Origin of the sequence: Streptomyces sp. SDr-06 (assembly GCF_003324565.1) — a bacterium.
Classification (GTDB): Bacteria; Actinomycetota; Actinomycetes; order Streptomycetales; family Streptomycetaceae; genus Streptomyces.
The window spans coordinates 1-56,705 of record NZ_QOLA01000032.1 but is presented as its reverse complement, the minus strand read 5'-3'; the positions used below and the strand labels follow the sequence as shown (position 1 = coordinate 56,705).

Here is a 56,705-nt window from a genome sequence, read left to right as displayed (position 1 = left end):
CGGTGTAGTGGGCGTCCGGCCGCTCGAAGAGGTCGACGTCCACACCGGCCAGTTCCAGGGACTTGGTGACGCTGTCCAGGGCGTGCTGGATGAGTTCCTCGGGGGTGGTGCCGAGGCGTTCGGCGGTGGTGACGACGTAGGTCTGGTTGTCGTCGGTGCTGGTGGCGAAGGCGACGTCGTGGCCGAGGATCTTCTGGGACCGTGCGCAGATGTCACTGTTGAGCACGGGGCCGGCCAGGTGCCCCAGGTGCAGGTCCCCGTTGGGGGTGGGTGGCGAGAAGGTGACGTTGATGCGCCGCCGGGCGGACGCGGCAGCGCCGGGGAGGTCGTTCATCAGGGGTCTCTTCCCTACGCGGTGGGCTGGAGCCAGTAGATGCTGACGAACTTCAGCGGTTCGGCGTCGCTGGTGTTGGTGACGATGTGGTCGGTGCCGTTCGGGATGTAGATGACGTCGCCGGGCGTGATGGTGCGCTGCTCGGTGCCGACGCGCACCTGGCCCTCACCGCTGATGAAGATGAACGTCTCGTCGGTGGCGTGGCCGTGCGGAGTGCTGGACTCGGTGGGCCGGATCGAGCAGAGCGTGCTGTTCCACGGCGGTACGACGACGCCGTCCCACGGGTAGAGCTCGCGGATGTCGCAGCCGTTCTTGCGGATCTGCGCGTCGGCGGCGGTCTTCACATGCATGAGGAGGCCCTTTCGTCAGGAGGTGGCGCAGCGCCTGTTGTCGGACTAGCTCAGGGCGAACAGGCGCTGGATGGTGTCGGGGTGGAAGGATTCGGCGGGGACGCCGAAGGCGCCCTGGAAGGTGGCGAGGCGGGAGCCCGCCAGGACCGGGTCCTGGGGCCAGGCTTTGGCGTACGCCTTGCGGCGGGCGGCGCCCTCGGGGCTGAAGGTCATGTTCATGGTCGTGCGCACGGCGCCGGATATGCGCAGGCGGCGCATCCGCTCCTCCCGCTCCTCGGCGTACTCCTTGAGGGCGTGCGGGGACCAGGTGCCGTGCGAGCGCAGGGCATCGCGCACCAGGCGGGCGTCGCGCAGCGCGATGGACAGGCCCTGGCCCACGACCGGGTCGGTCCATCCGGCCGCGTCGCCGATGAGGACGGCGCCGGGCACCACGGGGCCGTCCGTCCAGGCGTCGTTCATCGGGTAGAAGGCGCAGGACTCCGACGGGGTGGCCGCGGCGAACATCTCGCTTCCCGGTATGCACTGGAACTGGAAGGCCTTGAGGAAGTCGGCCTGCCGGGTGGGGCCCGAGAAGCGGCCCTTCTGCGCCACGTCGTGCAGGAGGTAGAGGCGGGCCTTGGCGCCGACGCGCGGGAAGACGAAGTAGAGGAGGTCCTTCTCGGTGCCGATCGAGGTGACGTCGACGGGCCAGTCATGCAGGTCCTCCACCAGCATGCCGCCGCCGAGCGAGTTGGGCGGGGTCTGGGTGAGGTTGATGCCGAGCTGGCGCCGCACCGTCGACGTGCGCCCGTCGGCGCCGACGACGATCCGGCAGGGCACGTCGTACTCGATGTCGTTGTACTCGTAGCGCACGCTGGGGGTGGCGCCCCCGGTGACGGTGACGTCGCCGATGCCGCGCACGACCGTGGCTCCGGCGTCGGCGGCGGCGGTGGCGAGGGCCTCGCAGGCTTCGGGGTGGCCCACGTCGAGCACGCCGCGTATGCCGGGGAGCATCTCGTCGAGCGGGATGGCGTTGGCCTGGGCGACGTCCGGGTCGACGATCTCGTCGTAGCCGATGAAGCGGTCCACATAGCTGCCGCCGGCCTTGAGGACGGCCTCCTCCAGGCCGAGTTCGAGCAGTTCGACCACTCCCCAGCAGTTGATGACCTCGCCGCGCACCTTGTCCCGGTAGACGGTCTGCCGCTCCAGCAGCAGCACCTGGTAGCCGTCGCCCGCCAGTGCCGCCGCCAGGGCGGATCCGGCGATGCCGCCGCCGATCACCACCGCGTCCATTCGCTCAGCTTTCGCCATCGAACCCTCCACAGGAGTCTTTTCAAGGCGTGACGATGTAGGCCGCCCGGAAAGGGGGCAGCCGGAAATCCGTGCAGGTCAACCACACATGTCTGGCGCAGGGCGAGAGCACGGCAAGGCGCTGCGGGGTGGTTTCCAACGGGCGCCCGGGCAGTGTCCCGGACGTACTCAAGGAGAACGCGCGAGCTCCCACGGGCCCCGGAAGCCGGTGTTCAGCAGGGGAGATCCGCCGACGGCAGGCGGCTCCCCGGGTTCCTCAGGCGGAGACCGCGGCCGGCCTCCGCGGGAAGGACCCGGGAACACGACGACGTTCCGTCGCGGCGCGCGCCGGAGCCCTGACAGTCCATTCCGTCTCCACCACGGTCGCCCCTCGTAGGTGTGTCGGTTACGGGTTCCACGATCCTTGCCGGGGCCGGGGGCAGCAATGTCGACTCGCGAAAATCGTCAACAGGACTCGCACTGGGGTACGAGCCCCGTTTGTCCGCACGGATTCAGCCTCCCGCCTCCGACGGGCCGCCGATGCCGTACTGCACTACGGTCCAGATCTGCCGGAGCTGTTCGACGGCACTCAGCTCCTGGTCGGGGCCCGCCTCTTGCTGGTCCGCGCGAGCCCGGCACTCCGTCCCGAGCATGAGGTAGAGCGAGAGGGAGGCAAGCGAGGCCGGGCGTACCGCCGAGTGCAACTGGCCTTCTCGGTACGCCTGCTCGAACAGGTCCTGCACCGTACCGAGCCAGGCCTCCGACCACTCCAGGTCGTGGTCGGGGCGCTCCCGGCTGAGCCGGGCGGCCGAGCGCACCGCGGGTTCCGCCTCAAGGAGGCGCGCCAGCTTCAGGGTCAGATCGATCGCCCGGTGAAGGGCGGGACCCTGGTCCTGCGGCAGCGCGTCCAGGGCCTGGCGGGTGATGAGCCGGCCCTGCGTCTGCACGGCGTCGGCGAGTTCGCCCTTCGCCGCGAAGTGGAACGTCAGGGCACCCATGGTGATGCCGGCCGCTCTGCAGACCCGGTTCAAGGACGTGCCGTCATAGCCGCAGCGGTCGAACTCCGAAGCGGCGGCGTCCACCAGGGCCTGCCGGGTGCGCACTGCGCGTTCCTGTCTCACCATGCGTGTCTCCGCGTTGCGCTCGTTTGGTGATCGGCAAGGCACGCCTCTGCCGCACGGGCGGACGGTTGCCGACCGTCTCTGCCGCGATGCCGGTGCATGCGCTCCTCGGGCCGCGGCCACAGTCACGCGTGCACTGCCGGTACCGGCCCGCACCGGCGCTCCCCCTCCGGCGAGCCGCAGCACGGGTGGGCCGGGCTTGTCGGCCCGGCCGCCCAGTAGACGTGCCGGACAGTGTGGCTGCGCAGGTCAGCGGCATCAAGTCGCGTGCTTGTGGGTTGGCTGGTTCACGCGGAGTCGATCGTGCGACGCCATACGGACTCCTCCGCCGACAGGTTGGCTGATTCACTGCGATAAAAAAATAGCAAGCGCTATTATTCTTCCAACGTCCGCGAGCACTCCGCGAGCCGCAGCCAGGAGCCCTCTCATGACCAACGTCGCGTTCGGCCAAGCCCACTCGTCCGTACTGGAGACGGGGCGACGCGTCACGGCGTATGCCGATCAGCTCTTCACGCACTTACCGCGAGCAGACCAGCGCCGATGGGCCGCCGCTTATCTGCTGGGACTGCTGGCCGTCTCGGGCCGCAAGTCCGTGCGCAGCCTGGCGGCCGCCGTCACCGACTCCCCGACCGCGTCCCAGTCGCTGCACCGCTTCATCAACTCCAGCCCGTGGCCCTGGCAACCAGTCCGGGGCGAGCTGACCCGGTGGGTCGAGGCCCGCCTGCGCCCCAAGGCATGGACGGTCGGCACCGCCGTCGTCCCCAAGCGGGGCAACCAGTCCTGCGGTGTGCACCGCCGCTTCGTCCCGGCATTGGGCCGGACCATCAACTGCCAGGTCGGGATCGGCCTGTTCCTCGCCGCCGGACACCGGCAGATCCCCGTCGACTGGCGGCTGCATCTGCCCGGCGAGTGGGCGGACGAGCGGCTGCGCCGCCGGGCCCACGTTCCCGAACCGGTGCGCCCGCTGCCGGTGTGGGCCCATGTCCTCGACCTAGCCGACACCTTGGCCGCGCACAGTTCGACCCGCCTGCCTCTGGTGGCGAACCTCGGCGACTACAAGGAGTCCGACCGGCTTCTCCAAGGGCTGCGGCGGCGCGGGCACGATTTCGTCATGTCCGTGCCCGGCACGCTGCCGGTGCTGCCGGCGGCCCCGCTGCCCGGCCGGGACAGCGCCGCCTCACCCGCGGTGGTGAGCGCGCAGCGCTTCCTGGACGCGAGCGGCGAGGTGCCACGCGCCGTGGTGATGAGCACGCACAGCGGCTCGACCCGGCTGAAGCGGATCGCGACCGGCCTGGTGCGGCTGCCCGGTGCGGCCCAACCACCCCGTTTCTACCGGCTGTTCGCTGAGTATCCGCGCGCGGGCCAGGGCGCTCCTGTCATCCGGCTCACCAACCTCGTGCACCGTCCGATGGACGACCTCATGGAACTCGCCGAGGTACAGGCCGGGACCCCGCGAGTGCTGCGTCACCTGGAGGGCAATTTCGGGTTGCAGGACTTCGAGGGCAGGTCCTACCCCGGCTGGCACCGTCATGTGACGCTGATGTCGGCAGCGTGCGCCTACAGCAGACTCGGCCAGGCCGAGGCCGAGGGCCGTATGGAGACGAGCTCACCCGACGGGCTCCCCCTGGGTGCTCTCGGCACGGCGGACCTGCTCGTCTGAATCCCGCCAAGACCCCGTGGTGCGAACGTCTTCCCTCCAGGCGTCAGCACCGGGGCCGCCCGTATCAGACGGCGCTCCAGCCGCCGTCCACCGGTACCGCGCCGCCCGTGACGAAGGAGGCGTGGTCGCTGCAGAGCCAGACCGCCGCGCGAGCGACCTCGACCGGATCGGCCAACCGCGTCTGGACCGCCCGCCGCGTCATCGCCTCCTTCAGCTCCGGGTTCCTCGCGATGTGGGGCTCCACCAGGTCGGTGCGGGTGGAGCCCACCATCAGGGCGTTGACGCGGATGTCCGCGGCGCCGTACTCGGCCGCGGCCGCCCGCGTGAAACCGAGGACCGCGTGTTTGGCCGCGACATAGGGGGCCACGGCGCCGGTGGCGCACTGGGCGGCGACGCTGGCGGTGTTGACGATCGCGCCGCCGCGGCTCTGGCGCAGCATCACGGGAAGCTGGGCACGCAGGCAGTTCCAGACGCCCCGGACGTTCACGTCCATCACCAAGTCGTATACGGACTCGTCCAGTTGATGCAGCGGCGGGCCCAGCGAACCCCACCCCGCGTTGTTGAACGCGAGATCCAGTCCGCCGAACTCCGCCACGGCGATTTCGACCGCCCGCGCCACGTCCTGGGGGTCACGCACGTCTCCCGGTACGGCCACGGCCGTACCGTGCGCCGCTCGTATCTCGGCGGCCAGCTCGTCCAGCAGGGCCGCGCGTCGCGCCATCAGCACCACGGCCGCACCCTCGGCGGCGAACAGCCGGGCGGCCTCGGCCCCGATCCCGGCCGAGGCACCGGTGATCATCGCAGCCTTGCCCCGCAACATCCCTGAAATATCTGGCATGGCCCGATTGAATGTCATCCCCGGGCGCGGGCGCAGCCGGTTGCGCAGAAGCGAAAGCGACGGCGTTCCGCCCCGCGCTCCACCGGGACGGGACGACAACTGCCGCCGCGCTCATCACACTTGACGCGCTGTCAGATACTGGCCGCGACCTTGGACGCGTACTCTTCCGTCGCGACGAGCGGCACCAGAAAGCGCCACATCTGCCGGATGCGCTCCGGCAGGTCCCGGCGGCCGCTGTCGAGTTGCGCGTTCATCTGCGCACCGGTGGCGGCGTTCACCACCAGCCGGGCCAGCGCCTCCACGTCGACGTCCTGCTTCAGCTCGCCTCCCCTGGAGGCTTCGTACAGGTACGGAAGCAGCACCTCCACCCACTGCTGGTGAGAGTTGCCCTTCTCCCGGTCGACGAAATACTCCTGGTCCATCACCAGACGGGCACCCGCCAGCAGCATGGGGTCGCCCAGAAGTTGGGTCGCCCACGCGATGGTGGTGGCCACGGCGCCCCGGAGGCCGTGCGCCGCGGTCGGCAGCGCGAGCCGGGCAGGCTGGGCCTCGACGATCTCGCGGGCCAGCTGTTCCTTCGACTCGAAGTGGAAATACAGCGCGCCCAGGGTCAGGTTGGCCCGTCGCGCGATCTTGTTCACGCTCGCAGCCGCGAACCCCATCTCGGCGAAGACCTCGGCGCCGGCCCGGACGATGGCAGCGCGCGTCCGCGCACTGCGCTCCTGCTTCGGTTCACGTTGCACCATGCACCAGCCCTCGCCAAACCCTCGACAAAAAAAATAGTTATCCCTATGTTACTGCGCAGGGACTGCTCGAACCCATGCGTATGCAACAGCCGTTCAACTCTTGCTCGCACCGTTCTTGGGGGAACCCGCATGACTGTCAGGTCTGGCTCGATCATGTCCATCAAGAACACGCAACCCGTTCCGATGGCCCTGACCCGCAAGACGATCGCCAGCCAAGTCCTCCTCGCCGGCTGGAGACCCCAGCGTGACGGCGTCTCGCACACCGTCATCGCGAACTGGCCTCACCGCCACGGCTACTACACGTCCCACCACGACCTCTATCACCCGTTGCTTTTGGCGGAAACGATCCGCCAGGCCCTTGCCCTGCTGTCCCACACCGCCTACGGGATCCCGCTCGACCACCGCCTGGGGTGGGAGTCGTTCGACACGTCTCTGGTCCCGGCCGCCCTGCACACTCACGCCCATCCGTCCGCCGTGCACCTGATGATCACTCATACCGAGGTGTCCCGCCGTCGACTCGGCTCCGCGCGGCTCGCGGCCCAGGTCATGGCCACCCGCGACGGGGAACCGCTCGGCATCGCCCGCGTCCGCTACACCGCCCACCCGCCGTCCATCTACAACCGGCTGCGGGGCGACCACGCCGATGCCCTGGCCGCCACCGCACGAGCCCTCCCCCTCGGCCCCGCGCTCGACGCGTCCGTACGAGGCGAACAGACGTCGCTGGACAACGCCGTCCTGACCCCGCTGGGCGAACCCCACCGCTGGCAGTTACGGGTCAATGTCGCCAACCGCACCTTCTTCGACCACCCTCACGACCACATACCGGGCCTCGTCTTCCTGGAAGCCGCGGCCCAGGCCGCCCATGTACTGTCCGGCGCGCGTCGCACCCTTGCGACCAACTTCGACGCGAGATTCGCCCACTATGTCGAACTGGACTCCCCCTGCTGGCTGGAGGCCACGCCGCCGCAACGCCGGACTCCCGGGGTCGTCAGCACCCGGCTCACCGGGCGACAGAACGACAGCGAGGTCTTCTCGATCGGCGTCGTCGCGTCCGAACACACCTGACGCAGCGGGCCACGGTGCTGGAGCGGGCCTCGTCGGCGCCGGCTTCCAGTGCCTCGCTGAAGCGGGTTGCGTGGAGGCCCACGCCCTCCGAGAAAGCCACCGGCCGCCCACCCGGGCGGTCGGTGCTTCGGCCGCACGGATGGCATCCCGGGCACGGGCGTGCGCGTCCTGGAGGCCATCGAGGGGCGGTCCTCTCCGGTGAGGACGTACCACGCGAGAGCCACGCGCCCGGTGAACCCGGCGATGGAGGCGACCTGCGCTGTGCAGCCCGCGGGTGACGCGCAGCCCGTACGTCGGTTTGCAGACCGCCCCCGGACACCCCTCGCCCGCCGGCAATACTTGGTCTACGCCCCGGCGCGCGCAGGCTGCGCGTGCGTACGCGGGAGGTCTCCCGGACACCGCCGACGAAGCTTCATGCGCCATCCGCCGGTTGCAGCAGGCCGGAAGGCCGGACGGCGGTAGTGTGGCCCGACATTGCGGTTCGAGGCGGGCGGTGGCGGGTGGAATGGCGTGAGTACGCCGAGCGGATGGCTCGGCTGGCGCGGGATCTGCTGGCGCAGGACTCGGTCCAGGCGACGCTGGACGAGATCGCGGCATCGGCGGTCAACCTGATCGAGGGCTGTGACGCCGCCGGGATCCTCGCGGTGCGCAAGGGCCGCGCCGTCACCCTGGCCGCCTGCGGTGACATGGTCCAGGAGTCCGACCGCCTCCAAGGGGAGCTGGGCGAGGGACCGTGCTTCGACCTTGCCCGTCGTAAAAACGGCGAGCGCGTGTACCGGATCGAGGACCTGACCCGGCCCCAGCCCACCTGGGAGCGCTTCGCGGACCAGGCCCGCAAGCTCGGCATCGGCAGCATGACCGGCGTGCTGCTCTACACCGACCACGAGGACTTCGGCGCACTCAATCTGTACGCCCGCTCCCCCGGCGCCTTCAGCAAGGACATAGAGACCGCCGGTTGGCTGCTGGCCTCCCACGCCGCCGTCGCCCTGGCCGACGCCCGCACCATCGACCAGCTCGAACACGCCCTCGAGACCCGCCATGCCATCGGCGAAGCCATGGGCATCCTCATGGAGCGCCACCACCTGAACGAACAGGATGCCTTCGACGTGCTGCGCCGCATCTCCCAGCACCACAACATCAAACTGCGCGACGTCGCCCAGCGGGTCACGACCGAACGCCCCGACCGCGCCTGATCACCCGGCCACCGACGCGCCTCGCGCGCTTCCACCCGACACAGCCGGGTGCCACCTGTGAGGCGGGGCGAGCGGCCGACGAGGGATACCTGCTCGCCGAGTGGAGTGCCTCACCGTCCTGCCATGGCGGCACAGCAGGCGGCCGCGGTCGCTAGGGTGTCCCGATGATTCTTCACCCGGGGAGGGTGCGCCTCGCGGCGTATGCGGGGGCCGCCGTACTGATGCTTTCGACGTCGGCCTGCGGCACGCGCACGGCCGGCTCACCGCCCGGAGTGGGCGGTCCGGGAGCCGAGAAGCTGGGTTTCGAGCGCTACGCCGACCGTGTGCAGTGGCCCGGATCCAAGGACGAGGACTACGTCGCGCCGGGCGAGGGACTGCAACTCCTGGCCCGGCAGGGGAATTGCGTACGGGGCATCGGCACGTACGCCAACGGCTACGGGTACGTGCCGGTCAACTGGTCCGGCAACGCGGACTGCACCCGGCTCACCCTGCATCCCGACCCCGCTGATTCGCCCAAGGACGAGTCCGGCGTGCCGAATTCGATGCGGCACGGAGCTCCCGGCGGCGGAGTACCGGCCCAGGCGGTGGTCGACTGGGGTGACGGGTCGCAGTTCTTCATATCCAGCGTGGTCCGAATCCGCGAACGTGACGGACTGGTACGGCAGTTGGCCGATCTCAAGCTGCCCTGGGCCCTCAAGGAGTCGGACACCTCGGACCGCGGGACGGTCAGCTCGGCGGTTCGCAGCGGGAGCCGGCTTCTCATCGGAGGCAGCGAGACCGTCTCGGGCGCCACCGGGCCCTTCCTGTACGCCTCCGACGACCGCGGTGCGACCGTGCACCGGGTGACACTGCCGACGGAGACAGTCAGCGGGAGCCGGACACCGGTCGGCCCGATGGCGGCCGATGGCCGGGAAGTGATCGCTCTCGGCAGCTACTCCTCGAACGCCTTCACCAACGAGGCCACCGGCACGCTCGTGGTCTGGCGCTCCAGCGACAGCGGAGCGCAGTGGACCAGGGCGATCGTGAAGGGACTGCCGACGGGCACGCGAATGCGGGGCGCGTTCCGGGTGGCCGGACGCTGGTTCGCCGTGGGGGACATCTCGGGGGCTCCCACGAAGCCCGATGTGCCCGTGCTCCTCACCAGTACCGACGGTGCCACCTGGACGAAGGCCGACACCACAGCCATGGGTGCCGGCGGCGTCGTCGCGGCGACCGTCGACGCCCAGGGACACCCGATCATGGTGGGCAGCCTGCGGGTGCCGGGGAAGTCCCCGCAGACTCAGGCGCAGTACTGCGGCGCGGTCTGGATCGGCGACGGAACCCCGACAGGATGGCAGCGCGGCGAACTCGGCTGTCACCCCCAGCCGCCCGCCGCCGTGACGACCCTGGCGAACGGAACGGTGGTCATCGCCGGTAACAGCGACTTGTGGCTGCGGCACTGACTCCTTTGAGCGAGCCGGAGGCCCGGGTCAACGGCCGACCCGTAACTGTTCTTTCTCAGCACGAGATGGGCCGGCCGGGATCGCACCCCAGGCCCCCTCGGGGGGGACACTGCCCTCGGTTCACCCTGCGGCCGGTACGTCGTGCTGCGCACCCCTTCGGTGCGGGCGGGTCATGCTCGTCCGGTGGCCCGGACGAAACCGTGAGACTTCAACGGGCACGCGGCACGCATCTCCCCAGCCTCCCCCTACGCGAGGCGCCGCGCGTCCGCGCGAGCCGCGATGCCGACAGACCCGCTCAGCGGGTCACGGTCTCCTCGATCCGTTCACCAGCGGCATTCCAGCGCTTTCGTCCCATCTTCCGGCCGTCCTTGTCGAACACGACCAGCTCCGACAGCTGGCCGTTGTCGTACCAGCGCCGCCAACCACCCACTGCAGCACCCATATTGGTGACGCCCTCCACACGTTGTGCGCCATTCGGCCACCACTGCTGCTGCAGGCCGTGCTCGACACCTTCGAAGTAGTTGGAGAGCAGCGCCACCCGGCCGTCGTCTGTGCGTTCCTCGAGTTCGCCGGTGAACAGTGCGCCTTCTTCACGGCAGACGCGTCCGTACTCGTCCATACAGGTCCGGTTGCCCTCGATGCGCTGCACCGGCGCCGGCTCGGCGTTCTGCACCGGCTTCTCCCCCAGGGTGGCCTCGTGAGCCTCGGCGTCTGGTCCGCTCGCGGGCGAGCGCTGCTCGCGGACGGCGAGCCGGCGCTCGAACTCCGCATGCCAGCGCGCCGAGTTGCTCCCGTCCAGCTGCCCGGCGAAGGCCGCGCAGGCGGCATCGACCAGATCAAGAGGTACATCCGGGTAGGACACATAGACCGCCCACAGAGCTTCCTCCGTTTCGCAGTCGAGCCCGACACAGGTCGCGACGCCCTTTCCGGTCAGCGCCTCGGCCAACACGCCGACAAAGGTCCGCTTCAGCTGGTCGTCGGTCGGCTGACCAGGACGCTTGGACATGGATCCACCCTCCTCGCGGCGAACGAAACATCCACCCCTGGTGACGCACGACCCGGCCGGTCAGTTCCTGGCCTGAGACGCCAGGGGAGCCCGCTTCGGCGAATGCCCGCTGGCCGACGACCTGGGCGTGCACGCGGACCTCGCCGCGCACCACCCCGAGTCCCTCGATCTGCTGCCCACACGGCACACCGCATTCTTCGGCGGCGGCGACGGGCATGCCGGACAGGTCTTCACCCCCGCACGCGGAAGGACGGATCGCGCTCCGGCTGCGCCTGGATGCTCTGGCCCGCTGGAACCCACTCGTCGAACCCATCTGCCGCAGCTGCGCGACGCCATCCGCAGACACCAGATCACCCCGCCGCTCCTAGCCGCCGTTCGTCCCGCGAAGACTCCGGCGCACCCCTGGCCAACTGCCGTGTGCCTTTGTTAGGTTCGCCGGAACTGACCTTCGGCCACTCCCCCTTCGGGCCGTAGCGGTCATCTCTCTGATCCGCTTACACCGTTTGGGAGAGTCATGCGCACATTCGGAGTGTGGCACGCCGCGATCACGGGCGTCGTCGCCCTCGCCGTCGCCGCCGTGCCCGCCGTCGCGTCCGGCGTTCAAAGGCAGTCCTCGTCGACGACTGCCGGGAGCGACGCGTTCTACACCTACGACGGCAGCAAGCCGCTGTCCTCGTACAGTCCCGGGGACGTGCTCAAGGTCCGGACGCTGCCGTACCACGTGCTGGGTATCGCGACCCCCCTCCAGGCGACGCAGCTGCTCTACCGCACCACCGACGCGCAGGGCCACCCGTCCGCAGGCGTGACCTCCGTGCTGCGCAGCCCTGGTGGCGACGGCCGCAAGGTCGTGTCGTACCAGTCGTTCTACGACTCGCTCGACCCCGACGACGGTCCGTCCCGGGCGGTCGCGGGCAACGTCAGGCTGCCCGGCGGCTTGATCGCGAACGGCGAGTCCACGCTCGTGGCGCCGCTCCTGCTGTCCGGCTACGACGTCGTCCTCCCTGACACCGAGGGGCAGGCCGCCCACCTCGCGGCCGCCCGCGAGTACGGGTACAACACGCTGGACTCCCTGCGTGCCGCTTCCAGCGCGGAGTCGCGGACCGGCATCAGCCCCGATGCGCGCGTCGGCCTCATGGGCTACTCCGGCGGTGCCGTCGCGACCAACTGGGCCGCTTCCCTCGCGCCCACGTACGCCCCTGACATCAACAAGCGCCTGGTGGGATACGCCGAGGGCGGGGTGCTCGTGAAGCCCTCGCACATCCTCAGGTACATCGAAGGCAGTCAGGTGTGGTCCGGGCTCATCCCGGAGTTGCTCATCGGGCAGGCGCGTTCGTACGACTTCGACCTCACGAAGTACCTGAACGACTACGGCAGGCAGCTGGTCGACGAGCACCAGCACTCCTCGATCGCCGACGTGCTGGGCCACTACCCCGGTCTGACGTGGAAGAAGATGGCGAAGCCGGAGTACGCGAACCCGAACTCCGTACCCGAGCTCGTCGAGGCGGTCAACAAGTCCAACCTTGGCCTGGCACCGACCCCGACCGTCCCCGGCTACATCGGTCAGGGCAACGCCGGCTTCCTGGAGGGAACCACGAGCAACATCGCGGGCATCGGCTCGGGCGACGGCATCACGGTCGCCGGGGACACACGGGCGCTGGCGCGGAAGTACTGCGCCGAGGGCGACGCCGCGGTCTGGTACCAGCAGTACGACATCCTCAGCCACTTGACCGCGCCCACGGCCACGGTGCCCACCGCGCTCGCCTGGCTGCGCGCCCGGTTCGCCGGCCAGGAGGCCCCGTCCTCCTGCGGCAGCATCGCCGAAGGCAACTCACTTGCGGCTGACGAGACGGTCCCCGCCGGATGAGGACCTGACAGGGGCCGCGGCGAACTTCGCCAAGACCGCTCGGATGCCCACGTCCGACCTTGTGAGAGCAAGGATCACCAGTGAACGCTGAGCAGTTGAACCAAGACGCGTGGGGCGCCTACGGCCGCCATCGCCTGCGTCGCGGCACCGTAGTGCCCGAGGCCGTACGGATCGACTGGGCCCTGTCGAAAGCCGGGCCGGGCACCGAGCTGCTCGGCCCCTTGGCAGGCCAGCGTGTCCTTGATCTTGATAGCGGCACGGGACGATAGCCGCGCACCAGGGCCGTGTCGTCTGGATCACCGAGTGCAGCTTGGCCAGGCTGTCGAAAAGGGCCGGGCGGGCCGGCGACGACCGATGAGTTTCTCCATGATCCACAGTCATAGATCATGGTTGGCGCACCGCAGCCCCGAGAGTGGTCGACGTGTGCACCGGCCGCACCCGCTGAGATCCAGACACGAGACACCGAGGACCCTGAGATGCGTACCCTGATCAGCACCGCCTTCATATCGCTCGACGGCGTCGTGGAGGGCCCGGGGGGCGAGCCCGGTTACCGGAACTCTGGGTGGACCTTCAAGGACGTCGAGTTCCTCCCGGAGGCCTTCGAGATCAAGGGTCGGGAGCAGAAGGAAGCTGCCGCGATCCTGCTGGGCCGGACCAGTTACGAGGCGTTCAGCCCGGTGTGGCCCGACATGGAGGAGTTCGCCGACTACAAGGTGATGCCGAAGTACGTCGTCTCCACCACCCTCACCGAGGACGACCTGGTGACGAACTGGGGCGAGACGACGATCCTGCGCACCCTCGACGAGGTCGCCGCACTGAAGGAGACCGAGGGGGGCCCGATCATCGTCCACGGCAGCGCCACCCTGAACCACGCCCTTTCGGACGCCGGCCTGATCGACCGTTACCACCTGGTTGTCTTCCCGCTGCTGCTGGGCGCGGGCAAGCGGCTCTTCAGCGCCACCGACAAGGACACACAGAGGCTGAAGCTGGTTGAGCACGAGGCCTACGCCAACGGCTTGCAGAAGAACGTCTTCGACGTCGTCCGCTGACAAGGTTCCCGCGCTTGCCCCGCCGTCGCAGCCTCGTCTTGGCCGGAGCGTGGTGGCTCACATGGCGCGGGTTGGCCTGGCCCCGACCGGCACGGTCCGACGCCGCTGGACGATGCGCTGGAAGGAACCCCCGCCTTCCAGATCGCCGTCGAAGCAGGCCTGCCACGCGAGCCGGGAGGCGGCCCGACTCCCTTACTGCACATATATTGCAACTACAGAATAAGTGCAGTAGGAGGTTGCCGTGGGTGGTCCGGTGGTGCTGGGGATCGAGTCGTCGTGCGACGAGACGGGCGCGGGTATCGTTCAGGACGGAAAGCTGCTGGCCCACGTGGTGGCGTCGAGCATGGACGAGCACGCGCGCTTCGGCGGCGTCGTGCCCGAGGTCGCTGCCCGGGCTCACCTCCAGGCGTTCACGCCGGTCGTGCGACAGGCCCTGGCCGAGGCCGGTATGCGGCTCGGTCGGATTGATGCCGTGGCCGTCACCACCGGGCCCGGTCTGTCGGGTGCCCTCCAGGTCGGCCTCGCCGGTGCGAAGGCCCTCGCGTACACGGCCGGGGTCCCGTTGTACGGCGTCCACCACCTGGCCGGACACGTCGCAGCCGACACGCTGGAGCACGGACCGCTGCCCGTGCCGTGCGTCGTCCTGATCGTCTCGGGCGGCCACACCTCTCTGCTCCTGGTCCGCGATCTGGTGCGCGAGCCGATCGCGCACCTGGGCGACACGCTCGACGACGCGGCCGGCGAGTGCTTCGACAAGGTCGCCCGGATCCTCGGTCTGCCCTACCCGGGCGGACCCGCCATCGACCGCGCGGCGCAGACAGGGAACCCGGACGCGGTCAGGTTCCCGCGCCCGCTGACCAAGGCGGGCGACGACCCGTACGCGTTCTCCTTCTCCGGGCTCAAGACGGCCGCCGCCCGCTGGGTCGAGCAGCACCGGCTGCGCGGTCAGGAGCCGTCGGCCGCGGACGGCGCGGCCGCGCTCCAGGAGGCCGTGGCGGACGTGCTGACACGCAAGGCGGTGCGGGCCTGCCGCGACCACGGTGTTCGGACGCTGATCGTGGTCGGCGGCGTGGCGGCCAACTCGCGGGTGCGGGCGCTGGCCGAGCAGCGCTGCCGAGCGGCGGGGATCGAGCTGCGGGTGCCACCGATGACGCTGTGCACCGACAACGGCGCGATGATCGCCGCGGTCGGCGAGCTCTTGGTCCGCTCGGGCGCCGAACCCGCCCCACTGAACGTGTCGGTCGACCCGTCGGCGCCACTGGAGTACGCGTGCCTGGCACCCCTGCCGACTCCCGCGGCCCGGGCCGCCTGAAACCACTGCGGTGCAACGCGCCGCTGTCAGCCCCGGCACCACTCGCATTCCGCCCGCGCGTGATCGGAAATCGCTCCCGGAGCACGGCCGCGGGTACCGCGCCGGAGCGGCTCGTCGGCATGCCGTGAACGCATCCGGCCATTCCTGAAATCCGGCTTGATGGTTCCTGTGAGCCGTGGGCAGGGTTGTCGTCCGTAAGGGAAGAGACGCGGCCTGCGGGGGAAGAAAGTCGGGGGCACTCCAGAGGAACCACGCATAAGTCCCGTTACCCTGCGTACTTGTCGCGGATCTCGTTCCACCTTCCGTCGAGGGGGAGAACGTGAGACTGCAGGTACGAACGACCTGGGCACAACCATCCGGGCGGCATCGGCTCAAACTGGGCCTGCTGGCCGCACTGAGCGCAATGGCGCTGTTCGGTTCCCCCGGCGCGGCGCTGGCGACGACCGGCGCGCCACCCGCGAACCCGGCGGCGGCCCCGGGCGTGCCACCCGTCACCCCGGCTGCCAAGACGCCGCCGCAGCTGTTCAGAGGACAAGAGATCACCGCGGACACCTGTTCGCCGGCGTCCCTCAAAGCCAAGGGCAAGAAGGCCAAGCCGCTGCCGGCGTCCGCACCGGGTGGGCTGGCCGGAAAGACTGTCGTCACCTGTACGAGGATCAACGCCCCCGGCACCACGGCCAGTCTGGCCGCACGCGACGCGGCGATCCGCACGGCGCGTTCCGTCCCGGAGAGCACGGACGCTCAGCGGTTGGCGGCCCTGAAGAGCGTGCGGCCGTCCGCCGTCACGCCCAAGGAGGTCACGCCCAAGGACGTGACACCCAAGGACTACGTCCAGCTGCCGTCGTGGTGCTACGACCACGCCTTCAACGGTTGGTGGTACACGCGGTCGGACGAATGCCAGATCCGCGATGTCACCGTCGGGTACTTCGAGATCGTCAATGGTGAACCCATCGACGTCGGTACCGCGAAACACCTGGAGACTTCGTTTGCCTACATGAGCGGCGACATCGACGACCTCGCCAACCAGATCCGTATCACCAAGTACTTCGCCGAGCGAGCCGGGACACTGGACTTCTGGGGACTCCAGCAGATTCACGGCTGGGCCACTTGTTCAGGCGACTGCAAACCGATCTCCGACTCCGGGCTCAAGCCCGGAAACTACAAGCGGGACCAGAACAACGACGGGGAGTCGTACTGGGAGCCGACGCACGACGAGTTCGGAGCGATCACGCATCTGGCTCCCACCTGGAACTACTTCGTCACCGCCGCCGGTTTCGAACCGTCCGAGACGGTCACCGTGCCGCCACCGCCGCAGGCACGCTGCGACAACGCCTTCTCCACCGACGGCAACGACATGGGTGACTACACCCCCGGCCTGTCACCGAACGCACTGCTCGGTGCCGGATGCGCGGTGCCGGTGTACACACCGACGTGGATCATCTACAAAAATGGCCTGTACCCGACGGTCGGCTGGCACGTGGAAGCGGCGCAGAACTCCGGGCTGCCCGGCAAGTACCCCTCCGGCGACCCTCTGCACCGCTTGACCGACTCGGCCAAGAAGCGGGCCAACGGCGACCGGGCCTGCCCGGCGGCGCCGACGTGGGTACGGCCCGCGAACAAGCAGTGTGACGAATACCCGATGCGGTCCACGTACGAAGGGGCTGCGTCGGCCACCCCGCAGGGAACGGCACGCTCGTTCGCACCGCCGACCCAGAAGACACCGACCGGGGACGAGTGGTGCGAGATGGACGCCGCCTGGGGAGTGCCGACCGGGGTCACCGGCCCGCAGGGCTGGTCATCGTGCATGCTCCCGGCCACGGACAACAGCCACCAAGGGGCGTTCCTGGGCGGCTTCTACAAGACCAACCGGGTCCTGGACAACGACCCCTTCCGGGTTTGGGTCCAGTAGTACGGTTCGGTGACAGGCCCGCCGCCCCGGACGAGTCAACTGACCGGCCGGGGCGGCGATCTCCTTCTCACCGCATCACGAACGGCGTGTTCGATGACTCGTCCCGCCCTGCCCACGACGAGCACCACCGGCCTGCTCATCGTGGAGTACAACCGCTTCACCCTCGCCACGGCCGGAGCGCCGCCCGGCTGTCTGGACCTGCCCCGCAACGGGCTCGTCGGCACCCCGGCCGAGAGACGGCCCTTCGAGGAGGGCACGGTCGCCGTGATCGCCACGGGCGTCTACGCCGACGCCGTTCACATCACCGCCCAGACGTGGCCCGCCGAGCCGCCCTCGGACCCGGGCGGCTGGCAGGACATGGCGGTGATCACCATCGACTGGCCAGGTGGACCGGCGTCGCTGCTCGGGGAAGACGCCTGTCCGGCCGCCGAGTTGCCGCTCGGAGCCGAGCTCCCGGCCGGGCGTTACGCCCTGCTGGTCGCCGCCACCAACCGGGACGCCGGCGAAGCACGCGACGAACACCTGCCCGTCGAGACGTACCTCGTCCAACTGTGGCCGGCCCCGCACGACCAGCCGGATGAGCTGGTCATGAAGACAAGCAGCGCGACCACCGCGATGTGGCGTAGAGACTGAGCCCGGTTGATCGTGGAGTCGTCGGCGACCGGGCACGCAACACCTGTGACCAGGACCCGCCGCCCGACGGCGTGACGGGTGGGCGGTAGCCGGTTCGTCACCCTTGGCCCGGTTGCGGACCGCCGAGACGGCGACCAGCTGCGGACGGGTCAGGCGGCGCGCTTCACGTGGCGGACCAGCCACATCAGCAGGGCGTCCAGGTCGGCGGCGGCCGCAAGGACCCGGTCGACCGCTTCGGGGGTGTGCAGCCACTGCTCGCAGCCGAGCGGTCGGGCGGCGATCAGCGAACGGTGGCGCAGCAGGTCCGTACGGGGGTGGTCCACCGGATATCCGCGCGGGGGGCGTTTCATCACGTCCCCGGAGATCTCGTAGCCCTTCTTGCGTACGCCCTCGACGATGGCGGCCAGTTCACGGCCGCCTTCGCCTGCCACGGCTTTGCGGAACATGTCCACCTGACCGGGATCGGGGTACCACCAGGCGCCCTGGATGTGCAGGCCGTCCAGGGAGAACCGGAGGGCGATCTCGATCTTGCGGCCGAGTCTGATCACAGCACTCTGGTGCTGCCACCACCACGCGTTGGTGCGGTAGTGCCAGACGGAGAAGTCCTCATAACGGGGGTCGGTGTCCGCGACGTCATTGAGCAGGGCGATCATCGGCTGCCGGACCAGGCGTTCGCGGTCCGCGCGGTAGCGCTCGCGGGTCTCGTGAGTCGGCTCGCCCTGGAGCTGCCAGAGTACGTCCATGGCCTGCTCCGGCCAGCCGGTGAACTGTCCGCGCATACGGGCAGGTTAGCTCACCCATGACCCCGCACGCCGAGAGCGAGGTGTAACCCCAGAAACGGCGGGAGTTGGTGCGGTGGGGCGCGCCGGGAAGGTCAATGTGCCGTGCGGGGCAGCCGCATCCGGCACGTTCCTCGGCGGCGCTCAGATGCCGGACGCCGGACGCCGGGAATGAGAGTCACCCGGCTCGCAGGACGTCTGCGAGCCAGGCGGCAGGGGTCATATCACCCAGGAGCCGAACCTCCCACGGCCCGACCTGGTGTGATGACAACTTCCACCCCCAGGGATGAACAGCCCGCTGATCGGCTCGACTTTGCCCCCGCGACCTCGCTACGAAGGTCTCTCCACATGTGCGATCTTCCAGGGGTGCCGGTGCGCGGAGCTGCCAAGTTGGGTGCGGGGATCGTCGGGGTGTGGGCCGCTGTGGCGGTCAGGCCGGTGGGGCGGGCGGCGGCCGCTGGTGAGGAGCCCTGCGGGATCAATACGGATACTGCCGTCATCCGCGAGCAGCCGTCGAAGGCGGCGGCGAAGGCCAGGATCGGCTACCGCGCCCCGCAGTGCCGCTTCCACGGCTACACCCGCGAGGCGGCGTGGGCGCACGTCACGATGCAAGGCTGCGGGATGGGCGGCTCGGTGAGCCGCGACCTGATCTCCCCCGCCAAGGAACAACTCGCCCGTACCGGCCGCTGATGCGCGGCGCACACCAGCCTCGCCTGCTGCTCGCGGTCGGTGTCGTCCTGCTCGCCACGGGCTGCGTCACGATGGCCCACCACACCGCGCCGCACGGAGGGGGACTGGTGCCCGAAAGCGGCCAGCTCACCACCGTGGCCACCGGGCCCTTCTGGCCCGACCCCGCTCAGCCGCCGGCCCGGGAAACACTGGCGCCTGCCTACGGCCCGGCCAGCACTCCCGCAGCTCGCAGTGTGGCCAGCGGTGCAGGGCCATCGCAACCACCGCGCCACGACCGTCCCAAGCCCGTACCGGCGCCTGTCCACCACGACGACCGGCCCCGAACCACCACCCGCCACTCGCCACCGCCGACCCGCCGCCATCAAAGCCGCCCCGCGTACGACCCCGGGTTCATCTGCTCCTGGGCCCAGGGCACCGGTATCGACCCGTCCGTCGTGAGCGCCTGCCACCGACAGCTCGGCCGCTGAATAGCCGGTGCGCGCCGGATCGGGGCTCCGGTGACTTCCCCGGCCTCCCGGCGGTTGGCCTGCACATCACCGACTTTCAGGAGGCTCCGGCCCGAGGGCGGCACCGCCGGGGCCGCCACGCTCGCGCCCTACCTCGGCGTATCGACGTCATCCACCCGCCCGCCACTTGAACGCCTCGACGGTCCACCGTGATCGGAATGCGGCTCGGGGGGGGGGCGAGCGCACGCGCGACGGCTGATATTACTGAGGCATGCAGGAAGAGACGGCACGCTCCGCGATCGACACATTCATCTCCGCGTTCAACGCCTCGGACGACAGCTATGTGACTGACCTGCTCTCCCAAGCCCTGACTTCAGATGTGGTCTTCTGGGGGCCGTTGGGACGCAGCGAAGGAATCGCAGCGGTCGAGCGGTTCGTGCTGGACATCCGGCGCCACCCGGCGGGGACCGGCACGATGGTGCGCTGCTCAGCGGTGGACATGCCTGACGAGTGGGCCCGGTACCAGTGGGTCTTCACCACGCCGGGCGGAGGCCCCCGCCTGGCGGGAACGGACGTCGTCCATCTGCGGCGGAGCCTCATCGACCAGATCATCGTCTTTGCGGGCGAGATCGAGCCGTCCGCCTCTGAATGACCCTCTGTCGCTGTCCGTCTCGTGAACTCGTCCCTTTCGGCACTCCGGGGTTGCGGTTCGCGGTCGGTCAGGGGGCAGTGGTTCGCCGGGGTTGGGCAGTTCGGCTGGAGCGTGCCGTACGTCGGAAAGATCGGCCTCGTAGGAATACGGAACCCCCGCCGCCGATCAGCAGGCCAAGCAGCGCCTGAGGGGGCCGCCGCAGCCGGACAGTACATCGGTGACCGCATCATGGCCTGCCACCTGGAGTGACCGTACGCCCGGAGCAGCCAGCCGAGCGGCGAACATCGGAGACAGTCCCGCACGGCAACAGACAGCACGCACAGCCCAGTTGACGCGCAAGCACCGCCAACGCTGACAGCTCATGCGGTCGCGCCCCAGCGCAATGGGGGCTGCACGGGTGCTCTCGGCGCTGGCCAGGATCGCCGCGGTCACGTCATCGGCGGTGGGACGGACATTCCCGCCCACGCGACCCCGCCACCGGTCACGGCCTTGCTGTGGCGAGCCCCCGCCCCCGCGATGCCGCACAAGAATGCCAACTAGCCCACCTGGAAGGGTGGTTGGCGTGCATCTGCCCCGGGCCTGCAATAGGGGCGCGGCAGGGAAACCCGTCGAGGGCCCCGGGGTGGGACTGCTGGGCTCCCGCTCACGCGGAGGGGCAGTGAGGGCTCCGCGCCTCACCCCGCAGGGGGCCTCCCCAACCCCAGACCGGCCGAGCGGGCGCGGGGCCACCTTGCAGGTCGCCACCACCCCCAGCGGGTCCACGCAGCCTGCGCACTGGCGGGCTTGGCGGACCGGCGGCCCGCCCAATACTAATTAACGTTCAACCATTTTCAGCCGCCACCCGCACGGCGACCCGACATCAGCCACGCTCGCGGCTGAGCCGCAGGATCGAAGCAGGGCAGAGCCCCACCGCTACAGACCGAAACCCTCCCGCCCAGATCCCCGATCGGACCACCCGGAGGGCCCCCTGGCGCCGCCACGCCCCTAGTACACCCGCCCCGACCAGCACCAATGCCGCACCCATCAGTCCGGGCCCACCCACATGGAGGCCGACGCTCCGGCGCGCAGACAATGGCTCACTTTGATTTAACGTTCAACCTGTGTAGAGGGCATGCTGATTGAGCAACGGGGACCACCTGGTCTCCGGCTCAAAACCCCGACCGATCAACGGAGATGACCCCACATGAGCCAGGCCCTGCCGCTCCGCCTTCACCACCACGCATGGATCACCGACGACCAAGAGGCCAACCGCCGCTTCTACGAGGACGTCATCGGCTTGCCCCTGGTGGCCACATGGACCGAACGCGAGGTGCTCTCCGGGACCGAACGCGCCTATAGCCACGCCCTCTACGGCATGGCCGACGGCAGCGCGCTCGCGTTCTTCCAGTTCGCCGACCCCAAGGACCAGGAGGAGTTCAAGACGGACCTCAATCTCACTCCCCTGCGCCACATCGCCTTCAAGGTCGAGCCGGAGACCCAGGAAGCCATCCTCAAGCGCGTCCACGCGGCCGACTACGCCGACTCCAACGCCCACGTACTCGACCACGGCTTCTGTGTCTCGCTGTACGTCACCGACCCCAACGGGCTCATCCTGGAATTCGCCGTCGACCACCCCGACGTGGAGAAGATCGACGCCGAGCGACGCGCCACAGCACACGCCGACCTCGCCCGCTGGCTCGCCGGCGACCACACCAGCAACAACCACTGGCGCTGACCCCTGCCGCCGGACAGCCCCGCCCCCGTTGCCGCCGCAGCAACGGCGCATGGCCCGCGGCTCCTCGGCTCCGCGGCCCCGAACAATCGACCGCCCCGGCTCGCCACCCACCCACCGGGCAGGTCCTGGCGGCGGGCTTCAGTCCACGTGTCGTACTGCCTGGCCAGTACGGCGCCGACGAAGCGGATGAGCGCAGTGCGGCCGCGGACGATGCCGACCATGTCGGTCCGGCGGCGGATCTCCTCGTTCAGCCGTTCCTACGCGTTGTTCGATCAGATCTGGCGCCAGCTCTCGCGCGGGAGCGCGGTGAACGCCCGCACATCGCCCTGGACGGCATCCAAGTGGCATGTGGCCTTGGGAACTTGGCCTCCAGCGCGTCCAGGGCCTGCCGCGTCGGGGCCTGGACGGCATCGGCGTCGGGCTGTTCGAAGACGGTCCGCAGCAGCGTGGCCGCCCAGGGCTGGGCGAACTTTGGGCACCTGGCCCAGCAACGCACGGGCGGCCCGCGTACCCGCTGGTGATCACCGGTGGCTGTGCTGTCCAGGCCTCCGAGCTGGTCGTACGCCTCAGCCAGGTTGTCGACGAGGCCGGCACGACAGACAGCGACCCCCAACAGAAACGTCTACGGCCTGTCCGAGGGGCCTACCGATTGGCCGCGGGTGTCCTGCTGTTGCGCGGTGCCCCATTCCCACATGCTGCGCACCACCGGCTCCAGTGCTCGTCCGCGCGCCGTGAGTGTGTAACGGACTCGTGGTGGCCAACCGGGCGTCCGGTGGCGCTCGATCACTCCCGCGCTGGTCAGTTGGGCCAGCGGGTCAACAAGCGCGCTGTCGGGACAGTCTGCCAGCGGGCCGCGGCCAACCGAGCGTGTGTGTCCAACCGTTTGGTGAGTCACAGCGCTCCTTTCTAACGTCTCGCGTGAACAGCCCGCCCACTTCTCTTGGGGGTCCTCATGCGTATCCATCACCTGAACTGCGGTTCTCTCCGGGCGATTCCCCTGCTCGGCGAGGAACGCCTCGCGGGCTCCGCGCCCGGCCAACTGGCCACCGTGTGCCACTGCCTGCTGATCGAGACGGACTCGGACGGGCTGATCCTGGTCGACACCGGCCTTGGTATCGCGGACCGGCACGACCCCGGCCGGACCCTGGGCGCCGATTGGGTGGCCTACGCCCAGCCCGCACGGTATCCCGAGGAGAGCGCGCTGCGGCAGGTCGTCCGCCTCGGTTACGCACCAGAAGACGTGCGGCACATCGTGCTCACGCACCTGCACCGCGACCACACCGGAGGACTGCCGGACTTTCCCCACGCACGGGTGCACGTTCACCCGGCCGAGTACGCGGCCGTCACCGACCCCTCGAACCCGTGGCACCGGCACAGCCTCGACCGCTTCATGCCGGCGCACCGGGCGCACGGCCCGCTGCTGACGGCCGCCGTCCCGGACGACGGCGCAGGATGGTTCGGCTTTTCCGGAGAGGCACGTCCGCAGGGACTGGTCTGTGAGTTGGTGCTGGTGCCGCTGCCGGGCCACTCGGCGGGCCACTCGGGCGTCGCCGTACGCGATGCCGGCGGAGGATGGCTCCTGCACGCGGGAGACGCGTACATGTACCACGGCGAGATCGAGCAGACCCCGCCGCAGCGCCACCCCGCCTTCGTCCCGATCCAAGACGGAGCCCAGACCGACGCTGAAGCCCACGTGGCCACCCGCGACCGGCTACGTGCCCTGCACCGCGACCACGCAGGCCAGGTCAGCGTCTTCAGCGCGCACGACCCCTGGGAACTCGCCCGTTTCACCACGCCCACCGGCGCGTGATCCCACCCCGATGGAGCGTCAACGGAGTCACGGACGGATCGCGACGTCGCGGGACACCGTGCCGTACAAGACATGCGCCGCCCGCTTTTCGTACCGCGGAACGACGGCCAGGAAGCCCTTGAGTAGCAGGAAAATTCCATTCGGCCGCATTCCCCCGGGCAGACCGATGCCGGTCAAATACCAGTGGCTCCGAACACCTCTCCTGAGTCGTCATTCAACATCGTGCGACCGTGTGTGCGTACGAGGTGACGGATGCTCAGCGATGGCTGGGCCTGCCGGTCAGTCGACGCCTTCGATGATGCGGAAGTCGCGCTCGAAGCCGTCGGGGAGGGCCACCAGCGCTTTCTGGTAGGCCTCGCTCTCGTATGCGGCGACGGCCTGTTCAAAGCTGTCGAACTCGACCAGAACGGCGCGTTGCGAGATCCCAGCCTCGTGGGCGACGACTCGACCGCCACGGGACAGGGTCCGCCCGCCCGCGGCCCGGACAGCCGGTCCGGCCAGCTCGTTGTAGGCAGTCAGCCGCTCCGGTTCGGAAATGGCGGGGTAGACACTGGCCCAGTAGCCCTTGGCCATGGAAAGCCTCCTGTGTTCTGCCGGACACGTCCGACGTCGAATTGACACTCAAAGCGACCGATTCCAGCGACGGGTAATGCCGTCAGTCGAATCGTCATATGCGCAGGTTAGAGCCGGATGCGCGGTCCAGGGAAAGACCGGTACGGGATAGACTCAGAACCGATCGTTATCAATCGGCGGGGAGGGAACGTGGCGCCAGATACGGTGAGCCTGCGGTACTTCCTGGTGCTGGCGCAGGAGTTGAACTTCACCCGCGCGGCCGCGCGGATCGGCATCGCACAGCCCGCACTCAGCGCCCGGATGCGCCGTTTGGAGAAGGAACTCGGCACGGCGCTGCTGGTCCGCAGCACCCGTAGCGTCGCCTTGACCACGGCCGGGGCGGCTCTGGCGGAGGCAGCGCCGCCCGCGCTGGCAGCACTGGACCGGGCATGGGACACCGCCCGCAGCGCCGCGGCCGGTGAACTGGGCACGCTGCGCATCGGATACAGCCTCAGCACCGGGGCCGGGACGACACCGGCCCTGGTGGACAGTCTGATGCGCGACAACAGCGGACTCGAGGTCGGGGCGGTCCCGATGGCGACACCGGAGATCTCCCACGCGGTCGCCGACGGCCGCATCGATGCCGGGATCACCCGTGGTGAACAGCCGGGCCGCGGCGTGCGCCGCTACCTGCTGCGGCGTCAGCGGGTCGGGGTCCAGCTGGCGCAGCACCACCCATTGGCCAAAAAGCCGGAGATCGAGATCGCCGACGCGGCCGCGTATCCGCTGCGGCTCCCGGACCGCGCGGCCAACCCAGTCATCCACGATCAACTGTCCGCCCTGTTCCGAGACACCCGGCCACACCCCCAATTCCGCACGTCCGCGGTCTCTTTCGACATGTCTCAGCGCGACCTGTACGACGGGATCACCCTCGCCCCGGCCGGAGAAGCCGCGGTCACGACTCAACCGGCCGGACTCACCTGGCGACCGCTGCGAGGCGCGCCCGGCCTGACGATCCACCTGGTCCTCCCGCGCGAACAGTCGCCGCTACACCACCGCGTCCGTGCGGTCGCCAAAACCCTGGCGCAGGAGCTGCACTGGCTGACGGATTGACGCGCGAGAGGCCAGGCGAGACGGACGTCGGCAGTTACTTACCGCACTGACTGCTGAGACGGCACAGCAGATCGGGACTCCCGCGGCAGAGTCGGCTTCCACGGGGGGCGTGCAGGACAGACTGCCGGGCGCGTTCATCGCGGTGATCTCCTTCGCAGCCTCGACACCTCGGAGATCAGCCAGCGACCGTTCATCCCTACGGGACCTACCTCGGTGCCCGAACGAATCACCGGATCAGATCGAACCCGTACTCCCCTTTCCTGGACGCACCCCTGAAGCGCCGACGGCCTCCGACTGGGCGTGCTCGAAGGTCAGTTGCACAGGCGCCTGGGGCCGTTCGCCGGGCTGTCCTATTCGGGCCGGTGCAGGCTTGAGAGCACGAGGTGGCCAGGGCCAGTGGTCAGCATTTCGGCCACTTTGGCGCAAAGGCCTACTCGGCAACTTCGGTCGTGCGTACGATCGTTGACCGCTGCCGCGCCCACTGAGGGCAACACGGCCCTCGGGAGTCGCACGGCGCAAGGGGGAAACATCTTGCGAATACAGATCATCAGAGGTCTCACCATCTCGGCCCTGGCGGCCGGGCTGCTGGTGCCGGCCACAGCGTCTTCGCAGGCGGCCGCGCATCAAGCAGCCGTCCCAGCCCTGATCCAGGCCGACATCGCGCCGGTGGCCGTGGAACCGGCTCCGTCGGCCACCACTCCGGGGGCGGCGGCAGCACCGCAGGCGAACGCCACATGCAAGATCAACATGATCTCGATCAACCGCTTCAGCGAATGCGAATGGGTCACCTTGCGCCTCAAGGTCATCCGGATCGTCAACGGTGTCCCCCAGCAGGTCGGTACCGCCACCTTCACCGCCCGTCACACGATGACGCTGCATGCGAAGTCGGCGGACTGGGAGGAGAAGTTCCAGCTCTCCAAGGCCACCACCACCGGCGATGGCAAGGGCATCACCGTGTCCGTCACGGCGACGGCCGGCAACGGCACCAGCGCCAAGACGCACTATGGCCCGCACCTCCTCGACACGGGCTCCGGGGGCAGCGTCACCTACACGACCGCGCCCATGCGCAAGGGCCGCATCAACGGCAAGACCCAGACCAGGTACGCGTTCCAGTACACCAAACCGGGCCACGTGCCCGGATCGACCAACTACCCCTCGGCGACGTGGCGGTGTGACAACTACTACGGCACCTCCGGCTGCGCCATGACAGACCAGCCGACTGCGGTGTCGATGGTGGGAATCCCCTGGATCGATGACGGGATCCGCACGCTCCGCGCCCGCGGAGGCCACTACGGCGACCCGAACGGTGGCAAGCCCCTGCACTGGATGATCAACACCAAGCAGAAGAACGACAACCGCAGGGCGGTCTGCGGGGGCCGCACAGCGCCGCCGGACATGAAGCGGGTGGGGCGCACGTACTGTGACGAGTACCCGTTCGCCTCGACGTACGAGGGCGGCACGAAGCTGCCGGCCTCGCAGCGTGAGACGACGTGGGTGAGCCCGAACGAGAACAACACCCAGGGCGCCCGCATCACGAACTGGCGCCGCCCCATGCACGTGATGGACCACGACGCGTTCTACGTCATCGTCTGACCTCTGACAGGCTGAATCGGAACGGCACCATGGGGCACCCTCGAATGCCGGGGGTGCCCTCCGGCGTGAGGAATCCACCGTGATCATCGCTGAGAGCACCCTGACGCCGGAGACCGGCGAGCACGGCTACCTCCTCGCACTCGGTGAGGAATACCAATGGCCGCCCCAGTGGCCGTACGGCTGGAGGTGCGGGCCCGTCGGAGACGACACGGCACACATCCTTACCGACACCGATACCGGCACCATCACCATCACCGTCCAGACCCACGATGAGACGCCCCCGCCCGAAATCGGCCCGGGCTGGGGTCCCGCCGAGGAAATCAGCCTGCACGCCACCGAGCTCACTCCCCTCATCCTCATCCTCGGCAGCGGCGACTTCGACGAGGCCGAACCCGACGACGGCCCGCTCGCACTGCCCACCGACCGGGTACCGGCGTGGATCCGGATGCGCCTGTACTGCCGCACCGCAAACCCCGAACCCCGTGTCGGGGACCGTGACGAGCACCACCTCATCCAGCTGTGGACCGCCCCCCAGAAGCCGCCCGTGCACCCGGAGCCGACCGAATCCGATCTCACGTTGCGCCGCTCCTACCAGGACGACTTCGACCAGAGCGCCGCCACCTGGCAGCAATGACCTGCGCCGTGTCGCGCCGCAGCGAGCAGCCGCGCACCAGAGCGCCCTGCCTGCTTCGCCTCGGGCTGCTTGGGCCCAGCTCCCCGAACTTTGAGCCCTGCGCCCGGCATCGGCCGGGGGCGAATGCCCACGCGGCTGCCGTGTCGGTTGTCGGGGCTTTTCGGAAAACCAGGCCTGTGCTGAGGTGTGTCGATCAACGACCCCGGCCCACGCGCGGGATGTTGTTGGTGATCTTCTTGTGGTCAACTGGCGGCGGGGCGGGCTGTGTTCTGGCACAGCAGCGGTAGCGGCAGTGGCGCCGCCCCTGGGCGGCGGGGCGCAGGTTTCCTCTTCGGCGCGGGCTCGGTTCTGGATCGCACATGAGTGGAGTCCGTGCGCATTCGCCCGTGCCGCGAGACGATTCCGGCCACCACTGGGTGGTTGGCCATCAGGGCCAGCAGTCGCTCAGCCCCCTCGCCCTCGGCCATCCGGCCGCGGAACGCGCTGCCCGTCCGGACGTCCTCGCCAAGACCATTTGTCAGCCGTCGCGTACTTACATCGCCGCCGTGCGTTGCGAGTTGCTCGCCCACTCCATCCGCACCGTCAACGGCGGGATCACCCGCCCAGAATCCGCCCCGATCAACACCGCTGGAAGGGGCAGGTCATGCAGCTGCAACCGCAACCAGATCCACACCGGTGGTTCGGGCACCGCCTGCGGCCAGAACTTCGACTGGGGTTCCATACACGCCGACTGATCCAGTGAAGAGGAGCAGGCGGACCGCTCGCCTTCTTGGCCGCCCGGCATCCAGCCGATCCTTCAGGTCCGACCAGGGCAGTCAAGGGTGAGCACAGCTCACCGCGGTAGCAACGCCCGTCCCTGACGTAACCTGCGGTGTCGCTCAGTCCCGCCGCAGGACCACCGTCGCGTTGTTCCCTCCGAAGCCGAAGCTGTTGACGGCGGCGAACCGTGCCCGGGGAAGGGGGAGCGGGGTGGTCGGCAGGATCAGGCGGGTGGTTCGTTCGGGGGTACGCAGGCCGGGAGTGGGCGGGGCGGTCGCGGTGCGCAGGGTCATGGCCGCCGCGGCCACGCCGGGGGCGCCGGAAATGTGGAGCAGGTGGCCGATCGCGCCCTTGTGGGAGCTGACCGGGACGCCGCTCCAGGAGCGCTCCCCCGCCACGGCATCCAAGGCGCGGAGTTCGGCGGCGTCGCCCTGGGCGGTGCCGGTGGCGTGGGCGTGGACGTAGTCGAGGCGATCGGTGCCGGCGGAGTCCAGCGCCTCGCGGAGGCAGTCCGCGACGGAGGTCTCGTCTGAGGCGACGGACTTGCCCGCGGCGACCCGGCTGCCGGTGCCGGCGACCACAAGGTCGGGGTCCAGGCCGCGGGCGCGGGCGCTGGCGGCGGTCTCCAGGACGAGCGCGCCGCCGCCCTCGCCGAGCGAGATGCCGCCGCGTTCGGTGTCGAAGGGCCGACAGGCGGCGCGGTCGACGGCCCGGACCACGTCCATGCTGGCGTACTCGTAGTGGTTCAGGGCGGTCGCTCCGGTGACCACGACGGCGGGCACGCTTCCCGTGCGCAGCGCCTCGTGGGCGAAGGCGATCGCGAACAGCGTCGAGGCGCAGGCGTGCGTCAGGTGCACAGTGTCCGCGCCCGCGAGCACCTCGCCGGCGGCAGGGCCGAGGAACTCCCGCTCCTCCGCGTCGAGAGGGGAGCCGCCGAAGAGCGTCGGGGCCTGGCCCACCAGGATCGCCAGGGTGCCGTCCGGAAGCTTCGGCAATCGCGCTTCGCACAGCGCATCCCGGGTGGCCGTCGCGGCGTAAGCGTGCTTGCGGGGTGTGCCGTCGGGTGTGAACTCCGTCGTCTCGCCCACCGGTTCGCCCCGGTAGGCGGGGACGGCGAAGCGGCGGGCGGGTGCCAGCGCGGTCCGGTTTTCGGTGAGCCCGCGCCAGTAGGCGTCCACGCCCCGCCCGAAGGGGGTCAGCAGGCCCATTCCGCTGATGACGACCTCAGACACGGGCCGCACGTCCTTCCTGGAACAGGCTAGTGAGCAGACCGGAAGCGGGCGGCGCCGCGACGGCCGGCCAGGCCGACGCGGGGGCGGCCGCCGGTTCCGCGCCACCCCACACGGCGGCGACAGCCAGCAGTCCTGGGGCGTACGGATCCTCGCCGGGAACGAGGGCCAACTCGCAGACCACGGTGGCCGGTCGGGCCGCCGGGTCGGCGAGACGCAGTGCCGCGGAGACGGTCGCCCCTGCCAGCAGGTAGCAGCGGCCGGTCCGGCCGGAGGCCGTCAGCCAGGGGCGCACCAGCTCGGAGGTCTCCGCCGCCACCGAGTCCGACGGGCGCAGCCGGCGCACGGGGTCGGTGCAGCGGGCAGCGAGGCGCCGGGCGGCCAGCACGCTGTAGTCGTTGCACAGGACGTACAGCGGGGCGGTGGCGCGCGGCGACGGCGCCAGGGCGGCGAACGCGGAGTCGAGTGCGGCGCTCACGGCATCCACGGGCTTGGTGTGCAGTGACGGTTCGGCGAGCAGGGGCAGCGGGCCGGACCTGGCCGCCTCGCAGGCCGCGGCGGCCGCAGCCGTGGCCGCCAGCGCCAGAGCGGGGTGGTCGTAGGGCCCTGGCTCCGTGCCGGTCCTGCGTTCTGTCATGTTCCTCACCCCGTCCAGTTCATGATCCTGGGGGGTATCTTGAGGCGCCTAGTCATGCCAAGTCAATAATGGTTGAATCGCATGACTTTTGTTGCAGGCTCTGTCAGGAGCTGGTCCTGCCGCTCCGGCTGCTTGCCGCCCGGTACACGCCGTAGAGGATCTCTATGCCACCGATGAACATCAGAACGACACCCACCTTCGTGAGTGTGAAGACGGGGATGTGGACGTCCTCGGTGAACAGGCGGAGCGCGAGCCCGACGCCGAACGTGGCGGCACCTTCTGCGAAGTGCTTGGCGGGGGATGCCATGGGGTGGAACCTCCTGGAGTCTCAGGCGTATTTGAGCAAACCTTTTCAGGAATTACTGGCCAGGCTAGGGCGCTTCGCGGCATCTGATGTCCTCCCACGGGATGAGTTGGGGCGCCATCCTTCGGCGTACTCGGAGGTCCGGAGCCTCCTCCCCAGCAGGAGCCGATCGTTTGCTCTCGCATACCACTTGGCGGAATCTCGACCCTCGCTCCGGACCGGCGAAGAAGGCGGGAAACGATGACGCGCACCGCGCTGGTCGTCGGCGGCAACCGAGGGATAGGGCTGGCCGTCGCTCGACGGCTCAGCGCGGACGGATACCGTGTCGCTGTCACGTACCGTCAGGCACCGCCGCCCGGTGAGGTGTTGGGTGTGCCCTGCGATGTCACGAACCTTGACAGCGTGCGTGAAGCATTCGACCGGGTCGAGGAGGAGCTGGGTCCTGTGGAGGTGCTGGTGGTGAACGCGGGAATCACCCGGGACGGGCTGCTCGTCTCCATGTCCGAGCGGGACTTCGCCGCGCCCGTCCTGACCAACCTGACTGGCGCCTACCGCGTCACGAAGCGGGCCGTGCGCGGCATGCTGCGCGCCCGCCGGGGGCGCATCGTGCTGCTGTCGTCGCAGGTCGCACTGTCGGGCGAGGCCGGGCAGGCCAACTACGCGGCGGCCAAGGCGGGTCTCATCGGCTTCGCCCGCTCGCTCGCCCGGGAACTGGGCGGCCGCGGCATCACGGTGAACGTGGTCGCGCCCGGTCTGACCGACACCGACATGGCGGCCGCGCTCCCCGAGGCCCGCCGCCAGGCGATCCTGGCGGGTGTGCCGATGGGCCGCATGGTCCGGCCGGAGGAGGTTGCCGCCGCGGTCGCCTTCCTCGCCGGCTCCGACGCGGGTGCCATCACCGGTGCCGTCGTCCCCGTGGACGGAGGTGCCGGCATGGGCTACTGATGCTCGGCCGCCCCGCCACCGGTGGCAACGCGGGACGCGCGGCAGCCGCACCCGGACACCAAGCGGCAAGCACAGACGGAACAGACGAACAACGGGGGAAAGACCATGAACAACGCCGGAGTTCCGGCCCTTGGCGGGCTCAAACGCCCGTCATTCCCCGCGGTGGACGGAAGCCGGTCGCCGAACGCGGCCTGCTCGTCGGGCAAGGCCCGGTTACTGGCCACGAGCCGGTCGCGGGACGTGCCGCCCGCACCGGTACCGGACGCGTCCCTCATACCCGGGGCGCCCGGCGCACCCGATGCCTCGGACGTGTCCAAGTCGCCGGCCGTACCCGAGGCGTCGGCCGCATCCGGGACACCGGCGGTCCTCGATATGTCGGCCGCTCCCGAAACCCCCCGCGTCCCCGAGGCATCGGCGGCCTCCGTGGCCGTCCCGGCCCCGTCCGACCCGTCCCGCGTCCGCCGGATCTGCGTCATCGGCTGCGGGCCGCGCGGTGCCTCGATCGTCGAGCGGGTGCTCGCCAACGCCCCGGATGTCCTGCGCGGCGGGCGGCTCGATCTGCACGTGGTCGAGCCGTTCCCGCCGGGGGCCGGCCGCGTCTGGCGGACCGACCAGCCGCGGCTGCTGTGGATGAACTCCGCAGCCGATGACGTCACCCTGTTCCCGGACGCCTCGGTCGCCTGCGCGGGCCCGGCCCGTCCGGGGCCCACCACCGGTGCGTGGCTCGGAGGGCCGCTCCACGACGGCGCCTACGCCTCCCGTGCCGACCAGGGCCGCTATCTGCGCTGGTTCTTCGACCGGGTCACCGCCCAACTGCCGCCCGGAGTGAGGCTCTTGGTGCACCGGGCCCGAGCCGTCGACGTGCTCCGCACCGAGACCGAGAGGCCGGGGGGCACGGGGCGAGGGGGGCAGCGGGTGGTCCTGGACGACGGATCGGCGCCCTTGGAGGCCGATCACGTCGTGTTCGCCACCGGTCACCGCGGGACACTGCCCGAGCCCGGTCCCGATGGTGTCACCCGTATCGGGCCCGGCCCGGCCGACCCGGAGCGGCTGGCCGCGATCCCGCCCGGCGCACGGGTGGTCACCCGGGGTCTTGGGCTGGTCTTCGTGGACTGCGCGATGCTACTGACCGAGGGGCGCGGCGGGCAGTTCGTCCGCGAGGGCGGACGGCTGCGGTACCTGGCGTCGGGGCGCGAACCACACCTGGTCGCCGGCTCCCGGCGCGGCGTGCCCCTGCCACCCCGCCCCGCGCTGACCTCGGCGGTACCGGCAGGACCGCCCCGGATCGCCACGCTCGACGCCTGCCGCAAGGCGCTCGCCCGGCCCGGTGCGGGCTTCCGCCGCGACGTGTGGCCGTTGGTGGTGGCCGAGTTGACATGGCGTCACTACCGGCAGCTCCGCACCGCCCGGCCTGGGCGCGCGGTGATGGACTGGCCGGAGTTCGACCGCAGTTTCCGCTCATTCCCGGCGGGGGACGAGCGACAGGCGAAGCTGGTCCATACCGCCGTGCCCGACCCCTCCGACCGGCTGGACCTCGACCGCCTCGAAGCGCCCCTCGCGGGTCTGCGGTTCGAGGGACCCGAGGACCTACAGGGCCACGTACGCGCCCAGATGGCGGCGGATCTGCGCCGGCGCAGGGACCCGCTGGCCTCCGGGGACTCCGCCGTGGTGGACGGCCTCATGGTGACGGGGGCGGTGGTGGAGGAGCTCTGGCGGGGCGGCGGGTTGTCGCCGCACGACGTGGTGGAGGCCCTGGACCGCTTCGCCTTCGGCGCGTTCCTCAGCTCCGGGCCGCCGATGGCGCGCGCGGAGCGGCTGCTGGCGCTGGCCGAGGCGGGCGTCGTCACCTTCGTCGGACCCGGCACCACGGTGAAGCCCGCGATCACGGACGCGGGACGCCGGGTCGTCCGCGCGTACAGCCCGGCGGTGCCCGCGGCGTACGAGGGCTCGGTGCTGCTCGACGCCCGACTCGACCGGGCCGGGCCCGAGCGCGCCGAAGACCCGATGATCCGGGCCCTTTGGGCCCGTGGCGAACTGGCCGAGGAGCGGACCGGGGAGACTGGCACGGGCGGGATCTGCCTGTCCGGGCCCGCGCTGCATCCCGTCGGGACGGACGGGCGGATCCATCGCGACCGGAGTGTGGCGGGGCCCGCGCAGTTCCCGAGACCGGGGACCGATGCCGTGTTCTTCCGCCAGAACGACATCGTCGCCCGCCATGCCCTCGGCGCCCGCTGACCCCATGAACTCGCGCCGAGGATCTTCCAATTCATGAGAAACCTTCCGTTACCGGCAGAATCCGCAGAAGCTAGCCTGGGATCGTCCATGGAAAACCGACCAGATGCCTTGGACACGAAGGGGAATTACCCGCGCCTGGCACAGGGCGAAGGGGGGCCCGGATGCGATCGTGCGCGTGCGACCGGCGTGCCGACCGCGTCCTCGCAAAGAACAACCGAGGAAAGCGGCCGTTGACCCGGGCCGCAGAGGGGGAAGTCTTGCAGACCGCAGTTGAGGGGCCGGCGCCCTGGGAGCCCGGCACAGTCCGCTCCGCCGAGGACGGCGAGTTGCACGTGTTCTCCTTCGATACCGAGGAGGACGGGCGGCGCTCCGGACCAGACGGCGAACCGTTCCGTGACCGGAACGAGAGACGGCTGCGCGGCCTGCTGGCCGACCTGCTGGGTCGCCGGGAACACGAGGTCCCGCTGAGCCGGGACGGGTACGGGCGACTGCGCGTCGACGGCCTGCCGATCGGCGTGACCATCTGTGACGACGGCGGACGGCTCGGGGTTGCCCTGGCCTCTGGCACGCAGGTGGCGCTCAGCGCGCACCCGGTGCCACGGACGTTCGCGGCACCGGCGTACCTGCCGTTCACCGTGCACGAACGGCGCACGGCGGATCTTGCGCCGGAACACCAACGTCCCCGGTTCCTGGCCCGGTTGTGGGCTCGCAAGGAAGCGGCCCTCCGGCTGGCGGGCCCCGGCAGGCTGTCCCTGGCGGACCAGGTGGACGCGCTGCCGGGCGGCTGGGGTGGCGAGGTGCTCGTACCCGAGCCGCTGCCCGGCGGCGGACAGCGGCTCCGGGGTGCCTACGTCGTCGACCTGCCGGAGACGCAGGGTGGCTGGGTGGCCGCGGCCGCGACGTCCGCACCGCTGCGCGCCGTGCGCGTGTGGCGGTTGGGAGCACCGCGGGGGTGCGTCATGGGGTGACGATCGCCGGATGATCGGCCGAAGTGGCGGGGGCATCTGCGGGGACGCTGAGTTCCCGCCACACGGCCGAAGCGGACCGGTAAGCGCCGGCCGCCTCGTACAGCGCGGCGGCGGTGCGGTATTCGGCCTCGGCGTCGGCCGTGTGCCCGGCCGTGCGCTGGGCGCGAGCCGCGGCCACGGCGCCGCCCGCCCGGTCGAGCGGCGGCAGCTTCGCCCGCCCCCGGACGACTTCTCCGGCGTGCTCCAGGGCTCGGTCGACCGTGCCGGCGCGCAGGGCGGCGAGCGTACGGAGCGTCGCGACCCGGACCGCGTCCGCTGACGTGCCCAGGAGGGCGACCGTCTGGGCGAGCCGCTCGGCCAGGTCCCCGGCGGTCTTCTCGTCACCAGCGGACAGATGGAGCAGCGCGGCAGCCCACAGCATCCGCAGCCGTGTCGCCATGTCCGCCGCGGGATCGGCGCGGGACAGGGCGCGGTCCATCACGGCGAGGGCCTGCTCCGGCTCGCCCGCCGCATAGTGGTGTTCGGCCGCCACCCACAGGGCGGTGGCCTGCAACTGGCCCGCGGGCAGGGCGTCGGCGGAGCTCAGCAGCTCCTCGCGGAGCCCGGCACCGCGCTCCCACTCGCCGCTAGCCAGCCACCCGGAGAGCAGGCTCACCTGGGCCTGGACGCGCTCCGGTACGGCCGTCCCGTCGTCCGGTACGGAACGCAGGGCCTCCTCCGACAGGAGGACGCTCTCGGAGAGCCGGCCCGCGTGCCGCAGCACGTCAGCGGTCTCCACGGCGACCCGGGCGCGCAGCAGCGGGGAGGAGTCGGTGAGCGGGTCGGAGAGGAGCTGTCGCAGCGCCTCCTCGCGGGCGTCGGCCTCGCCCAGGCGACCCAGCGTGACGGCCAGCTCCCATCGGGCCTCCCACTGGATCTCTTCCATCCGGGCGGCCGCGGCCGCCCGGATGACATCGAGGAGCTCATCCCGGGCGAAGGCGAGGTCACCGGTGCTCTGGCGGGACCGGGCGGAGATCAGCCGGCCCACCAGCTCCACGCGGTGCAGACGCTGGAGTTCCTGGGGGGCAGGGGAGGACAGCTCGTCGACCGAGACGCCCAGGCGGTCCGCGAGGGCCCGCACCACCTTGGGGCTGGGGGTGCGGTTGCCGCTCTCGACGAGGGAGACGTAGCTGGGGGACGTTCCGTTGCCCGCGATGTCCGACTGGGAGAGCCCGCGTGCGACGCGGATCTCGCGCACTCGTCTCCCGAACTCCGGTTGCTCGACCATCAAGACCGCTCGCTGAAGTGAAGTGTGCCGGGCCGCCCAACACTTGCCATGACTGCGCAGTCTACCCGCCGACCACGGAGTGTGATGCCCGCATTCGTTGCATGCACGGTCCCTTCCGCCTCCCTGTAACTAGGTTCCGGCGGCATCATCCCCCATGAAGGTCATACTAGAGTCATGTATGAGTCAATAGCCGTCATAGGGAAGGGAGGCGGGCGGCGTAGGGGTTGGGGGATGCGGGCGCTGTTCGCCGCCGTGGGTGTGGGGGCGCTCGGGGAGGCCATGATGCTGGTCGCCGTGCCCTGGTTCGTCCTACAGACGACCGGGAGCGTGGCGCGCACTGGACTGATCGTCGCGGTGGTCGCCGTGGGCACGGTGGCCGCCGGGCTCGTCGCGGGTCCCCTGGTCGACCGCTGGGGGTTCAAGGCGATGGCCGTGGCATCCTACGGGGTGGGGGGCGCGGCGGCCGCGTGCATTCCGCTGCTGCACCACCTCGGAGCCCTCGGATTCCCGGCCCTCACGGCTTTGGTGCTCGCCGCGAGCATGCTCGACGTGCCAGGGGCCGCGGCCGTCACGGGCCTGGTGTCCGGACTCGCAGACGAGGCCGGAACTCCCCTGGAGCGGGCCAACGCGCTACTGGGCGGGGTGCACCAGACCGCGCACCTGGTCGGCGCGCCGCTGGGCGGTGCCGCGGCCGCCTTCCTGGGCGCGGGCAGCGTTCTGCTGCTCGACGCTGCGGCCTGCGGCCTGGCCGCCCTGGTCATCGCCTGCTACGTGGCCCGCCCCGAACCCGCCGGTGCGGGCGGGCCGGCCGAGCGGTACCTCGCCGGACTGCGGGCCGGACTGCGGACGCTGTACCGCCATCGGCTGCTGCGTACCGTGACCGTCTCGTCGGCCGCCTTCAACGCGCTCGACAGCGGGCTCTCCGGCGTGATCCTCGTGACGTACGCATACCAACATCTGGACAGCGCGGCCGCGCTCGGCGTGCTGCTGATGGCGTTCGGCCTCGGGACGGTGGCCGGCACCCTCGGCTTCGCCTCGGTCGGCCACCGGTTTGGCGGCCGGGCCGTCTACCTGCGCTCCAGCCTTCTCGCCGGACTGCTGCTCCTGCCGCTCGCCGCGCTGCCGCCACTCCCGGTCGGCGCCATGCTGCTCGCGGTGCTCGGTGCCGCGGCAGCGCCGGTGGGGCCGGTCCGCACAGCCGCGCTGCAACGGCACGTGCCGCGCGGCCAGTACGGCCGCGTCACGGCCGCGGTCGACACGCTGGCGCAGGTCGCCGTGCCGCTGGGGGCCTCGGCCACCGTGGCGTCGGTGGGTCTGCTGGGCCTGTCGTGGACGCTCCTCGCCGTCGCCGGCGCCTACCTGCTCGTGGTCGCCTGCTGCTGGGCCGCGCCGGGGCTGCGGGAGATGTAGCCGGGCCCGGGCGCGGAGGGAACCGGCACCTCCGCGCGGGTGCGGGGCCGATCACCCACAGCCTTGACTATGCTTGACAATCGATGACTATATGTTGACGCTACCTCTGTATACACATACATACTGAGGGAGAGAAATGACATCTGTTCTCGACCGGTCAGCGACGTCGGCCGAGGTGGAGGGCATCCCCTTCGCCGACCGTCTGCACGCGCTGCGAAGGGTCCGGCGGCACCTGATCGAGAACCCCGGGCCGGTCCACGAACTGCTCTGCGAGATCTCCACCCACCGCGCGGCGGGCTACGAGATCGAGGCGGCGGTCAGGACTCTGGACGGGGCGCTCGCCGAGGCGGAGAAGTACCGCCCCGCGAGGGTGCCGAGACTCGCCGCCTTCATGCCGTCCAACGTCCTGCTCTACTCCTATGTCCTCTACCTGCTGGTGCCCGCGCTCTACGCGGAGCAGCTGGTGTTCCGGCCGTCCAGCCAGGTCAAGGAGCAGATGATCAAGCTCCACGCACTCCTTGCCGATCAGCACGGTCTGCCCGTCGAGATCTCCACCACCAGCCAGCGCGACTTCCTGCAGGACCGCGTGGAGCCCGCGGACGTCGTCGTATTCACCGGCGCCTACGCCAACGCCGAGCAGATTCGCGCCCGGCTCCGCCCCGAGCAGCTCTTCCTCTTCCTCGGCTCGGGGGTCAACCCCTTCGTCGTGGCTCCGGGCGCCGACCTCGCCCGGGCCGTGCGCGACGCTGTGGAGATCCGCACGCTCAACTCCGGCCAGGACTGCCTCGGCCCCGACCTGTTCTGCGTTCACGAAGACCTCCTGGACGAGTTCGTCGACACTCTGGTGACCGAGGTCGAAGCGCTGCGCTACGGCCCGTACACCGACCCCGACGCCGACTACGGGCCGATCTTCTACGAGGGCGCCCTGGAGGAGGCCGCGCTCTACCTGGCGCGCAACCGGAGCCGGATCGTGCACGGCGGAGCCGTCGACTTCCGCAGCCGGCGCGTCGAGCCCGCCGTCGCCGTGGGCGGGGAGGTCACCCCGCGCTTCCAGCTCCCGGAGTTCTTCGCGCCGGTGTTCAACGTCGTCGGCTACCGCGACGAGGACGCCTTGGCCGCGACCCTCACCACCGGCGTGTTCACCGAACGGGCCCTCGGCGCCAGCGTGTACGGGACGGCCCCGCGCCTGACCGAGGCGCTGCGTCGGCGCGCCACCGTTACCGAGGACGCCACCCTGCTGTCCATCGACGACGGCAACGCTCCCTTCGGGGGCTTCGGCCGCCAGGCCAACTACATCAGCGTGGGCGGAGAGTTGAGGGCCGAGCCGGTCCTGATCTCCAAGGCCGTCGCCGAACACCTCCCGAAGGCGGACCGATGAGCACCATTTCCTTCCCCACCGCCTGGGCGGCCGTCGCTGACTGGCTCGGCCACCTCGGGCTCGCCACCGTGTACGGCCTGCCCGGCGACGACATGGACCTGCTGGGCGCACTGGAGGGCACGACCGTCGACATGGTCCTGTGCCGCGACCAGCGCAACGCCGTCCACATGGCCTGCGGCCACGCGCTGGCCTCCGGCCGGCTCGCCGTCTGCACCGTCGGCAAGGGGCCCGCCGTCACCAATGCGCTCACCGGCCTGCTGGAAGCCACGTCGGCCGCCGTTCCGCTGCTGCTTGTCGCCGGGGGCACGGGCCTCGACCGGGTCGGCACCGGCGCGTTCCAGGAACTCGACCAGCTCGCCGCGGTGCGCCCGTTCACCAAGTGGGCAGTCCGCGTGGACCGCCCCGAGCGGCTGCCCGCCGTCCTGGAGAAGGCCGCCGCCGTGGCCGTCAACGGCACCCCGGGCCCGGTCTACGTCGAGATACCCGACAGCACCGCCCAGCAGCCTGTCACCGACATCGCCCCCTGGCGCCCGGCGGCGCCGCACCGGCTCGCCCCCGACCCGGACGTACTGGCCCGGGCGGCCGAGTTGATCACCGCCGCCCGTCGGCCGCTGCTGCTGGTCGGCGGCGGGGCACGGCACCGCAACGCAGATCGGGCGCTGGAAAGGTTCGCCGGTCTGCTGGGCGCCGGCATGTTCACCACGGCGTCGGGCCGCGGCACGGTCGCCGAGGACCATCCCCTCTTCTGCGGCGTCTCCGGTCTCTACACGGTGCCCCCGGCGACCGCCCTGTGGGAGGAGACGGACCTCGTCGTCGCGCTCGGCAGCCGCCTGGAGGAGACCGCGACGTTCGGCTGGCCCGATCGCGCGGGCCTGCCCGTCGTCCAGGTCGTCGCGGCGGAGGACTCCGTCGTCACGGCTGGGCCCGGCATCTACGTCCTCGGGGACGTCGGGCGGACCGTGAGCGGGCTCGCCGAACTCCTCGCCGGGCACGTCCCCGACCCGTCGTGGGCAGAGCGGGCGGCCGCCGTCCGCTCCGGTCTGCGGGACCGGGCGGCCGGCCGGGCGAGCGCCGCCGCGGCGGCCGCGGCCAACCACGGGGTCGCGGTCTCCCAGGTGCTGGCCGCGCTCGACCGGGCCGTGCCCGCCGACCGCGTCCTCGTCCAGGAGAACGGGTTGCAGGACATGTGGTCGTACTTCCACCCCCACTGGACGTGCGGCACCGACGGAGGCTCGGTGGTGCCCAGCGAGCAGACGCCGCTGGGCTTCGGCGCGGCCGCGGCCGTCGGTGTCAAACTCGCCTCCGGCGACCGCCCGGTGGTGGCGGTGTGCGGCGACGGGGCGTTCAACCTCTTCCGCACCGAACTGCCCACCCTGGCCGACTCCGGTGCGGCCGTCCTCTACGTCGTCCTCGACAACGGCGGCTACGGCTGGCTCCAGACCAACCTGGACCGGGTCAGCGGCCCGGGCTCCCGCTTTGCGTTCACCAATGAACGGCCAACCGGTACAAGGGAGTTGGCCCGCGCCCATGGCCTCGGCCACTGGTCCGTGGCAGGCCCCGACGACCTCGACGACGCCGTCGCGCAGGCCTGGGAGTACTGCGCCAAGGGCGTCTCCGCCGTGATCGAGGTGCGCGTCGCGCTGTCCGACCGGCCCCCCGGGATGGACGGGGCGGCGGGCGACTTCCCGCATCGCGAGGACGCGTGACGCGCACGTACCCGATTCGACGACCAGAGAGCACAGTGCCATGTCCGTAGTGATGTTCTTTCCCGGCCTCGTCCCCAGCGGCTACGACGCCATCCGGGACTTCGTGACCGGCGACCCGCACGCCAGACGGCGGTTCGCGGCCGCCGACGAGGTCCTCGGCTACCACCTCCAGGACGCCTACCGCGAGGCGTCGATCTACGACTGGGAGGTGTACGAGGCCGGCTACATGGCCCTCACCCTCGCCCTCGCCGACTGGGCCGAGGAGAAGTACGGCGCGGCGCCCTCGCTGTGCGGCGGCCAGAGCTTCGGCTCGTTCATGGCCGCCGTCCGCTCAGGCGCCCTCGCCTACCAGGAGGCGCTGGAACTCGTCCGGCGCAGCGTCGTGGTCGAGACCGACTACTTCGACTCGCTGGAGCGGCCGCTGGGCTGCCACTTCTTCTACCGGCTCGCCCACGAACAGGTGGACGCCCTGCTGGCGGAGGTCCGCGCCCGCGGCGAGTGGGCCGAACTGTCCGTCATCCTGGACGAGCGGGTGCACGCCGTGTCCGCCGAACTCACCACGCTCGCCCGGTTCGAGGAGCGCGTCCGCGAGGAGGGCGGCTTCCCCTTCTACACGATGAACCGGGCCGAGCACTGCTCAGCCGTCGGCGGGCTCCGCCGGCGGCTGCACGACGAGGTCTACGGCGGCATCGAGTGGCGGGACGCCACGATCCCCTTCCTGTCTGACGTGGACGGGCGGCTGCTCGCCGACGCCGAGGAGATCAAGCAGGACCTGCTGGACGGCTGGACCACACCCGTCCACTGGGAGACGGTGCTGCGAGGCATGCACGCGGGCGGCGTGCGGGAGGTATGGATTCCAGGCCCGCGCAACATGTTCGCGCGGATCACCGGTAACGCCTTCCCCACGAAGGTCATCACGCCGAAGGGCGCCACCCGTTGAGCGAGGCCACGCCGTCCCGCGCCCCCTCCTTCCGGCGGGTGTTGCGCGCGGCGGCCCTGGCGGGTGCGCCCGCGGAGGTGCTCGACTTCCTGCTGCCCCTGTGGGCGGCCGCCGCCCTCGGGGCCGGCCCCGCCGTGACCGGCGCACTAATCGCCGTCGAGGCGGTCGTCTCGCTGGTGGTGCGCCCGCTGGCGGGTGCGCTCGCCGACCGTTTCGACCGGCGGCTGACGGCCGCGGTGGGCGCCGCCGGATACGCGCTGTCCTGCGCGGGATACGCCCTCGCCGACGGCCTCGCGAGCCCGTTGCCCGCCGCCTTCGCGGCGGCGGCCGTCGGCGGCGCCGGGGGCGCGCTGTTCTGGGTCGCCGTCCGCACCTGGACCGGCGAGCAGGGCGGGGACCGGCTGAGCGCGTACGGCGCGCTGCTGGCCGCCGAGGGCCGCGGGGCGCTCGTCGGGTACGTCGCCGCGTTCGTGCTGCTGGGCAACTCCGGTTACGCGGCGGTGTTCTGGGCCGGCGCGGCGGCCAGCGCCCTCGCCGCCGTGCTGCTGGCCACGGCGCCCGGGTCCCCGGGGTCCGCGCCGGGGGCCCGTCCGGCCCACGGCGGACCACCGGGCCGTCGCACCCTGCCCTTCATGACCGTCGCGGCCATCACGGCGGCGGGGGAGGCTGGCCTGTGGCTGATCCTGCTGCTGCGACTGCAAAGTGACGGCTTGTCACCGACGCAGGTGATGGCGGTGTTCTGCCCGGGCTTCCTCGTGTTCATTTTGGTGCCCGAGCACGCCCACCGCGTAACCGGTCCGCTCGGCCGGGAGCGGACCATGGTGGTTGCCTTCGCGGCCGGGACCCTGTTCGCCGCCGGCCTCGCGATCGTGCCCACGCCCACCGGAATCGCCGTGCTGTGGGCCCTCGCGGCGGCCTGCTTCGCCGCGCAGACGCCCGTGGAGCAGGCGACGGTCTCGGCCGCCGCGGGAGACCACCCCGGACTCGGCATGGGTCTGTACGAAGGTGCGCGCCTGGTCGGCGTCACGGTCGGCGCGGCCGCTCTGGGCGGTCTCTACCAGGCGGTCGGCTGGGTCGCGGCGTGCGCGGTGGCGGCCAGTGCGTCGCTGGTCGGAGCGGTCCTCGTGCCGTACGCGATCCGGGCCCTCGCCCTGCCGAAGGACGATCCGGCCGGCGGCTCGGCGGACGGCCCCGAGGGCGGCCCCGTGGACGCTTCGGCGAACGGCCCGGCAAAGGGCGCGGTACCGGCGGCGAAGGACGGCGGGGAGCTGGAAGACGGGGACGTCGCGGCCCCGTCTTCAGGCGAGCGCGCCCGCCGGGAGCGGCAGGGCTGGTACGTCCACTCGGCGCTGTTCGCGGTGGGCGAGGCCGCGCTGTGGGCCCTCGGCGCCCCGGGGTGGATCGGCCGGACCTGGATCACGGTGTACGTCGTGGACACGCTTTGGTCCTGGTCTTACGCGATCCGTTCCCGCAAGGAGTGACGGCGCCCGGTCTCCGCGGCTCCGGGTCCCGGCGTCTCGCGTAACGCCGGGACGCGGGCGCTCAGCAGCCCCGGCGGCTCAGAGCTGCTTCTCGATCCGGGTGACCACATCGGACACCAGGCGCAGTTCCTTCAATTCCTCCTCCGGCAGGCTGACGCCGAAGCGCTCCTCGGTGGAGACGATGACCTCCACCATGGCGAGCGAGTCGACGTCGAGGTCCTCGATGAAGGACTTGTCCTCGGTGACGTCGGCGGGCTCCACGTCGGCCACCTCGTTGAGGATCTCGGCGAGGCCGGTGATGATCTCTTCGCGGGTCATGGTTTCTCCAGTTGTCAGGTGAATGCGGTGCGGTGCGGACGGAGTGCCGTCCGGTGTCTCAGTGGCCCTCGGCGGGAGCGGCGCGCTCGGTGAGGCCCACGACGTGATCGGCGAACTTCTCGTCGATGCCGATGAGCCGAAGCTGGCGGCGCAGGCTGTCGATGCCCAGGCTGCGCATCGTCGCGCCGGTCCCTGAGTCCTTGACGTCACCGCCCTCCTCGATGGCCAGCGCGAGCGGCGTGGCCTGCTCGATGACGTCGCGGATGGCGTCGGCGTGCCCCTCGCGCACGCCCTGGCGCAGGGCGTGCAGACCGAAGCTGACGTGCCGTGACTCGTCCCGGCACATCGCGGTGAAGCCGGCCTTGACGCCGGGCAACAGCGGGACCTCGTGCAGCGACTGCACGATGGCGCGCTGTCCGACGAGAGCCAGGACGCCCTCCGAGATGAGGTGGAACAGGGCGACGGTGCGCAGCCAGGTCTCGTAGTCGGCGGGCCGCTCCTGGACCTCGCGGATGATCTCCGTCTCCAGCCGGCTCAGCGCGCGGTGCGGGGGCGTACACAGGTTCCACGCCTGGACCAGCATCCGCTTGGGGTCCGGGTCCAGACCGAGGACTTCCTCGCCGAGGCGCAGCATGAGCTGGGTGTGGCGGGTCTCGTCGGCGATCTGGGTGCCGAGATAGAGGTGGTCGATCTCCTCCGGGGCGCCGGTGAGGATCGGCGCGAGCAGGTCGAGGCCGGTGTACTCGCCGATGATGAAGGTGGCGATGGACTCCTCGAGCGCCTTCCGCGCGGACCGGGGGAGGCGCTTTTCGTAGTCGACGCGGTCCCGTTCCAGGTCGATCGCCTGCGCGGACCACTGCTGCTTCTCCCAGCGTTCGTACAGCGCCTGGGGCTTCATCCGTTGCGCCGTGACCACATCCGCGTGGCGCAGGACGTCGTCGACCGGCAGCTCCGGCATCTGTGCGAGGGATGCGTCGTCGAGCAACAGGGTGCTCCAACGGGTCATGTCATTCCTCCATGACTCGTGAGTGAAGAGTTTGACTATCCATGATTGAGCAGTGAACCCCATTTCAAACTGGGTGGTCAATGGCGATAGGCGAGCATCCACGTCTACGTGAGTAACGGAAGACGGCTCCATCATGACACTCAGAAGATCCTGAGTCATGATTCTTGACAATGGAATCGGCTTTGAGTCAAGGTTCCGTTGCCGGGCAGGACCGGCCACTGCGGGGAGCGGAACCGCCCGGAGCAGAGAGGAGGAGCCGACAGATGCCCAGCCAGACACAACACGACGACCGGCGAGTGGTCGTCACCGGACTCGGGGTGATCTCGCCAGTCGGGAACACCACGCAGGAGTTCTGGACCGCCCTCACCGAGGGGCGTAGCGGCATCAAGCGCATCACGCGCTACGACGCCGACTCCCTGCCCACGCCGCTGGCCGGCGAGGTCACCGAATTCGACCCCCGCGCCTACATGCCCAACCGGACCGCCCGCCGCCTCGACCGCTTCGCTCAGTTCGGCCTCGCGGCCGCCCTGGAGGCGATGGACGGAGCGAAGCTGGAGATCGGCGAGGAGGCCGCCCCGCGCACCGCGGTGCTGGTGGGATCGGGCTACGGCCCCGGCCAGATGACCCTGGCCGGGGTACGCGCCCTGGACCGCGGCGGCCGCCGGGCCATGACCCCCTACCTGGCCGCGGGCGGCTCCGTGGACAGCGCCTCCACCGAGATAGCCGGGCACATCGGCGCCCGGGGCCCGTCCGGGGCGATGGTCGCGGCGTGCGCCACCGGCGCCACCGCGATCGGCGACGCTCTGCGGCTGATCCGGCACGGATACGCCGACGTGGTTGTCGCGGGCGGCTCCGACGACGCCGTCAACCCCCTGGACCTGGCCGCCGCCGCCAACGTCGGCGCGCTCTCCCGCAGCACCGACCCGGCACGCGCCAGCCGCCCCTTCGACCGGGCCCGCGACGGGTTCGTCATGGGCGCCGGCGCCGGGGTGGTCGTCCTGGAGTCCGCCGAGCACGCCGAGCGGCGCGGGGCCGAGATCCTCGCCGAGGTCGCGGGATACGGCGTCACCACCGACGCCTACCACTCCACCCACCCGCACCCCGGGGGCATCGCCGTGAAGCGGGCGATGGCCGACGCGCTCGCCGACGCGGGCGCACGGCCCGAGGACATCGACTACATCAGCGCCCACGGCACCAGCACCGAACTCAACGACCGCATCGAGAGCGCCGCCATCCGCGATGTGTTCGGCGACCACGCCCCGCGGGTGCCGATCAGCTCGCTGAAGTCGATGACGGGCCACATGATTGGCGCGGCAGGTGCCGTCGAGCTGATCGCCACCGTGCAGGCCGTCCGCACCGGAGTGGTGCCGCCCACCGTCAATTGCGACGACCCGGAGGACTTGGGCCTCGACTACGTGCCGCACCGGGCCCGACGGCACCCCACCCGCACCGCGCTGAGCAACTCGTTCGGCTTCGGCGGTCACAACGCCGTCCTCGTCGTCCGCGCCTGGGCGCCCGCCACCACGTCCGCAGACCAACAGGAAGGGCAGCGATGAAGGGCAGACTGGTCAGCCTCGTGCGTCCCACCGACGCCGACTACGAGCTGATGGCCGAATGGCTCGGCCCCAACTCACCGGCGGCAGTCCTCACCGCCGACACCAACGAGTACGCCACCCCGCAGGCCCTGCGCCAGCTCGACGAGAGCGGCAGCATCCGCCAGTTCGCGGTCCGCGACCACGACGGCCGCACCGTCGGCACCGTCAATCACCGCAGGTCCGGCCCCGCCGGCAACTTCATCATCGGCGGCGCCATCGGAGACCCGGAGCTGTGGCGGCGGGGGCTGGGCGCGGAGGCGTTCGACCTCCTCCTGGACCACCTCTTCCACTCTCTGAACGCGCACCGGGCGCAGTTCACCACGGCCCTTTACAACAAGTCCGTGCTGCGGCTCGTCACCCGGGCCGGCTTCGTCCTGGAAGGCGTCCTGCGCGACTTCTTCTTTCTCGACGGCGCATACCACCACGCCGCAGTGTGGTCGCTGCTGCGCCATGAGTACTACGAGGCGGTCGACATCCTCACCCGCACGTCCCCCTCCTTCGTCGGGCCCGACCGCGTCCCCGAGGAGGACAAGGCCGCTGCCCGCGACCTGATCCGCGCCCATCTACGGAAGCCGGACACCGAGACCTCCTTCCGGCTGCTGCTCGGCGACACCCCCGAGCCGGTCCCCTCCGCGCCGAACGGGGGCGGGCAATGAACTCCAGGCCGCCCGCGGAGGCGTACTGCCAGGCCGACCCGGTCTTCTACGACATCGGCAGCCGGGGCATGGTTGACGACACCGCCTTCACCCAGACCGCCGGACCCGTGCCGCACGGCTGGCAGCGCCGGGACCGCGAGATGTGGGTGGTGTACGAGCCGACCGGGCACACCATGCCCCGGCAGGGCTGGAAGATCCACGTCTCCGGGTTGCCCGACAACTCCCAGCGCGTCATCGACATCACGTACGCCCACTGCGTCCGGCTCGGCGTGCCCTTCAAGTTCCTGCGCGCCCGCTCCGTGGTCGCCGCCCACGGCCTCAAGTACGCGCCCCGCTCCGCCAGCGGCAAGCTCGTGACGATCTACCCCCGGGACGACTCCGAACTGCGCACGGTCCTTGAGGAGTTGGCGCCCGCGCTCGACGGCGAGCCCGGCCCGTACATCCTCACCGACCTGCGCTGGGGCAACGGCCCGCTGTACGTGCGCTACGGCGGATTCGTCACCCGGTACTGTCCGGACGAGAACGGCACCCCGGCCCCCGCCGTCGAGCGGCCCGACGGCGTGCTCGTCCCCGACCGCCGCCGGCCGGTGTTCGAGGTGCCCGACTGGGTCGAGCTCCCCGACTTCCTCGCACCGCACCTGGCGACCCGCCAGGCTGCGGGCAGGGACGCCGACTTCCCCTACACGGTCGAACGCGCCCTGCACTTCTCCAACGGCGGCGGAGTCTACGAGGCCCGCCACACCGACGGGCAGCGCGTGGTGCTCAAGGAGGCTCGCCCGCACGCCGGCCTCGACGGCCACGGCGTGGACGCGACCGCCCGGCTGCACCGCGAACGGCGGGCGGTGGAACGGCTCGCCGGCATCCCCGGCATTCCCGCCCTCCACGGCCACCATCAGGTGTGGGAACACCACTTCCTCGCCGTCGAGCACATGCCGGGCGACACCCTCCAGGCGTGGCTGGCCCGCAACTACCCCCTGACCAAAGCCGATCCGGACGAGGCGGCGCTGGCCGCCTACGCCGACCGGGCGCTGGCGGTGGTCGACCGGATCGAGCGCCTGGTCGACGCCGTGCACGCCCGCGGACTCGTCTTCGGCGACTTGCACCCCGCCAACGTCCTGGTGGACGAGGACGACCGCGTCGCCCTCGTCGACTTCGAACTGACCGTCCCCGTGGCCGAGGCCGAACGGCTCGGCCTGGGGCACCCCGGCTTCATGGCCCCGGGCAAGTCGGGCTTCGCCATCGACCGGCACGCGCTGGCCGCGCTGCGGCTGTGGGTGCTCTTCCCGCTCACCCACCTGTCCGAGCTGGACCCCGGCCGCCCGGTGCGCCAGACCGACGAGGCCGAGCGCGCTTTCCGACTCCGGCCCGGCACGCTGGACGCGGTGCGCCGTGAACTGGCGCCCACCGAGGCGGCGTTGGCGAAGGTCCCGGCCGCGCTGCGGGCACCGGCCCAGCCGGACGCCGACTGGGACGCAGTCCGCGACTCCATGGCCAGGGCCGTGCTGCTCAGCGCGACGCCCGAACGCCGTGACCGGCTCTTCCCCGGCGACGTACGGCAGTTCCACACGGACGGCCTCAACTTCGCCTACGGAGCCTCCGGAGTGCTGTGGGCTCTGCACACCAGCGGCGCCGGACGCCACCCGGACCTGGAGCGGTGGCTGCTCGACGCGGCCGCGCGGCCGGGCGACCCAAGGCCCGGCTTCTACGACGGACGCCACGGAATCGCCCACGTCCTGGAGGAGTTCGGCCATCGCGAGGCGGCGCTGCGCACCCTCGAATCCTGTCGCGGCACCCTCGCCGACACCCGGGACATCAGCCTCTTCCACGGCGCCTCCGGCATCGGCCTGAACCTGCTGGACTTCCACCGGCGCACCGGCGACGGGGAGTACCGCGCCGACGCCCTGGAACTCGCTGCCCGCACCGCGGACGCGGTCCGCGCGGGCGTCGCCCCGGGCATCGTGCGCGGCGGCGACCAGGGCACCCGGGCCGGACTCCTACGGGGCTGGAGCGGCCCCGCGCTGTTCTTCCTGCGGCTGTACGAGGACACCGGCGACAGCGCCCACCTCGACCTCGCGGTCGAGGCACTCCACCGCGACCTCGACCTGTGCAAGGTCGCCGGCGACGGTTCGCTCCAGGTTGACGCCGGCTACCGGCTGCTGCCGTACCTGGAGGTGGGTGGTGCGGGCATCGCGCTCGTCGCCGCCCAGGTCCTTGCACACCGGCCCGACGACCGGCTCGCGGAGCTGCTCCCGGCGCTCGGCCGCGGCGCCGAACCGGAGTTCGTCATCGAACCACACCTGTTCGCCGGACGGGCCGGTCTGCTGGCCGCGCTCGCGGTGCTCCGCGACCGAGGCGCTGGCGGTCCCGGTGTCGGACCCGCGGTCGAGCGGCACCTGGCCCGGCTGCGCTGGCACGCCCTGTCCTACCGGGGGCACGTCGCCTTCCCCGGCGAACAGCTACGCAGGCTCTCCATGGACCTCGCCACCGGCTCCGCGGGCATCCTGCTCGCGCTGTCCGCAGCGCTCGACGGCCGTCAGGGCTTCCTGCCCTTCCTCGCCCCCGGACCCGCCCGCGGGGCGGTCACCGCGCCCCGTCACGGGGCGCCCCAGAACTCCGGCCGGCCCTCGCCGGACCGGTCGATCCGGCCCGTCCCCGTACCTGCGGGACGGCCCCGAGGACATGGAGAGGAGGCACTCCATCATGGCGATCGTTCTTGACCTTCAGGGTCTTGAGGTCCCGGCCGCAGAGGCCGAGGCGCTCGGCAGCACCATCAGCAACGGCTGCTGACACCCGCGCGGCACGGCCGGCCCCCGCCCCGAGTGCGAGCCGGCCGTCCCACCGACACCCGGAGAGGAGGCACCCCATCATGGCAATCGTTCTTGACCTTCAGGGTCTTGAGGTCCCGGCCGCAGAGGCCGAGGCGCTCGGCAGCACCATCAGCAACGGCTGCTGACACCCGCGCGGCACGGCCGACCCGCGCCCCGAGTGCGAGCCGGCCGTCCCACCGACACCCGGAGAGGAGGCACCCCATCATGGCAATCGTTCTTGACCTTCAGGGTCTTGAGGTCCCGGCCGCAGAGGCCGAGCGTCTGTCCAGCACCATCAGCAACAGCTGCTGACACCGCCGCGCGGGGGCCGGGCCCACACCCGTGTGGCCCCGGCCCCGCCGGTCGCAGCCACCCCGACACCAAGGAGACCGATGAGCGGGCTGCTCGACGGCAGAAGACTGCTGATCACCGGGGTGATCAGTGAGAGCTCCATCGCGTACGCGGTGGCCCGGCTCGCGCAGGAACAAGGTGCCCAGGTCGTGCTCACCGCCTACGGCCGTCCTTCGCTGGTGCGGCGCGTCGCCCGGCGCCTGCCGCACGAGGCCCCCGTCATCGACCTCGACGTCACCGACGAGGAACAGCTCGCCTCGCTCGCTGAGCGGGTAAGCCCACACCTCGACGGCCTCGACGGCGTCCTGCACGCCGTCGCCCACGCACCGGCGAGCTGTCTGGACGGCGGCTTCCTCTCCGCGCCCTGGCCCGATGTGGCCGGCACGTTCCACACCTCCGCCTACTCCCTCAAGGCGCTCGCCGTGGCCTGCCGTCCGATGCTGCGTCCGGGATCGGCTGTCGTCGGCCTCGACTTCGACGCCTCGCGCGCCTGGCCCGGCTACGACTGGATGGGCGTGGCCAAGGCCGGCCTGGAGGCGTGCGCCCGCTATCTGGCCCGTGACCTGGGCCCGGCAGGCGTCCGGGTCAACCTCGTCGCGGCCGGACCGCTGCGCACCCTCGCGGCCCGCGCCATCGGCGGCGACGGAGCCGGCTTCGAACAGGACTGGGCCGCCCGCGCCCCGCTGGGCTGGGACCCCGCCGACAACGAACCAGTTGCGCGAGCCTGCCTCACCCTACTGTCCGACTGGTTTCCCGCCACCACCGGCGAGATCGTCCACGTGGACGGCGGACACCACGTCATGGGGGCCTGAGATGCGGCACCTGGGCTCGATGTTCGGCCCCGACATCACCTTCCTCGGAGTCGAGCGGCTGGACTTGCGCAATCCTCCGGACCACCCCGACGTGGTCATCCTCGGCGCCCCGCTCGACGGTGGCACCACCCACCGCCCCGGCGCACGGTTCGGCCCGGCCGCCATCCGGCAGGCTTGCTACCTGCCGCAGAACGGGGTCCGCCGCAGTCTCGCGCTGGGCGTCGACCCACTGACCGAACTGAGCGTGTACGACGCCGGTGACGTGCACTGCTACTCGGGTGAACTCGGCCGCAGCGTACGGCAGATCGAGGCCGCCGTGCGCATGGTGGCGGCCCTCGGCGCGATCCCCGTGGTGCTCGGCGGCGACCACACCATCGCGCTGCCCGACATGAGCGCGGTGGCCCGCCACCACGGCCGGGGTCGCATCGCCATGCTGCACTTCGACGCGCACGCCGACACCGGCGACATTGAGTCGGGCCCGCTCTACGGCCACGGCAAGCCCATGCGCCAGCTCATCGAGTCCGGCGCGGTGCGGGGCGACCGGTTCTTCCAGATCGGCCTGCGCGGCTACTACCCCGAGCCCGAGACGCTACGGTGGATGGCGGACCAGGGCATGCGCTCGTACGACATGAGCGAGATCACCGCCCGCGGCCTGGACGACTGCCTCACCGAGGTGTTCCGCACGGCCATGGAGGACTGCGACGGCGTCTACCTCTCGGTCGACGTCGACGTCGTCGACCCCGGGCACGCACCGGGCACCGGCACCCCCGAGCCCGGCGGTCTGACGTCCCGTCAACTCCTTGACGCGGTACGCCGGATCGCCTACGAACTGCCGGTCGTAGGCGCCGAGGTCGTCGAGGTCTCTCCGCCGTACGACCACGCCGAGATCACCGCCTACCTCGGCAACCGCATCGTCCTGGAGACGCTCTCGGGCATCGCGCGCCGCCGCCGCGACGCGACCGACGGCCCCTGGGACCCGCGCACACCCCTGCTGGAACGGCCCGTCCGGCTCGCGGAACGGGCGGGAGGAACACATGACTGAGCAGACGGTCCTCGCCCCCGCCCCCCGGCTGGCGGCCGGCTCCGGCGACCCCGATGGTGCGACCTTGAACCAGCTGATCGCCGCGGCCGCGCGGGAATTCCGCCGCCGGGGCGTGCGCGCGGGCGACCGGGTCCTGGTCCGGGGTGACAACTCCGTCGACTACGTCGTGGCGTTGCTGGCCCTGATGCACCTGGACACCTCGCTCGTCCCGGTCGACCACCGGGGGACCGCCGCGGAGGCCCGCACCACCGCGGCCCAGGCGAACGCGCGGTGGCTGTTGTGCGAGGGCGACGGCGCCAGCCACCTCCCGGCCGGCCGGGTGCTGCGCTTCTCCGGCCTCGGCACCAGGGTCGACCCGGAATCCGCGGACGAGCCCTGCCTCGACGCCTGGTTCGCGCGCGGCGACGCACTCGTCCTGTGGTCCTCCGGCACCACCGGGCGACCCAAAGGCATCGTGAAGTCCGGCCGCGCCGTGCGGGGCAACACCCTGCGCACCATCCGGGCCATGGGCTACCGCGAGGACGACGTCCTCGCCCCGCTGCTGCCCTTCTCCCACCAGTACGGGCTCTCCGTGATTCTCATCTGGTGGCTGACCCGCTGCACCCTGCTCGTCACGCCCTACCAGCGGCTCGACCACGCGGTCGCACAGGCCGCCGCCGTCGGGGCCACCGCCGTCGACGCCGCGCCCTCCACCTACCACGCCCTGCTCGGCCTGTGCCGGCGGCGGCCCGAACTCCGGGCCGGTCTCGCGGGCGTACGGGTGTGGGGCGTGGGCGGCGCGCCGTTGCCCGACGCGCTCGCGACATCCTTCGCCGACGAACTGGGCCTACCCCTGCTCGACGGCTACGGGCTCACCGAGCTCGGCAACGTCGCCCTGGCCACCCCCACCGCCCCGGTCGGCTGCGGCCGCCCCTTGCCCGGCATCTCCCTGCGCGTCGTCGGCCCGGCCGGCGTCCCGCTCGGCCCCGGCGACGCGGGCGAGATCGAGGTCCGCTCGCCCGACCTGATGGAGGGCCGCCTCGACCCGGACGGCACGCTGTGCCCGGCCGACCGAGGCGGTTGGTACGCCACCGGCGACCTCGGGTTCCTCGACGCGGACGGCAATGTTCACGTCCTCGGCCGCAACCGGGCCGTCCACCGCCTCGGCTTTACCCTCTACCCGGAGGGCCTTGCCCGGAAGGCGGAGGCATGCGGGCGGCCGGTAGAGGTCCTGCCCGTCGACGACCCCCGCCGCGGCTGCGCCCTGCACTTCGTGGTCGCCGACCCAGACGGCCTGCCGTCCCGGCACTGGCGTGCCCTGCTCGCGCCCCACCTGGCGGACTACGAACAGCCCAACGCCATCCACGTCGTGCGAGACTTCCCGCTGCGCACCAACGGCAAGGTCGACACCGGCGCCCTGCGCACCGCCCTCGGCCTGGCCACGCCCGGGCAGCCCGGGTGATCCAGGTCCTGCGGGGAGCGGTTCTCGCCACCGAACCAAGCTCGCGCCCAGCCTTGAGTTGGTGCCCGACTCGCGCCGGGGCCGGGCCGTTGGGCCGCCCCGACGGGCGCACGAACGGCCGAAGAGTCGGTGGTGGACCGAGCGCGTCGTCAGGGAGCGCGGCTCGGAGCGGCACATCCGGTTCGGCTCGGAGGTCACGTCGTACGAGTTCGATGAGGCGGCCGACCGCTGGCGAGTCAGGACGCGGTGCGGCCGTCCGCGGATCGTGGTCCTGGTCGACCTGACGGGCAAGCGGGTCGCCGTCATCGTCGTCGACACCGGCCTGGTGGCATCCCTCCTGGGCCACCGGCCCAGGGTTGTGGGGGCCTTGGTCCGGCTCGACGCGAAGAGCATTCATGTGCACCTGTGGGCGTCTACCTTCGCTGCCCGCAGCAGGCCGTTTCCCAATGGGAGAAAGAGCCGGTGAGTCCATGGTTGCCGAGCGGGTGCGTGGGCCGGGCGCTACCCCGATTGGGAGAGCCAGGGCTGATCGTTCCCCTCTGAACCCGTGCTCAGGTCTGGGCTGGTAAGGCACTCGGCTTCACCAGCGATGCGGACCTGTTCCGGCTGCCGGTCGACACGTTGCGGTTGGGCGGCACGACCTCTCAGGCGGTCGGCAACCCCTGCACCAGCGTCGAGGCGCCCGGGCAGATCGACGCACCGGCCGTGGGCAGCATGTTCCGCTGCAGCTACGGCGGCACGGACACCTGCCGCGCCCTCTACGCCGCCCTGCACCGCACCGGCACCAGCGGCATACCCGTCCTCCTGACCGACGCCGAGGACCGCCACCCACCGGGCACCCTCGCCATCGACGCCGCCCGTTCCCGGATAGACCTGCACCGGACCGTCCTCGCCGAGGGACAGCAGCAGGACGTGATCGGCTCTCTGAAGCGGGACCCGCCGATCGCCCGGTGGCTGGCCGGTGCTGGAGAACCTGATCGGCCGCCTGGCTCGGGACATACGGGAGGACGCCCTCTCCGAGTGGACGACCGCCGGGGCCGCGATCGCCGTACGAGCCTCAACGGCCTTACGCCGTCGCCTACGGGGCGACGTCCTCTCCCTCGGCACCGCTGCCCCTGGTCGTCACACCCGGCCGGGTCGAGCCGTGGTCAGCGCGTCGGACGGTACGTAGCGATGATCACTCCGCTGCTGGTCGGCTGAGCGCTGACCAGCTCCAGCTTCTTCAGGCTGGCGTCGTCGGCGAAGAGCTTCTTGCGGCCCTCGCCGGCCACCACCGGGTGGATCAGCAGTACCAGTTCGTCCAGCAGGTCCTGCTCCAGCAGCGAACGCACCAGGGTGGGGCTGCCCGCGACGGTGATGTCCTTGCCCTCTCCCGCCTTGAGCTCCTCGATCGCGGCCGCCAGATCGCCGTTGACGAGCGTGCTGTTCGCCCAGTCGTCCACGCTGTCCAGCGTGGACGAGACGACGTACTTGGGCGAGTCATTGATCCACTTGGCGAAGCCGGCGTCCTCGCCCTCGGTCACCGTCGGCCAGTACCCGGCCCACTCGGTGAAGGTCACCCGGCCCAGCAGAATCGTGTCGGCCGACTCCAGCGTCTTTCCCAGCGCGGCGCCCATCTCCTCGTCGAAGGCGAACTGCCACTCGTTCGGCGACTGGGCCACACCGTCGAGCGAGACGAACAGACCCGAAACGACCTTGCGCATGATTCCTCCGTGATGAGTTCGGGGCCCGCCGCCCGGCCGCGGCCGAAGCGCACTCCGGCCGGGGCGGGCCGCCCCCGTCGGCTACGTCAGGAAGACTATGCGGGCACCGGGGAGGAGGGCTTGTACAGAAGCGACAGCGGCTCGGCCGCGTCGGGAGCACTCAGCTGCGTGGCGGTACGGCCGATGAACCGGGTCAAGGACCGCGCCAGGTGCGGCTGGTCGAAGTAGCCCAGCCGGTGCACGACGTCCTGCGCCGCTGTCCCCTGCTGGAGCAGGACCGCCGCCTCGCGGGCCCGGTGGATCTGACGAACTGCCCCCTGGGTGAGGCCCGTTGCCGCGACGAATCGCCGCTGGAGGGTCCGCTCGGAGACATCGGGGGCCGCGCCACCCAGCACCGCGGGCACGATCGGGTCGCAGTCCACGATGCCCTCGCGCACCATGCGCCGTACGAACGCCTCCGCATTGTCGTAACCGGGCACGTGCCAGGCGGAACCCTTCAGCCACACGGAGTGCTGCGTCACGTCGGGTAGCTCCGCCATACCACCCACCAGCCGGCTGATGGGCACGTGCGGCATTGAGGTACCCAGCGCGAAGCTGATACCGAAGAACGTGGCGTCCTTGGGAACGGGAGCCACGCACGCCTCGGGCTCCGGGCCCAGCACGGCCGCCTGCACCCGGCCCTCGTGCTCCCAGAAGACAAGCTCCCAGTGCGACGCCGCGACCGACGTCATCCGGCCCACCTCGCTGCTGCGGCTGCGCCACACCCTCTCGATGTACGGCAGCTCCGACGGCCGACTCTCGATCTCAAGACCCAACCGGAACGCCCCCGCTCACCGCCGCCTGAGCCGCCAGTGTGCCACGCGGCGCGGACAGCCGAAGCTTCGAGCGGGATGCGCGAGGGTATCCGCGCAGCCGGGCCCGTACGTGGCTGATCGATCTGGGGGTTGAGGGCCGGGGGCGACGCGCTTCCGGGCCCCTACCCTGCGCGGTTGCAGGGGCCGTCTCCGGTTGCCCGCCCCCAGGGCCACGCACGGCACAAAGCCGATGGAAGGTGTCTGAGCTCTGCCCGAAGGGCTCGGTGTTGATACGGGCGTCAATCTGCGGGGCGGAAGACGAAACAGAGCGTCGAGAGGGGGCCCTGAAGCATCTGCGTGACCTTGCCGAGCCGCTCACTGGGTGAGGGAGACGGCCCCGGCCGGAACGCCTCGACGGCGTCGCGCCATCAGACATCGCCGTCCGGCCCGCCGCCTCCCTCTGCGATCTGCACCGACCCGGTGGTGGCCCGGGGCAGGCCGTATAGGCGGAAGGCGGAGGAACGGCGCGTCGGGATCAGCAGCCCGAGTCGGGGGCGACCCAGCCGAGTGCGGATCTGAGGAAGGCTCTGACGAGAGCATGGAGTTCGTGGCTGGTTTGGAGGTCTTGGGGCTCGCAACGGTAGTCACCACTGTCGAGGTCCACGAAGCCGAATTCAGCTTCACCGCTGCTCCAGACGCTGATCTGGACGCCCCGGTTCCTGGCCTCGACGGTCAGCCATGCACTGCTCTTGGGGCGGCCATCTTCTGGTGAGTGCCCAAGCTCGACGGTGTTCCCAAAGGCTCGGAGAGCCTCTGCGTTCCCGGCGAACCATGCCGTGAGTATGCAGGGGAAGTTGGGCAGCCAGCGGCTGCTCAAGTTGTGGGGTGGGACATCTGGAAGGCGAGCCGCTCATCGGCTTGGTCCCCGATGCGAGCGAGCACACGGTCCAGGTCGAGGAATTCCTCCCAGACCGGCCTTCCGGTCGCGGTCGCGAGCCTGGCGACGACGAGGTCTTTGAGCCTTCCCCTTGATCGTGGACACCTGGAGACTGGGACCTGAGGTTCCAGAGGAAGTAGCGCCAGGTGGGAAGCAAGTACACGAAGCGGTACACCGAGGAGTTCAAGCGGGACGCGATCGCGCTCGTCG

52 protein-coding genes and 2 pseudogenes (1 of these 54 running past the window's edge) are annotated in these 56,705 nt (G+C 70.8%); 34 read left to right on the top strand and 20 right to left on the bottom strand.

Going from position 1 to position 56,705, the window contains the following annotated elements:
* The 4 genes from DT019_RS36085 to DT019_RS36070 form a co-directional block, all read right to left on the bottom strand.
* Window positions 1–334 carry the 5' end (the start) of a class I tRNA ligase family protein gene (locus DT019_RS36085; RefSeq protein ID WP_114041219.1) on the bottom strand. 1,298 nt of this gene lie to the left of the window's left edge, so 334 of the gene's 1,632 nt are visible here — the first part of the coding sequence; its start codon is at window positions 332–334; the stop codon falls past the left edge of the window.
* Between the two features lie 14 nt (window positions 335–348).
* Window positions 349–684 (bottom strand): cupin domain-containing protein, encoded by a 336-nt coding sequence (locus DT019_RS36080; RefSeq protein WP_114041218.1) that lies wholly within the window; start codon window positions 682–684, stop codon window positions 349–351.
* A 45-nt stretch (window positions 685–729) separates the two neighbouring features.
* Window positions 730–1,974, bottom strand: coding sequence for an FAD-dependent monooxygenase (locus DT019_RS36075; RefSeq protein WP_114041217.1), 1,245 nt, complete (start codon window positions 1,972–1,974; stop codon window positions 730–732).
* Window positions 1,975–2,465: 491 nt separating this feature from the next.
* Window positions 2,466–3,077 carry a TetR/AcrR family transcriptional regulator gene (locus DT019_RS36070; protein ID WP_114041216.1) on the bottom strand — a complete coding sequence of 204 codons (612 nt, stop codon included), beginning with the start codon at window positions 3,075–3,077 and terminating at the stop codon, window positions 2,466–2,468.
* Window positions 3,078–3,501: 424 nt separating this feature from the next.
* On the opposite strand from DT019_RS36070, the gene DT019_RS36065 reads away from it, so the two are divergent.
* Window positions 3,502–4,734, top strand: coding sequence for a transposase (locus DT019_RS36065; protein ID WP_223279938.1), 1,233 nt, complete (start codon window positions 3,502–3,504; stop codon window positions 4,732–4,734).
* Between the two features lie 64 nt (window positions 4,735–4,798).
* On the opposite strand, the gene DT019_RS36060 is transcribed toward DT019_RS36065, so the two are convergent.
* Both DT019_RS36060 and DT019_RS36055 read right to left on the bottom strand, forming a co-directional pair.
* Complete coding sequence (locus tag DT019_RS36060; protein WP_411292768.1) at window positions 4,799–5,572, bottom strand: SDR family NAD(P)-dependent oxidoreductase; 774 nt, start codon at window positions 5,570–5,572, stop codon at window positions 4,799–4,801.
* Between the two features lie 131 nt (window positions 5,573–5,703).
* Window positions 5,704–6,318, bottom strand: a complete 615-nt coding sequence (locus DT019_RS36055) for a ScbR family autoregulator-binding transcription factor (protein WP_114041214.1) — start codon at window positions 6,316–6,318, stop codon at window positions 5,704–5,706.
* Window positions 6,319–6,447: 129 nt separating this feature from the next.
* Here DT019_RS36055 and DT019_RS36050 point away from each other — a divergent pair, with 129 nt between their 5' ends.
* The 3 genes from DT019_RS36050 (at window position 6,448) to DT019_RS36040 (ending at window position 10,018) form a co-directional block, all read left to right on the top strand.
* Complete coding sequence (locus DT019_RS36050; protein WP_114041213.1) at window positions 6,448–7,383, top strand: ScbA/BarX family gamma-butyrolactone biosynthesis protein; 936 nt, start codon at window positions 6,448–6,450, stop codon at window positions 7,381–7,383.
* 500 nt (window positions 7,384–7,883) lie between these two features.
* Window positions 7,884–8,576: a GAF and ANTAR domain-containing protein gene (locus tag DT019_RS36045; RefSeq protein WP_223279937.1), complete on the top strand. Its 693-nt coding sequence runs from the start codon at window positions 7,884–7,886 to the stop codon at window positions 8,574–8,576.
* A 164-nt stretch (window positions 8,577–8,740) separates the two neighbouring features.
* Entirely contained in the window at window positions 8,741–10,018 is a 1,278-nt protein-coding gene (locus DT019_RS36040; protein WP_147267395.1) for a hypothetical protein, read from the top strand.
* Window positions 10,019–10,313: 295 nt separating this feature from the next.
* Here the strand turns inward: DT019_RS36040 and DT019_RS39965 are convergent, their stop codons facing one another.
* The gene (locus DT019_RS39965; RefSeq protein WP_189390244.1) at window positions 10,314–11,024 is read right to left on the bottom strand and encodes a toxin-antitoxin system YwqK family antitoxin; all 711 of its coding nucleotides are present in this window, start codon (window positions 11,022–11,024) and stop codon (window positions 10,314–10,316) included.
* A 514-nt stretch (window positions 11,025–11,538) separates the two neighbouring features.
* On the opposite strand from DT019_RS39965, the gene DT019_RS36030 reads away from it, so the two are divergent.
* The 6 genes from DT019_RS36030 (at window position 11,539) to DT019_RS36010 (ending at window position 17,791) form a co-directional block, all read left to right on the top strand.
* A complete protein-coding gene (locus DT019_RS36030) occupies window positions 11,539–12,888 on the top strand; it encodes a lipase family protein (RefSeq protein ID WP_114041210.1) in 1,350 nt (449 codons plus the stop codon).
* Between the two features lie 80 nt (window positions 12,889–12,968).
* On the top strand, window positions 12,969–13,157 hold the full coding sequence (locus tag DT019_RS39235) for a hypothetical protein (RefSeq protein WP_147267394.1): 189 nt from the start codon (window positions 12,969–12,971) through the stop codon (window positions 13,155–13,157).
* A 207-nt stretch (window positions 13,158–13,364) separates the two neighbouring features.
* On the top strand, window positions 13,365–13,937 hold the full coding sequence (locus tag DT019_RS36025) for a dihydrofolate reductase family protein (protein WP_114041209.1): 573 nt from the start codon (window positions 13,365–13,367) through the stop codon (window positions 13,935–13,937).
* Between the two features lie 241 nt (window positions 13,938–14,178).
* The gene (gene tsaD / locus DT019_RS36020; RefSeq protein ID WP_223279936.1) at window positions 14,179–15,249 is read left to right on the top strand and encodes a tRNA (adenosine(37)-N6)-threonylcarbamoyltransferase complex transferase subunit TsaD; all 1,071 of its coding nucleotides are present in this window, start codon (window positions 14,179–14,181) and stop codon (window positions 15,247–15,249) included.
* A 403-nt stretch (window positions 15,250–15,652) separates the two neighbouring features.
* Window positions 15,653–17,158: a hypothetical protein gene (locus DT019_RS36015; protein ID WP_114041208.1), complete on the top strand. Its 1,506-nt coding sequence runs from the start codon at window positions 15,653–15,655 to the stop codon at window positions 17,156–17,158.
* Window positions 17,159–17,251: 93 nt separating this feature from the next.
* Window positions 17,252–17,791 carry a hypothetical protein gene (locus DT019_RS36010; RefSeq protein WP_114041207.1) on the top strand — a complete coding sequence of 180 codons (540 nt, stop codon included), beginning with the start codon at window positions 17,252–17,254 and terminating at the stop codon, window positions 17,789–17,791.
* A 149-nt stretch (window positions 17,792–17,940) separates the two neighbouring features.
* On the opposite strand, the gene DT019_RS36005 is transcribed toward DT019_RS36010, so the two are convergent.
* Window positions 17,941–18,570, bottom strand: a complete 630-nt coding sequence (locus DT019_RS36005; protein WP_223279935.1) for a DUF2461 family protein — start codon at window positions 18,568–18,570, stop codon at window positions 17,941–17,943.
* A gap of 348 nt (window positions 18,571–18,918) precedes the next feature.
* On the opposite strand from DT019_RS36005, the gene DT019_RS36000 reads away from it, so the two are divergent.
* The 4 genes from DT019_RS36000 (at window position 18,919) to DT019_RS35990 (ending at window position 22,072) form a co-directional block, all read left to right on the top strand.
* Window positions 18,919–19,260 carry a hypothetical protein gene (locus DT019_RS36000; RefSeq protein WP_147267393.1) on the top strand — a complete coding sequence of 114 codons (342 nt, stop codon included), beginning with the start codon at window positions 18,919–18,921 and terminating at the stop codon, window positions 19,258–19,260.
* Entirely contained in the window at window positions 19,260–19,727 is a 468-nt protein-coding gene (locus DT019_RS39230; RefSeq protein WP_147267392.1) for a hypothetical protein, read from the top strand. Before DT019_RS36000 ends, DT019_RS39230 begins: the two co-directional genes overlap by 1 nt.
* Before the next feature lie 250 nt (window positions 19,728–19,977).
* Entirely contained in the window at window positions 19,978–20,358 is a 381-nt protein-coding gene (locus tag DT019_RS35995; RefSeq protein WP_114041205.1) for a nuclear transport factor 2 family protein, read from the top strand.
* Between the two features lie 1,183 nt (window positions 20,359–21,541).
* Window positions 21,542–22,072 (top strand): VOC family protein, encoded by a 531-nt coding sequence (locus tag DT019_RS35990; protein WP_114041204.1) that lies wholly within the window; start codon window positions 21,542–21,544, stop codon window positions 22,070–22,072.
* A gap of 146 nt (window positions 22,073–22,218) precedes the next feature.
* Here DT019_RS35990 and DT019_RS41165 read toward each other — a convergent pair.
* Together DT019_RS41165 and DT019_RS35980 are read right to left on the bottom strand one after the other, a co-directional pair.
* A pseudogene (locus DT019_RS41165) lies at window positions 22,219–22,323 on the bottom strand (transposase); the annotation flags it as partial.
* A gap of 371 nt (window positions 22,324–22,694) precedes the next feature.
* A complete protein-coding gene (locus tag DT019_RS35980) occupies window positions 22,695–23,036 on the bottom strand; it encodes a winged helix-turn-helix transcriptional regulator (protein ID WP_114041228.1) in 342 nt (113 codons plus the stop codon).
* On the opposite strand from DT019_RS35980, the gene DT019_RS35975 reads away from it, so the two are divergent.
* Window positions 23,025–23,882, top strand: a complete 858-nt coding sequence (locus DT019_RS35975; protein WP_114041203.1) for an MBL fold metallo-hydrolase — start codon at window positions 23,025–23,027, stop codon at window positions 23,880–23,882. The two genes, DT019_RS35980 and DT019_RS35975, sit on opposite strands and share 12 nt — an antisense overlap.
* 279 nt (window positions 23,883–24,161) lie before the next feature.
* Here DT019_RS35975 and DT019_RS35970 read toward each other — a convergent pair whose 3' ends face one another.
* Window positions 24,162–24,455 carry a DUF1330 domain-containing protein gene (locus DT019_RS35970; protein ID WP_114041202.1) on the bottom strand — a complete coding sequence of 98 codons (294 nt, stop codon included), beginning with the start codon at window positions 24,453–24,455 and terminating at the stop codon, window positions 24,162–24,164.
* A gap of 189 nt (window positions 24,456–24,644) precedes the next feature.
* Here DT019_RS35970 and DT019_RS35965 point away from each other — a divergent pair, with 189 nt between their 5' ends.
* The 4 genes from DT019_RS35965 (at window position 24,645) to DT019_RS39225 (ending at window position 28,508) form a co-directional block, all read left to right on the top strand.
* On the top strand, window positions 24,645–25,547 hold the full coding sequence (locus DT019_RS35965; RefSeq protein ID WP_114041201.1) for a LysR family transcriptional regulator: 903 nt from the start codon (window positions 24,645–24,647) through the stop codon (window positions 25,545–25,547).
* 531 nt (window positions 25,548–26,078) lie between these two features.
* Window positions 26,079–27,140, top strand: coding sequence for a NucA/NucB deoxyribonuclease domain-containing protein (locus DT019_RS35960; RefSeq protein WP_223279934.1), 1,062 nt, complete (start codon window positions 26,079–26,081; stop codon window positions 27,138–27,140).
* Window positions 27,141–27,219: 79 nt separating this feature from the next.
* Window positions 27,220–27,774 carry a hypothetical protein gene (locus DT019_RS35955; RefSeq protein WP_114041200.1) on the top strand — a complete coding sequence of 185 codons (555 nt, stop codon included), beginning with the start codon at window positions 27,220–27,222 and terminating at the stop codon, window positions 27,772–27,774.
* A gap of 386 nt (window positions 27,775–28,160) precedes the next feature.
* Complete coding sequence (locus DT019_RS39225; RefSeq protein ID WP_147267391.1) at window positions 28,161–28,508, top strand: hypothetical protein; 348 nt, start codon at window positions 28,161–28,163, stop codon at window positions 28,506–28,508.
* 144 nt (window positions 28,509–28,652) lie between these two features.
* Here DT019_RS39225 and DT019_RS35945 read toward each other — a convergent pair whose 3' ends face one another.
* The 3 genes from DT019_RS35945 to DT019_RS35935 form a co-directional block, all read right to left on the bottom strand.
* Window positions 28,653–29,765 (bottom strand): beta-ketoacyl synthase N-terminal-like domain-containing protein, encoded by a 1,113-nt coding sequence (locus tag DT019_RS35945; protein WP_114041226.1) that lies wholly within the window; start codon window positions 29,763–29,765, stop codon window positions 28,653–28,655.
* Window positions 29,758–30,399, bottom strand: coding sequence for a hypothetical protein (locus DT019_RS35940; RefSeq protein WP_114041198.1), 642 nt, complete (start codon window positions 30,397–30,399; stop codon window positions 29,758–29,760). The genes DT019_RS35945 and DT019_RS35940 overlap by 8 nt, the downstream gene beginning before the upstream one ends.
* 103 nt (window positions 30,400–30,502) lie before the next feature.
* Window positions 30,503–30,706, bottom strand: coding sequence for a DUF5708 family protein (locus DT019_RS35935; RefSeq protein ID WP_114041197.1), 204 nt, complete (start codon window positions 30,704–30,706; stop codon window positions 30,503–30,505).
* Between the two features lie 237 nt (window positions 30,707–30,943).
* On the opposite strand from DT019_RS35935, the gene DT019_RS35930 reads away from it, so the two are divergent.
* The 3 genes from DT019_RS35930 (at window position 30,944) to DT019_RS35920 (ending at window position 34,851) form a co-directional block, all read left to right on the top strand.
* A complete protein-coding gene (locus DT019_RS35930; RefSeq protein ID WP_114041196.1) occupies window positions 30,944–31,648 on the top strand; it encodes an SDR family oxidoreductase in 705 nt (234 codons plus the stop codon).
* Window positions 31,649–31,957: 309 nt separating this feature from the next.
* Window positions 31,958–33,883, top strand: coding sequence for an FAD/NAD(P)-binding protein (locus tag DT019_RS35925; RefSeq protein WP_147267390.1), 1,926 nt, complete (start codon window positions 31,958–31,960; stop codon window positions 33,881–33,883).
* Window positions 33,884–34,140: 257 nt separating this feature from the next.
* The gene (locus DT019_RS35920) at window positions 34,141–34,851 is read left to right on the top strand and encodes a hypothetical protein (RefSeq protein WP_147267389.1); all 711 of its coding nucleotides are present in this window, start codon (window positions 34,141–34,143) and stop codon (window positions 34,849–34,851) included.
* On the opposite strand, the gene DT019_RS35915 is transcribed toward DT019_RS35920, so the two are convergent.
* On the bottom strand, window positions 34,841–36,118 hold the full coding sequence (locus tag DT019_RS35915; RefSeq protein WP_114041193.1) for a helix-turn-helix domain-containing protein: 1,278 nt from the start codon (window positions 36,116–36,118) through the stop codon (window positions 34,841–34,843). The genes DT019_RS35920 and DT019_RS35915 overlap by 11 nt on opposite strands.
* A gap of 231 nt (window positions 36,119–36,349) precedes the next feature.
* On the opposite strand from DT019_RS35915, the gene DT019_RS35910 reads away from it, so the two are divergent.
* The 5 genes from DT019_RS35910 (at window position 36,350) to DT019_RS35890 (ending at window position 43,033) form a co-directional block, all read left to right on the top strand.
* The gene (locus DT019_RS35910; RefSeq protein ID WP_189390242.1) at window positions 36,350–37,528 is read left to right on the top strand and encodes an MFS transporter; all 1,179 of its coding nucleotides are present in this window, start codon (window positions 36,350–36,352) and stop codon (window positions 37,526–37,528) included.
* Window positions 37,529–37,664: 136 nt separating this feature from the next.
* On the top strand, window positions 37,665–38,906 hold the full coding sequence (locus tag DT019_RS35905) for an aldehyde dehydrogenase family protein (RefSeq protein WP_114041191.1): 1,242 nt from the start codon (window positions 37,665–37,667) through the stop codon (window positions 38,904–38,906).
* On the top strand, window positions 38,903–40,612 hold the full coding sequence (locus DT019_RS35900) for a thiamine pyrophosphate-binding protein (protein WP_114041190.1): 1,710 nt from the start codon (window positions 38,903–38,905) through the stop codon (window positions 40,610–40,612). The genes DT019_RS35905 and DT019_RS35900 overlap by 4 nt, the downstream gene beginning before the upstream one ends.
* Window positions 40,613–40,652: 40 nt before the next feature.
* A complete protein-coding gene (locus DT019_RS35895; protein WP_114041189.1) occupies window positions 40,653–41,552 on the top strand; it encodes an ACP S-malonyltransferase in 900 nt (299 codons plus the stop codon).
* A complete protein-coding gene (locus tag DT019_RS35890) occupies window positions 41,549–43,033 on the top strand; it encodes an MFS transporter (RefSeq protein ID WP_223279933.1) in 1,485 nt (494 codons plus the stop codon). The genes DT019_RS35895 and DT019_RS35890 overlap by 4 nt, the downstream gene beginning before the upstream one ends.
* A 78-nt stretch (window positions 43,034–43,111) precedes the next feature.
* Here the strand turns inward: DT019_RS35890 and DT019_RS35885 are convergent, their stop codons facing one another.
* Together DT019_RS35885 and DT019_RS35880 are read right to left on the bottom strand one after the other, a co-directional pair.
* Complete coding sequence (locus DT019_RS35885; RefSeq protein ID WP_114041188.1) at window positions 43,112–43,351, bottom strand: acyl carrier protein; 240 nt, start codon at window positions 43,349–43,351, stop codon at window positions 43,112–43,114.
* Between the two features lie 58 nt (window positions 43,352–43,409).
* Window positions 43,410–44,357: a ribonucleotide-diphosphate reductase subunit beta gene (locus DT019_RS35880; RefSeq protein ID WP_114041187.1), complete on the bottom strand. Its 948-nt coding sequence runs from the start codon at window positions 44,355–44,357 to the stop codon at window positions 43,410–43,412.
* 263 nt (window positions 44,358–44,620) lie between these two features.
* On the opposite strand from DT019_RS35880, the gene fabF reads away from it, so the two are divergent.
* From fabF to DT019_RS35845, 7 genes are all read left to right on the top strand, one after another.
* Window positions 44,621–45,913, top strand: a complete 1,293-nt coding sequence (gene fabF / locus DT019_RS35875; protein ID WP_114041186.1) for a beta-ketoacyl-ACP synthase II — start codon at window positions 44,621–44,623, stop codon at window positions 45,911–45,913.
* Window positions 45,910–46,608 (top strand): GNAT family N-acetyltransferase, encoded by a 699-nt coding sequence (locus DT019_RS35870; RefSeq protein WP_114041185.1) that lies wholly within the window; start codon window positions 45,910–45,912, stop codon window positions 46,606–46,608. Before fabF ends, DT019_RS35870 begins: the two co-directional genes overlap by 4 nt.
* On the top strand, window positions 46,605–49,325 hold the full coding sequence (gene lanKC, locus DT019_RS35865) for a class III lanthionine synthetase LanKC (RefSeq protein ID WP_114041184.1): 2,721 nt from the start codon (window positions 46,605–46,607) through the stop codon (window positions 49,323–49,325). The genes DT019_RS35870 and lanKC overlap by 4 nt, the downstream gene beginning before the upstream one ends.
* Window positions 49,326–49,807: 482 nt before the next feature.
* Window positions 49,808–50,578, top strand: coding sequence for an enoyl-ACP reductase FabI (fabI, locus tag DT019_RS35860; RefSeq protein WP_114041183.1), 771 nt, complete (start codon window positions 49,808–49,810; stop codon window positions 50,576–50,578).
* A gap of 1 nt (window position 50,579) precedes the next feature.
* Window positions 50,580–51,620: an agmatinase gene (gene speB, locus DT019_RS35855; protein ID WP_114041182.1), complete on the top strand. Its 1,041-nt coding sequence runs from the start codon at window positions 50,580–50,582 to the stop codon at window positions 51,618–51,620.
* On the top strand, window positions 51,613–53,061 hold the full coding sequence (locus DT019_RS35850; protein ID WP_114041181.1) for a class I adenylate-forming enzyme family protein: 1,449 nt from the start codon (window positions 51,613–51,615) through the stop codon (window positions 53,059–53,061). The genes speB and DT019_RS35850 overlap by 8 nt, the downstream gene beginning before the upstream one ends.
* A gap of 61 nt (window positions 53,062–53,122) precedes the next feature.
* Window positions 53,123–53,527, top strand: a complete 405-nt coding sequence (locus DT019_RS35845) for a hypothetical protein (RefSeq protein WP_114041180.1) — start codon at window positions 53,123–53,125, stop codon at window positions 53,525–53,527.
* A gap of 682 nt (window positions 53,528–54,209) precedes the next feature.
* On the opposite strand, the gene DT019_RS35840 is transcribed toward DT019_RS35845, so the two are convergent.
* The 3 genes and pseudogenes from DT019_RS35840 to DT019_RS40550 form a co-directional block, all read right to left on the bottom strand.
* A complete protein-coding gene (locus tag DT019_RS35840; RefSeq protein ID WP_114041179.1) occupies window positions 54,210–54,764 on the bottom strand; it encodes a dihydrofolate reductase family protein in 555 nt (184 codons plus the stop codon).
* A 95-nt stretch (window positions 54,765–54,859) separates the two neighbouring features.
* Window positions 54,860–55,579 carry a helix-turn-helix domain-containing protein gene (locus DT019_RS35835; RefSeq protein WP_114041178.1) on the bottom strand — a complete coding sequence of 240 codons (720 nt, stop codon included), beginning with the start codon at window positions 55,577–55,579 and terminating at the stop codon, window positions 54,860–54,862.
* Window positions 55,580–56,431: 852 nt separating this feature from the next.
* Window positions 56,432–56,705 (bottom strand): annotated as a pseudogene (locus tag DT019_RS40550) (hypothetical protein); the annotation flags it as partial.

Bases quoted from the DNA above. Each gene is read 5' to 3' on its own strand.
- DT019_RS39230 (WP_147267392.1), top strand. From the start codon at position 19,260: ATGCGCGGCGCACACCAGCCTCGCCTGCTGCTCGCGGTCGGTGTCGTC.
- DT019_RS36030 (WP_114041210.1), top strand. From the start codon at position 11,539: ATGCGCACATTCGGAGTGTGGCACGCCGCGATCACGGGCGTCGTCGCC.
- DT019_RS36040 (WP_147267395.1), top strand. From the start codon at position 8,741: ATGATTCTTCACCCGGGGAGGGTGCGCCTCGCGGCGTATGCGGGGGCC.
- DT019_RS35980 (WP_114041228.1), bottom strand. From the start codon at position 23,036: ATGGATACGCATGAGGACCCCCAAGAGAAGTGGGCGGGCTGTTCACGC.
- speB (WP_114041182.1), top strand. From the start codon at position 50,580: ATGCGGCACCTGGGCTCGATGTTCGGCCCCGACATCACCTTCCTCGGA.
- DT019_RS36080 (WP_114041218.1), bottom strand. From the start codon at position 684: ATGCATGTGAAGACCGCCGCCGACGCGCAGATCCGCAAGAACGGCTGC.
- DT019_RS36055 (WP_114041214.1), bottom strand. From the start codon at position 6,318: ATGGTGCAACGTGAACCGAAGCAGGAGCGCAGTGCGCGGACGCGCGCT.
- DT019_RS35995 (WP_114041205.1), top strand. From the start codon at position 19,978: ATGCAGGAAGAGACGGCACGCTCCGCGATCGACACATTCATCTCCGCG.
- DT019_RS35915 (WP_114041193.1), bottom strand. From the start codon at position 36,118: ATGGTCGAGCAACCGGAGTTCGGGAGACGAGTGCGCGAGATCCGCGTC.
- DT019_RS35900 (WP_114041190.1), top strand. From the start codon at position 38,903: ATGAGCACCATTTCCTTCCCCACCGCCTGGGCGGCCGTCGCTGACTGG.
- DT019_RS36005 (WP_223279935.1), bottom strand. From the start codon at position 18,570: ATGCGCGGACAGTTCACCGGCTGGCCGGAGCAGGCCATGGACGTACTC.
- lanKC (WP_114041184.1), top strand. From the start codon at position 46,605: ATGAACTCCAGGCCGCCCGCGGAGGCGTACTGCCAGGCCGACCCGGTC.
- DT019_RS35910 (WP_189390242.1), top strand. From the start codon at position 36,350: ATGCGGGCGCTGTTCGCCGCCGTGGGTGTGGGGGCGCTCGGGGAGGCC.
- fabI (WP_114041183.1), top strand. From the start codon at position 49,808: ATGAGCGGGCTGCTCGACGGCAGAAGACTGCTGATCACCGGGGTGATC.
- DT019_RS35940 (WP_114041198.1), bottom strand. From the start codon at position 30,399: ATGACAGAACGCAGGACCGGCACGGAGCCAGGGCCCTACGACCACCCC.
- DT019_RS36070 (WP_114041216.1), bottom strand. From the start codon at position 3,077: ATGGTGAGACAGGAACGCGCAGTGCGCACCCGGCAGGCCCTGGTGGAC.
- DT019_RS39965 (WP_189390244.1), bottom strand. From the start codon at position 11,024: ATGTCCAAGCGTCCTGGTCAGCCGACCGACGACCAGCTGAAGCGGACC.
- DT019_RS36015 (WP_114041208.1), top strand. From the start codon at position 15,653: ATGGCGCTGTTCGGTTCCCCCGGCGCGGCGCTGGCGACGACCGGCGCG.
- DT019_RS35840 (WP_114041179.1), bottom strand. From the start codon at position 54,764: ATGCGCAAGGTCGTTTCGGGTCTGTTCGTCTCGCTCGACGGTGTGGCC.
- DT019_RS35880 (WP_114041187.1), bottom strand. From the start codon at position 44,357: ATGACCCGTTGGAGCACCCTGTTGCTCGACGACGCATCCCTCGCACAG.
- DT019_RS35970 (WP_114041202.1), bottom strand. From the start codon at position 24,455: ATGGCCAAGGGCTACTGGGCCAGTGTCTACCCCGCCATTTCCGAACCG.
- DT019_RS35930 (WP_114041196.1), top strand. From the start codon at position 30,944: ATGACGCGCACCGCGCTGGTCGTCGGCGGCAACCGAGGGATAGGGCTG.
- DT019_RS36065 (WP_223279938.1), top strand. From the start codon at position 3,502: ATGACCAACGTCGCGTTCGGCCAAGCCCACTCGTCCGTACTGGAGACG.
- DT019_RS36025 (WP_114041209.1), top strand. From the start codon at position 13,365: ATGCGTACCCTGATCAGCACCGCCTTCATATCGCTCGACGGCGTCGTG.
- DT019_RS36075 (WP_114041217.1), bottom strand. From the start codon at position 1,974: ATGGCGAAAGCTGAGCGAATGGACGCGGTGGTGATCGGCGGCGGCATC.
- DT019_RS35935 (WP_114041197.1), bottom strand. From the start codon at position 30,706: ATGGCATCCCCCGCCAAGCACTTCGCAGAAGGTGCCGCCACGTTCGGC.
- DT019_RS35870 (WP_114041185.1), top strand. From the start codon at position 45,910: ATGAAGGGCAGACTGGTCAGCCTCGTGCGTCCCACCGACGCCGACTAC.
- DT019_RS35885 (WP_114041188.1), bottom strand. From the start codon at position 43,351: ATGACCCGCGAAGAGATCATCACCGGCCTCGCCGAGATCCTCAACGAG.
- DT019_RS35895 (WP_114041189.1), top strand. From the start codon at position 40,653: ATGTCCGTAGTGATGTTCTTTCCCGGCCTCGTCCCCAGCGGCTACGAC.
- DT019_RS36010 (WP_114041207.1), top strand. From the start codon at position 17,252: ATGACTCGTCCCGCCCTGCCCACGACGAGCACCACCGGCCTGCTCATC.
- DT019_RS35905 (WP_114041191.1), top strand. From the start codon at position 37,665: ATGACATCTGTTCTCGACCGGTCAGCGACGTCGGCCGAGGTGGAGGGC.
- fabF (WP_114041186.1), top strand. From the start codon at position 44,621: ATGCCCAGCCAGACACAACACGACGACCGGCGAGTGGTCGTCACCGGA.
- DT019_RS35850 (WP_114041181.1), top strand. From the start codon at position 51,613: ATGACTGAGCAGACGGTCCTCGCCCCCGCCCCCCGGCTGGCGGCCGGC.
- DT019_RS36000 (WP_147267393.1), top strand. From the start codon at position 18,919: ATGTGCGATCTTCCAGGGGTGCCGGTGCGCGGAGCTGCCAAGTTGGGT.
- DT019_RS35975 (WP_114041203.1), top strand. From the start codon at position 23,025: ATGCGTATCCATCACCTGAACTGCGGTTCTCTCCGGGCGATTCCCCTG.
- DT019_RS36050 (WP_114041213.1), top strand. From the start codon at position 6,448: ATGACTGTCAGGTCTGGCTCGATCATGTCCATCAAGAACACGCAACCC.
- DT019_RS36060 (WP_411292768.1), bottom strand. From the start codon at position 5,572: ATGCCAGATATTTCAGGGATGTTGCGGGGCAAGGCTGCGATGATCACC.
- DT019_RS35990 (WP_114041204.1), top strand. From the start codon at position 21,542: ATGAGCCAGGCCCTGCCGCTCCGCCTTCACCACCACGCATGGATCACC.